This window comes from Pseudomonas sp. RIT-PI-r (genome assembly GCF_001297015.1).
Classification (GTDB): domain Bacteria; phylum Pseudomonadota; class Gammaproteobacteria; order Pseudomonadales; family Pseudomonadaceae; genus Aquipseudomonas.
The window spans coordinates 57012-109728 of the sequence record NZ_LIGE01000046.1; the positions used below are offsets into that span (position 1 = coordinate 57012).

The 52717-nt window shown below is 59.9% G+C and carries 50 protein-coding genes, 1 pseudogene and 1 riboswitch (1 of these 52 running past the window's edge); of the genes and pseudogenes, 30 read left to right on the forward strand and 21 right to left on the reverse strand.

Translation table 11 applies throughout. The features are described from left to right. The 4 genes in view from AK821_RS27045 to AK821_RS27060 are tightly spaced (at most 17 nt apart) and all read left to right on the forward strand, a layout consistent with a single transcriptional unit that may run on beyond the window. Nucleotides 1-285: the final stretch of an ABC transporter substrate-binding protein gene (locus tag AK821_RS27045; RefSeq protein ID WP_064392978.1), read on the forward strand. 741 nt of this gene lie to the left of the window's left edge; the window shows 285 of its 1026 coding nt (coding positions 742-1026); the start codon falls outside the window, past its left edge; it ends in the stop codon at nucleotides 283-285. Further along, on the forward strand, nucleotides 282-1229 hold the full coding sequence (locus tag AK821_RS27050) for an ABC transporter permease (RefSeq protein ID WP_064392979.1): 948 nt from the start codon (nucleotides 282-284) through the stop codon (nucleotides 1227-1229). Before AK821_RS27045 ends, AK821_RS27050 begins: the two co-directional genes overlap by 4 nt. 6 nt (nucleotides 1230-1235) lie before the next feature. Then, on the forward strand, nucleotides 1236-2045 hold the full coding sequence (locus AK821_RS27055; RefSeq protein WP_007918021.1) for an ABC transporter permease: 810 nt from the start codon (nucleotides 1236-1238) through the stop codon (nucleotides 2043-2045). A gap of 17 nt (nucleotides 2046-2062) precedes the next feature. Next, complete coding sequence (locus AK821_RS27060; protein WP_064392980.1) at nucleotides 2063-3217, forward strand: ABC transporter ATP-binding protein; 1155 nt, start codon at nucleotides 2063-2065, stop codon at nucleotides 3215-3217. 217 nt (nucleotides 3218-3434) lie between these two features. Here the strand turns inward: AK821_RS27060 and AK821_RS27065 are convergent, their stop codons facing one another. Both AK821_RS27065 and AK821_RS27070 read right to left on the reverse strand, forming a co-directional pair. Then, nucleotides 3435-4160: a transporter substrate-binding domain-containing protein gene (locus tag AK821_RS27065; protein WP_064392981.1), complete on the reverse strand. Its 726-nt coding sequence runs from the start codon at nucleotides 4158-4160 to the stop codon at nucleotides 3435-3437. Between the two features lie 82 nt (nucleotides 4161-4242). Next, nucleotides 4243-4818, reverse strand: a complete 576-nt coding sequence (locus AK821_RS27070) for a TetR/AcrR family transcriptional regulator (protein WP_038368069.1) — start codon at nucleotides 4816-4818, stop codon at nucleotides 4243-4245. Between the two features lie 149 nt (nucleotides 4819-4967). Between AK821_RS27070 and AK821_RS27075 the strand changes: the two genes are divergently transcribed. Together AK821_RS27075 and AK821_RS27080 are read left to right on the forward strand one after the other, a co-directional pair. Next, nucleotides 4968-5765 carry a crotonase/enoyl-CoA hydratase family protein gene (locus AK821_RS27075; protein ID WP_064392982.1) on the forward strand — a complete coding sequence of 266 codons (798 nt, stop codon included), beginning with the start codon at nucleotides 4968-4970 and terminating at the stop codon, nucleotides 5763-5765. Nucleotides 5766-5796: 31 nt separating this feature from the next. Continuing rightward, nucleotides 5797-6690 carry an alpha/beta hydrolase family protein gene (locus tag AK821_RS27080; protein WP_064392983.1) on the forward strand — a complete coding sequence of 298 codons (894 nt, stop codon included), beginning with the start codon at nucleotides 5797-5799 and terminating at the stop codon, nucleotides 6688-6690. Between the two features lie 210 nt (nucleotides 6691-6900). On the opposite strand, the gene map is transcribed toward AK821_RS27080, so the two are convergent. From map to AK821_RS27095, 3 genes are all read right to left on the reverse strand, one after another. Then, nucleotides 6901-7692 carry a type I methionyl aminopeptidase gene (map, locus tag AK821_RS27085; protein WP_064392984.1) on the reverse strand — a complete coding sequence of 264 codons (792 nt, stop codon included), beginning with the start codon at nucleotides 7690-7692 and terminating at the stop codon, nucleotides 6901-6903. Continuing rightward, nucleotides 7689-7916: a ParD-like family protein gene (locus AK821_RS27090; RefSeq protein ID WP_007918027.1), complete on the reverse strand. Its 228-nt coding sequence runs from the start codon at nucleotides 7914-7916 to the stop codon at nucleotides 7689-7691. The genes map and AK821_RS27090 overlap by 4 nt, the downstream gene beginning before the upstream one ends. A 64-nt stretch (nucleotides 7917-7980) precedes the next feature. Then, nucleotides 7981-8838 carry a LysR substrate-binding domain-containing protein gene (locus AK821_RS27095; RefSeq protein ID WP_064392985.1) on the reverse strand — a complete coding sequence of 286 codons (858 nt, stop codon included), beginning with the start codon at nucleotides 8836-8838 and terminating at the stop codon, nucleotides 7981-7983. 109 nt (nucleotides 8839-8947) lie between these two features. On the opposite strand from AK821_RS27095, the gene phnD reads away from it, so the two are divergent. The 11 genes from phnD (at nucleotide 8948) to AK821_RS27150 (ending at nucleotide 20290) form a co-directional block, all read left to right on the forward strand. Further along, entirely contained in the window at nucleotides 8948-9814 is an 867-nt protein-coding gene (gene phnD, locus AK821_RS27100; protein ID WP_082355497.1) for a phosphonate ABC transporter substrate-binding protein, read from the forward strand. Then, nucleotides 9811-10602, forward strand: coding sequence for a phosphonate ABC transporter ATP-binding protein (phnC, locus tag AK821_RS27105; protein ID WP_064392986.1), 792 nt, complete (start codon nucleotides 9811-9813; stop codon nucleotides 10600-10602). Before phnD ends, phnC begins: the two co-directional genes overlap by 4 nt. A gap of 2 nt (nucleotides 10603-10604) precedes the next feature. Beyond that, nucleotides 10605-11423 carry a phosphonate ABC transporter, permease protein PhnE gene (gene phnE, locus AK821_RS27110; RefSeq protein WP_064392987.1) on the forward strand — a complete coding sequence of 273 codons (819 nt, stop codon included), beginning with the start codon at nucleotides 10605-10607 and terminating at the stop codon, nucleotides 11421-11423. A 110-nt stretch (nucleotides 11424-11533) separates the two neighbouring features. Then, nucleotides 11534-12625, forward strand: a complete 1092-nt coding sequence (gene psrA / locus AK821_RS27115; protein ID WP_064392988.1) for an iron-containing alcohol dehydrogenase PsrA — start codon at nucleotides 11534-11536, stop codon at nucleotides 12623-12625. A gap of 131 nt (nucleotides 12626-12756) precedes the next feature. Continuing rightward, nucleotides 12757-14052: an MFS transporter gene (locus AK821_RS27120; RefSeq protein ID WP_064392989.1), complete on the forward strand. Its 1296-nt coding sequence runs from the start codon at nucleotides 12757-12759 to the stop codon at nucleotides 14050-14052. Between the two features lie 10 nt (nucleotides 14053-14062). Continuing rightward, nucleotides 14063-14932, forward strand: a complete 870-nt coding sequence (locus AK821_RS27125; RefSeq protein ID WP_064392990.1) for a LysR substrate-binding domain-containing protein — start codon at nucleotides 14063-14065, stop codon at nucleotides 14930-14932. Between the two features lie 74 nt (nucleotides 14933-15006). After that, on the forward strand, nucleotides 15007-15834 hold the full coding sequence (gene phnX / locus AK821_RS27130; RefSeq protein WP_064392991.1) for a phosphonoacetaldehyde hydrolase: 828 nt from the start codon (nucleotides 15007-15009) through the stop codon (nucleotides 15832-15834). A 352-nt stretch (nucleotides 15835-16186) separates the two neighbouring features. Beyond that, nucleotides 16187-17122, forward strand: a complete 936-nt coding sequence (locus tag AK821_RS27135; RefSeq protein ID WP_064392992.1) for a Ppx/GppA family phosphatase — start codon at nucleotides 16187-16189, stop codon at nucleotides 17120-17122. Between the two features lie 42 nt (nucleotides 17123-17164). Continuing rightward, nucleotides 17165-17358, forward strand: a riboswitch (cobalamin riboswitch). Between the two features lie 144 nt (nucleotides 17359-17502). Beyond that, nucleotides 17503-18516: an ABC transporter substrate-binding protein gene (locus AK821_RS27140; protein ID WP_064392993.1), complete on the forward strand. Its 1014-nt coding sequence runs from the start codon at nucleotides 17503-17505 to the stop codon at nucleotides 18514-18516. A gap of 8 nt (nucleotides 18517-18524) precedes the next feature. After that, on the forward strand, nucleotides 18525-19529 hold the full coding sequence (locus AK821_RS27145) for a FecCD family ABC transporter permease (RefSeq protein WP_177330988.1): 1005 nt from the start codon (nucleotides 18525-18527) through the stop codon (nucleotides 19527-19529). After that, nucleotides 19526-20290, forward strand: coding sequence for an ABC transporter ATP-binding protein (locus AK821_RS27150; RefSeq protein WP_064392995.1), 765 nt, complete (start codon nucleotides 19526-19528; stop codon nucleotides 20288-20290). Before AK821_RS27145 ends, AK821_RS27150 begins: the two co-directional genes overlap by 4 nt. Here the strand turns inward: AK821_RS27150 and AK821_RS27155 are convergent. Next, nucleotides 20229-20780 carry a GNAT family N-acetyltransferase gene (locus AK821_RS27155; RefSeq protein WP_064392996.1) on the reverse strand — a complete coding sequence of 184 codons (552 nt, stop codon included), beginning with the start codon at nucleotides 20778-20780 and terminating at the stop codon, nucleotides 20229-20231. The genes AK821_RS27150 and AK821_RS27155 overlap by 62 nt on opposite strands. A gap of 205 nt (nucleotides 20781-20985) precedes the next feature. Further along, the gene (metE, locus tag AK821_RS27160; RefSeq protein WP_064393024.1) at nucleotides 20986-23274 is read right to left on the reverse strand and encodes a 5-methyltetrahydropteroyltriglutamate--homocysteine S-methyltransferase; all 2289 of its coding nucleotides are present in this window, start codon (nucleotides 23272-23274) and stop codon (nucleotides 20986-20988) included. Between the two features lie 423 nt (nucleotides 23275-23697). On the opposite strand from metE, the gene AK821_RS27165 reads away from it, so the two are divergent. After that, entirely contained in the window at nucleotides 23698-25074 is a 1377-nt protein-coding gene (locus AK821_RS27165; protein WP_064392997.1) for a pyridoxal-phosphate dependent enzyme, read from the forward strand. Further along, a complete protein-coding gene (locus AK821_RS27170; RefSeq protein WP_064392998.1) occupies nucleotides 25071-26243 on the forward strand; it encodes a cystathionine gamma-synthase in 1173 nt (390 codons plus the stop codon). The genes AK821_RS27165 and AK821_RS27170 overlap by 4 nt, the downstream gene beginning before the upstream one ends. A gap of 571 nt (nucleotides 26244-26814) precedes the next feature. Here the strand turns inward: AK821_RS27170 and AK821_RS30840 are convergent. Continuing rightward, complete coding sequence (locus tag AK821_RS30840) at nucleotides 26815-27258, reverse strand: hypothetical protein (protein WP_064392999.1); 444 nt, start codon at nucleotides 27256-27258, stop codon at nucleotides 26815-26817. Between the two features lie 340 nt (nucleotides 27259-27598). Here AK821_RS30840 and yecR point away from each other — a divergent pair, with 340 nt between their 5' ends. Next, complete coding sequence (yecR, locus tag AK821_RS27180) at nucleotides 27599-27907, forward strand: YecR family lipoprotein (protein ID WP_007918065.1); 309 nt, start codon at nucleotides 27599-27601, stop codon at nucleotides 27905-27907. Nucleotides 27908-28009: 102 nt separating this feature from the next. On the opposite strand, the gene AK821_RS27185 is transcribed toward yecR, so the two are convergent. Next, a complete protein-coding gene (locus tag AK821_RS27185; RefSeq protein WP_064393000.1) occupies nucleotides 28010-29632 on the reverse strand; it encodes an ATP-binding response regulator in 1623 nt (540 codons plus the stop codon). A 115-nt stretch (nucleotides 29633-29747) separates the two neighbouring features. On the opposite strand from AK821_RS27185, the gene AK821_RS27190 reads away from it, so the two are divergent. Beyond that, nucleotides 29748-30353, forward strand: a complete 606-nt coding sequence (locus AK821_RS27190; protein ID WP_064393001.1) for a LuxR C-terminal-related transcriptional regulator — start codon at nucleotides 29748-29750, stop codon at nucleotides 30351-30353. A 107-nt stretch (nucleotides 30354-30460) separates the two neighbouring features. Here the strand turns inward: AK821_RS27190 and AK821_RS27195 are convergent, their stop codons facing one another. Further along, nucleotides 30461-31459, reverse strand: coding sequence for a bile acid:sodium symporter family protein (locus tag AK821_RS27195; RefSeq protein ID WP_064393002.1), 999 nt, complete (start codon nucleotides 31457-31459; stop codon nucleotides 30461-30463). 84 nt (nucleotides 31460-31543) lie between these two features. Between AK821_RS27195 and AK821_RS27200 the strand changes: the two genes are divergently transcribed. Further along, on the forward strand, nucleotides 31544-32332 hold the full coding sequence (locus AK821_RS27200; RefSeq protein ID WP_064393003.1) for an AraC family transcriptional regulator: 789 nt from the start codon (nucleotides 31544-31546) through the stop codon (nucleotides 32330-32332). A gap of 126 nt (nucleotides 32333-32458) precedes the next feature. Then, nucleotides 32459-34162, forward strand: coding sequence for an amidase (locus AK821_RS27205; protein ID WP_064393004.1), 1704 nt, complete (start codon nucleotides 32459-32461; stop codon nucleotides 34160-34162). 47 nt (nucleotides 34163-34209) lie between these two features. On the opposite strand, the gene AK821_RS27210 is transcribed toward AK821_RS27205, so the two are convergent. Then, on the reverse strand, nucleotides 34210-35151 hold the full coding sequence (locus AK821_RS27210) for a Dyp-type peroxidase (RefSeq protein ID WP_064393005.1): 942 nt from the start codon (nucleotides 35149-35151) through the stop codon (nucleotides 34210-34212). Nucleotides 35152-35324: 173 nt separating this feature from the next. Between AK821_RS27210 and AK821_RS27215 the strand changes: the two genes are divergently transcribed. Beyond that, a complete protein-coding gene (locus AK821_RS27215) occupies nucleotides 35325-36302 on the forward strand; it encodes a TerC family protein (RefSeq protein WP_064393006.1) in 978 nt (325 codons plus the stop codon). A 103-nt stretch (nucleotides 36303-36405) separates the two neighbouring features. On the opposite strand, the gene AK821_RS27220 is transcribed toward AK821_RS27215, so the two are convergent. Then, nucleotides 36406-37506 (reverse strand): polyamine ABC transporter substrate-binding protein, encoded by a 1101-nt coding sequence (locus AK821_RS27220; protein WP_064393007.1) that lies wholly within the window; start codon nucleotides 37504-37506, stop codon nucleotides 36406-36408. Between the two features lie 251 nt (nucleotides 37507-37757). Then, nucleotides 37758-39164, reverse strand: coding sequence for a purine-cytosine permease family protein (locus AK821_RS27225; protein ID WP_064393008.1), 1407 nt, complete (start codon nucleotides 39162-39164; stop codon nucleotides 37758-37760). Nucleotides 39165-39488: 324 nt separating this feature from the next. Here AK821_RS27225 and AK821_RS27230 point away from each other — a divergent pair, with 324 nt between their 5' ends. Next, on the forward strand, nucleotides 39489-39974 hold the full coding sequence (locus AK821_RS27230) for a flavin reductase family protein (RefSeq protein ID WP_064393009.1): 486 nt from the start codon (nucleotides 39489-39491) through the stop codon (nucleotides 39972-39974). A gap of 146 nt (nucleotides 39975-40120) precedes the next feature. Here AK821_RS27230 and AK821_RS31510 read toward each other — a convergent pair whose 3' ends face one another. Then, a complete protein-coding gene (locus AK821_RS31510; RefSeq protein WP_442965602.1) occupies nucleotides 40121-40888 on the reverse strand; it encodes a methyl-accepting chemotaxis protein in 768 nt (255 codons plus the stop codon). A 138-nt stretch (nucleotides 40889-41026) separates the two neighbouring features. Continuing rightward, nucleotides 41027-42067: pseudogene (locus tag AK821_RS31515) on the reverse strand (cache domain-containing protein); the annotation flags it as partial. A 203-nt stretch (nucleotides 42068-42270) separates the two neighbouring features. Here AK821_RS31515 and AK821_RS27240 point away from each other — a divergent pair. Further along, nucleotides 42271-43314 (forward strand): LLM class flavin-dependent oxidoreductase, encoded by a 1044-nt coding sequence (locus AK821_RS27240; protein ID WP_064393011.1) that lies wholly within the window; start codon nucleotides 42271-42273, stop codon nucleotides 43312-43314. A gap of 873 nt (nucleotides 43315-44187) precedes the next feature. Here AK821_RS27240 and AK821_RS27250 read toward each other — a convergent pair. The 3 genes from AK821_RS27250 to AK821_RS27260 form a co-directional block, all read right to left on the reverse strand. After that, nucleotides 44188-44712: a hypothetical protein gene (locus tag AK821_RS27250; protein ID WP_064393013.1), complete on the reverse strand. Its 525-nt coding sequence runs from the start codon at nucleotides 44710-44712 to the stop codon at nucleotides 44188-44190. 124 nt (nucleotides 44713-44836) lie between these two features. Then, nucleotides 44837-45085, reverse strand: coding sequence for a hypothetical protein (locus AK821_RS27255; protein WP_064393014.1), 249 nt, complete (start codon nucleotides 45083-45085; stop codon nucleotides 44837-44839). 57 nt (nucleotides 45086-45142) lie between these two features. Further along, nucleotides 45143-45592, reverse strand: a complete 450-nt coding sequence (locus AK821_RS27260; protein WP_064393015.1) for a winged helix-turn-helix transcriptional regulator — start codon at nucleotides 45590-45592, stop codon at nucleotides 45143-45145. A gap of 171 nt (nucleotides 45593-45763) precedes the next feature. On the opposite strand from AK821_RS27260, the gene AK821_RS27265 reads away from it, so the two are divergent. After that, nucleotides 45764-46582, forward strand: coding sequence for an alpha/beta fold hydrolase (locus tag AK821_RS27265; RefSeq protein WP_064393016.1), 819 nt, complete (start codon nucleotides 45764-45766; stop codon nucleotides 46580-46582). 47 nt (nucleotides 46583-46629) lie between these two features. Here AK821_RS27265 and AK821_RS27270 read toward each other — a convergent pair whose 3' ends face one another. The 3 genes from AK821_RS27270 to AK821_RS27280 all read right to left on the reverse strand — a co-directional run bounded on the left by AK821_RS27270 (nucleotide 46630) and on the right by AK821_RS27280 (nucleotide 49814). Then, nucleotides 46630-47346 carry a DUF72 domain-containing protein gene (locus AK821_RS27270; protein WP_064393017.1) on the reverse strand — a complete coding sequence of 239 codons (717 nt, stop codon included), beginning with the start codon at nucleotides 47344-47346 and terminating at the stop codon, nucleotides 46630-46632. Between the two features lie 117 nt (nucleotides 47347-47463). Next, complete coding sequence (locus tag AK821_RS27275) at nucleotides 47464-49251, reverse strand: thiamine pyrophosphate-requiring protein (RefSeq protein ID WP_064393018.1); 1788 nt, start codon at nucleotides 49249-49251, stop codon at nucleotides 47464-47466. A 287-nt stretch (nucleotides 49252-49538) separates the two neighbouring features. Continuing rightward, a complete protein-coding gene (locus tag AK821_RS27280; RefSeq protein ID WP_064393019.1) occupies nucleotides 49539-49814 on the reverse strand; it encodes a DUF2798 domain-containing protein in 276 nt (91 codons plus the stop codon). Between the two features lie 125 nt (nucleotides 49815-49939). Between AK821_RS27280 and AK821_RS27285 the strand changes: the two genes are divergently transcribed. From AK821_RS27285 to yghU, 3 genes are all read left to right on the forward strand, one after another. Continuing rightward, entirely contained in the window at nucleotides 49940-50887 is a 948-nt protein-coding gene (locus AK821_RS27285; protein ID WP_064393020.1) for a LysR family transcriptional regulator, read from the forward strand. A gap of 224 nt (nucleotides 50888-51111) precedes the next feature. Continuing rightward, nucleotides 51112-51567, forward strand: a complete 456-nt coding sequence (locus AK821_RS27290; RefSeq protein ID WP_064393021.1) for a hypothetical protein — start codon at nucleotides 51112-51114, stop codon at nucleotides 51565-51567. Nucleotides 51568-51639: 72 nt separating this feature from the next. Then, nucleotides 51640-52479 (forward strand): glutathione-dependent disulfide-bond oxidoreductase, encoded by an 840-nt coding sequence (gene yghU, locus AK821_RS27295; RefSeq protein ID WP_064393022.1) that lies wholly within the window; start codon nucleotides 51640-51642, stop codon nucleotides 52477-52479. The last annotated feature ends 238 nt before the right edge of the window (nucleotides 52480-52717 follow it).

The following is a 52717-nucleotide window of genomic DNA, read 5'->3' on the forward strand; positions in this document are numbered from 1 at the left end:
AACCTGGTCATGGCCGACATTCTGGTGATTCCAAAAGGCTCGAAAAACAAGGACGCGGCGATGAAGTTTCTCGCCGCCGCCAGCAGCGCCAAGGGCCAGGCCGACTTCTCCAACCTGACCGCCTACGCCCCGGTCAACCTCGACAGTGTGGAGCGTCTGGATTCGACGCTGGCCCCCAACCTGCCGACTGCCTACGCTAAGGATCAGATCACTCTAGATTTCGCGTACTGGGCCAAAAACGGCCAGGCCATCGCGACACGGTGGAACGAATGGCTGGTCAAATGAAAATGGCGGCCACCGCGTCCCGTCCCTCCACTGCCACCGGGAGCGCGACCAGCGCTGCCGGCTCGGCCCACGGAACCCAGGCGGTTGCGATGCAGCAAGCCCCGTCCCTCAAACAACGCTGGCGCGGCGCCGGCAACCTCGTACCAGCGCTGCTGTTCATCGGCCTGTTCTTTCTCGCGCCGTTGATTGGCCTGCTGTTGCGCGGCGTGCTCGAACCGACCCCGGGCCTCGGCAACTATGAACAACTTTTCGCCAACTCTGCTTATGCGCGAGTGCTGCTCAACACCTTTTCGGTGGCCGGGCTGGTGACACTGTTCAGCTTGCTGCTGGGCTTTCCGCTGGCCTGGGCGATCACCCTGGTGCCGCGCGGCTGGGGGCGCTGGATCCTCAACATCGTGCTGCTGTCGATGTGGACCAGCCTGCTCGCCCGCACCTATTCATGGCTGGTTTTGCTGCAAGCGTCGGGCGTGATCAACAAGGCCTTGATGGCGATGGGCATCATCGATCAGCCGCTGGAGATGGTGCACAACCTCACCGGCGTAGTGATCGGCATGAGCTACATCATGATCCCGTTCATCGTCCTGCCGTTGCAGGCAACCATGCAGGCCATTGACCCGATGATTCTGCAGGCCGGTTCGATCTGTGGCGCCAGTCCGTGGACCAACTTCTTCCGGGTGTTCCTGCCGCTGTGTCGGCCGGGTCTGGCCTCCGGTGGCTTGATGGTGTTCGTCATGTCGCTCGGTTACTACGTCACCCCGGCGCTGCTCGGCGGGGCGCAGAACATGATGCTGCCGGAGTTCATCATTCAGCAGGTGCAATCGTTCCTCAACTGGGGCCTGGCCAGTGCCGGCGCCGCGTTGCTGATCGCGATCACTTTGGTGCTGTTCTACTTCTACCTGAAGCTTCAGCCGGAATCCCCGGTTGGCGCCAGTAACGCGAGGTAAGCCGACATGCTCCTGACCCCCAATGCGATGAGCCGGCGCATGCGCTTCGGCTTGTATGCCACCACCGGGCTGATCGGTCTGTTCCTGCTGTTGCCGATCGTGTTTATCGTGCTGCTGTCGTTCGGCTCTTCGCAGTGGCTGGTGTTTCCGCCGCCGGGCTGGACGCTGAAATGGTACGGCCAGTTCTTCTCCAATCCCGACTGGATGAACGCTGCAGCGGCCAGCCTCAAGGTCGCTGTACTGACCACGATCTGCGCCGTGGCTCTCGGTTTGCCGACGGCGTTTGCGCTGGTGCGCGGACGTTTTCCCGGCCGGGAAATGCTCTACGGTCTGTTCACCCTGCCGATGATCGTGCCGCTGGTGATCATCGCCGTGGCGGTGTACGCGCTGTTCCTCAAGCTCGGTTACACCGGGACCATGTTCGCTTTCGTGGTCAGCCATGTGATCGTCGCGCTGCCGTTCACCATCATCTCGATCATCAACTCGCTGAAGCTGTTCGATCAGTCGATTGAGGACGCGGCGGTGATTTGCGGTGCCTCACGCCTGCAAGCGGTGTTCAAGGTGACGTTCCCGGCGATCCGTCCGGGCATGGTCGCCGGCGCGCTCTTCGCCTTCCTCGTTTCGTGGGACGAAGTGGTGCTCAGCGTGATGATGGCCAGCCCGACCCTGCAAACCCTTCCCGTGAAAATGTGGACCACCCTGCGCCAGGACCTGACACCGGTGATCGCCGTCGCTTCGACGTTGCTGATCGGCTTGTCTGTTCTAGTCATGGTGATCGCCGCCGCATTGCGCCGGCGCAACGAAATCAGCGCCTGAGCGCCCAGGAGTACGACATGAGTGCCGTGATCAAAGACGCTTCCCAGCAGAACGACAAACCCCTGGTCAGCCTGCGCAACCTGAACAAACACTACGGCGACTTTGCCGCCGTCGACAACATCTCGCTGGACATCAAGGACGGTGAATTCCTCACCTTCCTCGGCTCCAGCGGCTCGGGCAAAAGTACGACGTTGTCGATGCTCGCCGGGTTTGAAACGCCGAGCAGCGGCGAGATCCTCGTCAACGGTCAGTCGCTGGTGAATGTGCCGCCGCACAAGCGTGACATCGGCATGGTGTTCCAGCGCTATTCGTTGTTCCCGCATCTGTCGGTGCGCGACAACATCGCGTTCCCGTTGGCGATCCGCAAACTAGCGGCCGCCGAACGTGAAAAGCGCGTCGATGCGATGCTGAAACTGGTGCAGCTTGAGCAATTCGCCCATCGCCGCCCTTCGCAACTGTCTGGCGGCCAGCAACAACGTGTCGCCATCGCCCGCGCCTTGGTCTACGAACCACGCATTTTGCTGATGGACGAACCGCTCGGTGCGCTGGATAAAAAACTGCGCGAGGATTTGCAAGACGAACTGCGCCAACTGCATCGCCGTCTGGGCATCACCATTGTTTACGTGACCCACGACCAGGAAGAAGCCATGCGCTTGTCGCAACGCATCGCGATTTTCAGTCACGGCAAGATTGTGGGATTGGGCAGCGGTTACGACCTTTATCAGAATCCGCCGAATGCGTTTGTGGCGTCGTTTCTGGGCAACTCGAACTTCCTCAAACTCAAGGCGCAAGGCAATGCGGCGGCTTCGTTTGAAGGACAGTCATTGTCGATTCGCCTGACCGCTGGGTTGCACACCGATCAGGATGTTTTGCTGATGGTGCGGCCGGAAAAGGCACTGGCGTTGAGCGTGGCGCAAGCAATCAGCGAACCGCTGCCGTCGGGTTGGAATGAGGTATCAGCGAAGGTTGTGGAAGTGTTGTTTCTGGGTGAGAGCCAGACGTGCAGCGTAGTCACCTCGGGCGGCACCTCAATGACGGTTAAAGCACTGTCAGCCGCCGGCATGCCGCTCAAGGCTGGCGATCCGGTGCAAGTGCGCTGGGCCACCGCTGATGCTTGCGTCTACACCGAATGGACCGAAAGCGACCTCAACAAAGCCGCCGGCTCCCACTGAAATCCCCTCTAGGAGCTGCCGCAGGCTGCGATTTTTTGATCTTGCCGTTAAAAACAAGATCAACAGATCGCAGCCTCGTTTCACTCGACAGCTCCTACAGGAATGCATTGCAATTGTGGGAGCGGGCTTGCTCGCATAGAGGCTTTCGCGAGCAGGCTCACTCCTACAATTGAACCGTGTTTGCCCCTCAGGGCTGCGGTGGCTCTTTTTTTTGCTCTCAAGGCGCGACCGTCACATCGCCCTGCCCACTCTCGGCCAGCGCTGCAGCGACAAACCCTTCAGCCTTCTTGCGCTCGACGAACGCCCGCACATACGCTGCGCCTGCCTCCCGCCCACGGGGCACCGCCATGGCCTGGCGAATCGCCGTGAACGCGCCGTCCAGCACGCGGTAACGCGCGTCGGCATCCGCGACTTTCTGCAATGGCTGACGGACACCGGCGGCGGCATCCAGGTGTTGCTCGATAAACAGGTCAACGGCACCCGCCGAGGTTTCGGCACGCTCCAATTGTGCGTGCTGCAGCGTGCGACTGAGGAACAGGTCGTAGGCTGCGCCTTTGCCAACGGCCAGTCGCAATCCTGGCTGATCGAGGTCCTCGACGTTGCGATACGGGGCCTGCGCCTCGACCAGATAAGTCCCTTCAATGATCACGTACGGCTCGCTGAACGCAATCTGCGCCTCACGCACCGGCTCGATGGCGAGGAATGCCAGATTCCATAGGCCCTCCTCCAGCGCCGCGAAACCCTTGCCCGCCGCATCAAAGGTGCGCATCTCCAGTTCCACACCCAGCTCGGCAGCCAGCGCGATCGCCAAAGCCACCGAAACCCCTTGCGGCGCACCATCTGCTCTGCGCTGCGCCAGCACCGGGTTACCGAAGTTGATGGCGGCATGCAGCACGCCGTCGGGCGCGAGATCGGCCATCACGGCCGGGGTGATTACACTCATCGTGTTGCTCCCTGATTGGATAAGAAATCAGTGTGTGTCGTGACTGACAACTGTCGAGGACACAACACCCAGCGGGTAAGCCTTATGTCGGTGCCTGACAGGCACTCAAATGTTCCAGCGCCCGACGCGTCACCGCATCAATGTAAGCCGCGTCACCATAGACCCGCGCCAGCAGAATCGCCCCCTCGTAATCCGCCACCCATTGTCGAGCGGTCAGCAAGGCTTGTCCCTCATCGACTTCGCCTTCCAGCAAATGCGCAAACGCCTTGGCCCATGCATCGAAAAAACCGCGAATCGGCTCCAGCAATTCACTTTTACCGTACGCCGCATCGACCGCCACCACGCCCATCAGGCAACCAATCGAGTCATCCTGAAACAGCCGCGCAGCCTTGCGGCCCATTTTGCTCAGGCGTTCTTGTGGCGTGAGTTTTTCGTCGAAGGCCACGGCAAACAAGGTCTGGTTGATGACCTGATGCGTCCAGTCGAGCACGTCACGCAGCAAGGCCTCCTTGTTCGGATAGTGGTGATAGAACGAAGCCTTGGTAAAGCCGCAAGCGGACGCAAGCACGTCCATGGTGGTGCCATGATAGCCAAGGCGCTTGAAGGTATTGGCGCACCGCAGAAGCAGCTCTTCACGGGGGATTTTCAACGGTCGCACGAGTATTTCCTGATCCGGATAACTGGCGGTGATTCTATGACATAAGCCTGCCCTTCTCAATTTGACGGTTACCAACTGTTCGTTTAGTTTCTATTTACCGAACGGATGGTCAGTAACTGGCCGCCGACAAAAAATCAGGGAGAGCAGAGATGAACGAAGCCAACAGTGGCCCCGGCCGAGTCACCCGCGAACAACGCGGTCAGTTGTTTTTGATCGGTCTGGATCGCGCCGGCAAACGCAACGCATTCGACAGTGCAATGCTGACGGACCTGGCATTGGCCATCGGCGAGTATGAGCGCAATGACGAACTGCGCTGCGCCGTGCTGTTCGCCCATGGCGAGCACTTCACTGCGGGTCTGGACTTGATGGAACTGACGCCAAAACTGGTGTCAGGCGCCTTCAAGTATCCTGAAGAAGGCATCGACCCATGGGGCGTTTCCAAACCGCGCAGGCGTAAACCGGTGGTGGTTGCCATTGAAGGCATTTGCTGGACGGCGGGCATCGAATTGATGCTCAACGCCGACATCAGCATTGCCGCCACCAATGCCCGTTTCGCTCATCTGGAAGTGTTGCGCGGGATCTCACCCGCCGGCGGTTCCACCGTGCGCTTCACCCGCGCAGCGGGCTGGACCGCCGCCATGCGCTACATGCTCACGGGGGAAGAGTTCGATGCCACTGCCGCCCTGCACATGCGCCTGCTGACCGAAGTGGTCGCACCCGGCCAGACTCTGGCACGCGCCATCGAATACGCCGAATGCATTGCCAAGGCTGCGCCTCTGGCGATTCAGGCGACGCTGCAATCGGCGTTTCTGGCGCAGGATCAGGGAGACGATGTGGCACTGTCGAAGCTTGATGAACAACTGCTGGCCCTGATCAAAACCGAGGATGTCCGCGAAGGCGTCATGGCGATGATGCAAAAGCGCGAACCGCAGTTCAAAGGTCGCTGAAGGCTTTGCTCAACTCACTCGGAACAATTTCATGAACACCATGGCCGCAGCCTTCACCGAATCGATCCAGAGACAGGACATCGCCCTCATTGCCCGCGATGGTTATCCGTTGTCAGCCAAGCGCTACAGCGCGCCGGGCGCGGTCAAAGGCAACCTGATCATGGCCGGCGCCACCGGGGTGCAACAGCGTTTTTATCGGCGCTTTGCCGAGCATGCAGCGCGTCAGGGCTTCAATGTCCTGACCCTCGATTACCGGGGCATCGGTGAATCGAAGCCGGCTTCCCTCAAAGGCTTTGAGATGTCTTATCTGGATTGGGCTTATCAGGATCTGGCGGCGGCAGTGGATCTGCTAAGCCAGGAAGCTTTGCCGTTGTATTGGGTCGGCCATTCGTTTGGTGGTCACGCGATTGGTCTGTTGCCCAATCACCCCGCCCTGACAGCTTGCTACACCCTGGGCAGTGGCGCGGGGTGGAGCGGCTGGATGTCCCGAACCGAGGCCTGGAAAATCCGTCTGATGTGGACGTTTGTGCTGCCGGTGATTGTCGCCCGCAAAGGCTACATGGCCTGGAGCATGCTAGGCATGGGCGATGATTTGCCGCTGGGCGTTTACAACGACTGGAAACGCTGGTGCAAATTCCCCCACTACTACTTCGACGACCACCAGATGAGCCATCTGCATGCGCTCTACGCCGAGGTCACAACGCCATGCGTTTTCGCCACGTCGGTCGATGATCCGTGGGCGCCGCCGCGTTCGCGCGATGCGTTTGTCAAAGCCATGGTGAATGCGCCGCTGACATTGCTGGATCTGCAGCCGCAACTGGGCAGCAAACCGTACGGGCACATGGGTTACTTCCGTGAAAGCGCACAGCCGTTGTGGGATGAGGTGCTTGATTGGCTGCAAAGCGTCCCTGCACGCACCACATAACTTGTAGGAGCTGCCGCAGGCTGCGATCTGTTGATCTTGCTGTTAAAAACAAGATCAACAGATCGCAGCCTCGTTTCACTCGACAGCTCCTACAGGAGTGCATTCCAACTGTGGGAGCGAGCCTGCTCGCGAATGCGCTGTGTCATTCAATGTTGATGTTGACTGACACGGCGTCTTCGCGAGCGAGCTCCCACAGAGGGTTTATGGTGTTTAGGTGATCGGGGAATAGCCTTCGATGTCGTCGGGCCAGGCGGTGAGGATTTCGAAGCCCGTCTCCGTCACCGCCACCATATGCTCCCACTGCGCTGACAACGAGCCATCCTTGGTCAGCACCGTCCAGCCATCGGGCATGTTCTTCACATGGCGCTTGCCGGCATTGAGCATCGGCTCCACGGTAAAAATCATCCCCGCCTTCAACTTCATGCCTTGATTGGGAAAGCCGTAATGCAGGATTTGCGGTTCATCGTGATAGACCTTGCCGATCCCGTGCCCGCAATACTCACGCACGACGCTGAAGCCTTCCTTCTCCGCCAACGTCTGGATCGCGTGGCCGATATCGCCCAAGGTGGCGCCCGGCTTGACCACGCGAATCCCCGCGCACATGGCGTCATAGGTAGTCTTGATCAGATGCTGCGCCTCGGGTGTTGCCTCACCGACCACGTACATGCGGCTGGTGTCGCCGAACCAGCCGTCCTTGATCACCGCGATATCGAGATTGACGATATCGCCATCCTTCAGCGGTGTGCCCGACGGAATGCCGTGACAGACCACATCATTGACCGAGGCGCAGACGGTTTTCGGAAAGCCGTGATAACCGACGTTGGCCGGCACTGCTTTTTGCACATTGACGATGTAGTCGTTGCACAGTTGATCGAGCTGATCAGTGGTAACGCCGGCCTTGACGTGTGGCACTAGCATCGCCAGCACTTCAGCGGCGAGTTTGCCGGCAGCGCGAGATTGCGCGATGTCGGCCGGGGTGTTGATCTTGATCTGGTTTCTCATGCGCTGACGGCTTCCTGAGTCAGTTGTTGCAGATCCAGCCCGCCGTTCTGTTCGGCGCGGATCAGCAAGCGGCAAATGGCGCTGTGGTCGAGGTTGGGATGCAGTTCGGCGAGCATGCCGATGCGCATCCAGTGCTCGGCCTGCGCGTTGATCGAGCGGCTGAGGGCGTTGCTGGAGATACGCAGGTTCTCGTGCATGTCCTCTGAAATCTTTACGATGCCCATATATGAATCCGATACGATATATATATGGAACGTATATTAGCCAAGCCTTATGCGAAATTGCAAATCAACCCAGCGCCGCGTCGAAAAACGATGAGATGAGCCGACTGGAACGCCGCTCGGCCAGACAATACAAATACGTTTCCGTAAACAGCTCCTCGCCTTCGATTCTGATCGTGCGTATTTTGGGGTCAGCAATAAACTCCGCTTCCGACACCACCCCCAACCCCAACCCACGCACCACCGCTTCCCGCAACGCCTCACGACTGCCGATTTCCATGGCGATGCGCGGTTTGACCTGCGCCGCATTCAGCGCCTGCTCCAGCACCAGCCGCGTGGTCGAGCCGGGTTCGCGTTGCAGCAAACGCTGCCCTTCCAGTTCCTCCAGCCGCACGCTGCCACGATTGGCCAGCGGATGCTCATGGTGCGCAAACAAGATGATTGCGTGCCGCGCATAACGCACTGAACTCAACGCCGGATCATCCTGACGCCCAGCCAACACGGCGATATCTGTCACGTAATTTTCCAGATCCGACAACACTTGCGCCGAGTTGCCGACGCGGATCGACACGTCGATATTCGGATGCTGTTGCAAATAACTGTCGACCATCTCGATCACATGAAACGGCCCCACCGCACCGACCTTGAGCTGGCCGCTGTCGAGCCGCCCGGAATCACGCATCAGGTTATGCGCTTCCAGTTCCAGCAGGGCGATGCGCTGAGCGATAGGCAGCAGTTGCCGACCCACATCCGACAACTCGATCCGCCGCCCACGCCGGTGGAAAAGCTCAACATTGTGCTGACGTTCCAAGGCCTGCACCTGAGTGGTCAGGGTCGGTTGGCTCAAGCCTGACGCCCGCGCCCCGGCACTGAAACTGCCGTGGCGGGCGACGGCCAGAAAGGCCCGCAACTTAGCGCTCGACATCCATAGACTCCATCAATAGTTAACTGCCGTTTCCCATATTGAATTGATTGAATGACTGTCACGTGACAGACCTAGCCTGTGGCAACTCCCAACCACACCGTGGAATGCCATGAAAACAATTAACCAGTTTCTGCGTGCCGCCAGCCTTGCCGTACTTGCCTTGAGTGCCAGCCAGGTCTGGGCCAAGGACAAACTGACCATTGGCCTGATCCCTTCGGAAGACTCCCAAGCGATGATCGAATCGAGCAAACAAGTGCTCGACGATCTGCAAACCAAAATCGGCATGCCGGTGGTGCCGTTCGTGGCCACCGACTACAACGGCATCATCGAAGCGCTGCGCTCGGGCAAACTCGACGTCGCCTACCTCGGGCCGTTCTCCTACGTGCTGGCGACCTCGGTGGCGGACGTCGAAGCGTTCTCGGTGGCGGTGACCAAGAAGACCGGCCAGAGCGCTTACAAAAGCGTGATTCTGGCACGCAAGGACAGCGGCATTCATTCGCTGGCCGACCTCAAGGGCCATACATTCGCGTTCGTCGACCCGAGTTCGGCATCCGGTCATCTGTTCCCGAAAGCAGGATTGGAGCAGGCAGGGTTCGCCCCGGACACGCTGTTCAAACGGGTGATTTTCTCCGGTTCCCACGACGCCAGTATCCTCGCGGTCGAGAACAAGAAAGTAGACGCCGCCGCCGTGGCTGACCGCATCTTCGCCAGCGCCGTGGCCAAAGGCGTGGTCAAGCAGGATGACTTCGAAATTGTCTGGAGTTCCAAGCCGATTCCCGAATCGCCGATGGTCTGGCGCAAGGCGCTCGATCCGCAACTGAAGAAGAAAGTCGCCGACGCGCTGGCCTCGATCAAGGACGTGCCGTGGGGTGATCAGGGGGTGCTCAATGGCTTCCAGCCCACCACCGACGCGTCCTATGACGTGGTACGCGAAACCGCCAAGGTGCTCGATCTCGATTTGCGGAGCATGAAATGATCAGCATCCGTCAATTGACCAAGCATTACGGCAGCAACCCGGTGTTGCGCGGCATTGACCTTGACGTCGCTGCGGGCGAATTCGTCGTGGTGCTCGGTCAGTCGGGCGCCGGCAAATCGACTTTGCTGCGTTGCATCAATCGCTTGGCGCAGGCCGACAGCGGCACGTTGAACGTGGCAGGCATTGATGCCCTCGCCTGCCCCGACACCAGCGTTTTGCGCCGTGAAGTGGCGATGATTTTTCAGCACCACAACGTCGTGCCGCGCCTGAGCGTATTGAAGAATGTGCTGACCGGGCGCCTCGGTTCCGTCGGCACCCTCGCCTCGATTCTGCAACTGTTTCGCCGTGACGATGTGGCGCTGGCAATGCAATGCCTGGAGCGCGTCGAACTGGCGCACAAGGCTGGTGAGCGCACCGATTCGCTGTCCGGCGGGCAGAAGCAGCGCGTCGGCATTGCCCGCGCCTTGGCGCAGCGGCCGCAGGTGATTCTGGCCGATGAGCCGATCGCCAGCCTCGATCCGAAAACCGCGCGCCTGGTGTTGCAGTACCTGCGCGATGCCACCCGCGAACTGGGCATCACCGTGCTGTGCAATCTGCATCAGGTCGAATACGCCCGCGAGTTTGGCGACCGCGTGGTCGGCCTCGCTCACGGCAGTCTGGTGTTCGATGGCCAAGCGTCGAGCATGACCGAAGCGGATCTGGCGCGAATCTATCCGGGGCAATCCACAGAGTTCTCCGCTGACATCCCGACGCCCACCCTGTCCTACCGCGCTGCCTCGAGGGCCTGAACATGCAATCGCAAAACTATCAGTGGGTCGGCGATCGTCCGCGTGGCCCGCGCAGATGGCTGACCACCGGTGCCGTCGTCCTGATCGTGCTGTGGACGCTGAACTGGAGCGCGCAAGGTGCGCAACTGAGCCTCGGTGAACTGGCCGCCGGGTTGCCGCAGATCGGCGACTTTCTCTCGCGTACCTTTCCGCCGGACCTGAGCATCCTCCCGCGACTGCTGGCGCCGGCAGTGGAAACCCTGCAAATCGCCATCTGGGGCACCCTGCTCGGCGTGTTGCTGGCGATTCCGCTGTCGTTTCTCGCCGCGCGCAATCTGAGCCGCAATCGCTGGCTGTTTCACACCACCCGTCAGGCGCTGAATTTCACCCGCAGCATCAACGAACTGATCCTCGCGCTGATCTTTGTCTCGGCGGTCGGCCTCGGCCCGTTTCCCGGCGTACTGGCGCTGGCGCTGCATGGCCTGGGCATGCTCGGCAAGTTCTTCGCCGAGAGCATCGAAGAGATCGACCAAGGCCCGATTGAAGCGCTGCAAGCGACCGGGGCGCGACCGTTGCAGGTCATCGTGTTTGGCGTCCTGCCACAGGTCATCACGGCGTGGATTGCCGTGATTCTCTATCGCTTCGAGGTCAATCTGCGCTCGGCCACGGTGCTCGGCATGGTCGGCGCTGGTGGCTTGGGTTTCGAACTGGTGAGCAGTCTGAAGTTGTTCAAATATCAGGAAACCGCGACCTGCATCATCGTTATCACCTTCATGGTGATCGTCGCCGACGCCATCTCCAGTCGCCTGCGCGCGGCGATCCAGAGCGGTTCGGCGCACTAGCGCAAGGCGGCTATCGGCTGAGCCGATTCAAACCTGCGATTTATCGATTTGTACCGTTGTCGACCGCCATCGAGTATGTGGCCACACGACAACAACAAGAAGGATCCACCATGACTGCCCGTTTTCAGAACCCCGTCGATACCCGCTTCGGCTGGGGCAGCCTGCAAGACCTCGCCGCCATCACCGAGCAACAGCGCGTCGCCCTCGTAACCTTCCCTGAAGCCCGAGGGCTGGGCTTGGTGGACCGTTTGCAACGCTTGCTCGGCGAACGTCTGATCTACATTGTCGAAGACGTCCAGCCCAACCCCGACGTCGGCCATCTGCGCAGCACTTACGAGCATTTCTGGCAGCACGCCGGCGACTGTGACGTGGTACTCGCCGTGGGTGGCGGCAGCGCCATCGACACCGCCAAAGCGTTGATCGTCGGCACCGAATCCGGGCATTTCGATGAACTGTTGGCGCTGCTGGCGGCCGGCAAACCGTTCACCCCGGCACGCTGCAAACAGTTGATCGCCGCGCCGACCACCGCCGGCACCGGCAGCGAAGTCACGCCGTGGGCGACGATCTGGGACAGCGCCAGCCAGAAGAAATACTCGCTGCACCTGGATTGCACCTGGCCGCGCGTGGCGATTATTGATCCGCAATTGATGCTCACCGTACCGGCCAGTGTCACCGTTTCCACCGGTCTCGATGCGTTGTCCCACGCGCTGGAAGCGATCTGGAACGTCAACGCCAACCCGGTCTCCGACACCTTCGCCATTTCTGCGATTGAGGACATTCTCGAATGCCTGCCCCGTTTGCACAAAGACCTGTCGAGCCAAGAGTTGCGCACGCGCATGGCACTGGCCGCACTCAAGGCCGGGCTGGCGTTTTCCAACACCAAAACCGCGCTGGCGCATTCGATTTCCTATGAGATGACCTTGCGCCACGGCTTGCCCCACGGCATCGCCTGCTCTTTCACCCTGCCGTTGGTGCTCGGCTTGGCTTGGGGTCATGACGCAACACGTGACCGCATCCTGCAACGGGTATTCGGCGAAGATCTGCTCACTGCGCAACAGCAATTGCGCGAGTTCCTGCACAGCCTCGGGGTAAAGACCGAGTTTGCCGATTACGGCGTCTCGGCCAAGGACGCCGAAGACATCATCCACCTCGCGATGCAGGGCGCGCGCGGCAAGAACTTCATCGGTTCACAAGCCGCCTGACCTCGCCCGCAACCTGAACGACCCAAGCACAGCCGGCGGCGTACAACGCCGCGGTGATTTCCTGCCGCACCAAAAAAGAGTGCACCCGCCGACGACAAACGGCGGGAACCCACAACAATAAGGAAAAGATCATGAATCGTGCCGAAACAATGCCTGGTCTCGCCGTCCGTTCTGCCTCGTTCCGGGTCGCGCAGTGGCGCATGCTGCTGGCGGCGATGTTCTGTTACCTGTTTTTCTACACCGGGCGGCAGACCTTCGGTTTTGCCATTCCGGGGATTCAGGCCGAGTTCGGTTTGAGCAAGGAGACCCTCGGATGGGCGTCTGCTGCAATGCTGTGGGCCTACGCGATTGGTCAGGCGATCAACGGCAACCTCGCCGACAAGTTCGGTGGCCGGCGCATCATGACCCTCGGCGCAGTGCTGTCCTGCGCGGCGAACTGGGTGACCAGTTTTGCCGGCGGTTTCACCAGTCTGATCCTGCCGTGGGGCGTCAACGGCTACTTTCAGGCCTTGGGCTGGGCGCCGGGCGGTCGGTTGATTGCGAATTGGTGGGCGGCGGGCGAGCGCGGCAAGGTCTATGGCTTCTACACTTTCGCCGCCGGTTGCGCGTCGATTCTGTCGTACGTCACCTCTATCGTCGTGCTCGAAGTGCTGCAACTGGAATGGCGCTGGATCTTCCGTTTGCCGGTGCTGCTGATGCTCGCCGGCGGGATCATTTTCTATCTGGTTGCCCGTGAACGGCCGCAGGATCTAGGCTTCGAACCGGTAGGTGATACTGGCGTGGCCAACGCCGACGACAAACATCAGGAAGCCGCGCATGGCGAAGTGGAGACCTCGGCACAACGCTATAAAGCCGTGTTGAAGAATCCTCGTTTGCTGATCGCCGCGCTGTCACTGGGCTTTCAAAACGCGGCGCGCTACGGCTTGATCGTTTGGGTACCGGTGCACTTTCTCGGCGCTGACTGGAAAAGCGGTGACGGCATGATCGATCCGAAATGGATCACCGTCGCCCTCCCCGTCGGCATGGCAGTCGGTGCACTGAGCAACGGCTGGGTGTCGGACAAGTTGTTCGGCTCCAAGCGGTATCTGGCGATCATGCTCTACATGTTCCTCGGCGCCGCGACCAGCCTGTGGATGTGGAGCCTGCCGCCGCACAGCGTGATCGGCCTGGTGGCGTTGTTCCTTTGTGGCTTCTTCGTTTATGGCCCGGCGTCGAGTTTCTGGGCACTGTGCCCGGATCTGGTCGGTGCCAAACGCGCCGGTACGGCGACCGGGATCATGAATTTTTCGTCCTACCTGTTCGCCGGATTGGCCGAGCCACTGATCGGGCGTCTGCTTGACACCACGGCAAACACGTCTCTCATCTTCATAGTGGTCACCAGCGCCTGCCTGTGCAGCGCGGCAGTGGCCTTGTTCATTCGACGCTGACGGGGCTTGCATGTACCAGTATCACAAGTGGTTGCGTTCGTTCCATGCGGTGGCCAAGACCGGCAGTTTTACCCTTGCTGCCGAGTTTCTCAGCGTCGGTCAGCCGACCGTCAGCGAGCAGGTCAACGCGCTGGAAAACACCTTCTCGGTCGAGCTGTTCCATCGGCGTGGACGCTACATCGAGATGAGTGCAGCCGGACACAAGCTCTACGCCATCACCCAAGGCCTGTTCGGTCAGGAGGATGAGGCCGTGCAGCTGTTGCAGAGTTTCAAGCAGCGCAAGACCGGCATGTTGCGCCTCGGCGCAGTGTCGCCGCCGATTGCGATGAACCTGACGTATGAGCTGATGCAGCGCCACCCGGATATCGAACTGGAAACCTCGTTTTCTTCGGAAAAGGACACCCTGGCGCGGCTGTTCAACTTCGATATCGACGTGGCGATTCTGGCGCTTTCGGAATTCGATGAGCGCTTCCATACGCGGCTGTATCACCGTTATCCGATCATCGCTGTGGTGCGCGATGACCATCCGTGGGCCAGTCAGGCGCAGGTACACATCAACGAAATCAGCCGCGAAAAATGGGTGATGCGCGAGCAAAGTGCGCGCACCCGCCAACTGGTGGAAGAAAGCTGCAAGCGCCTCGACATCGAGCTCAATTGCGTCATGCAACTCAACAGCCGCGAAGCCATCGTGCACGCCATCGTCAAGGGCATCGGCATCGGGTTTGTCTCGGCCGTCGAGTACGCCGAAACACCCGGCACCACTCCGATCACCTTTGTCGGCCACCCGTTCTTTATCGAATACCACCTGTGCTGCCTCGGTATCCGCAGGAACCGGCCAGTAATTGCCGAACTGTTTGATGCGAATCCACCGCTGACCTGATCAGCACTGACCCTTGAACCGCCTACCTCATCACCGAGGGACGGCCCACGCTTACCTGAAAACGGAGATTGACCATGCAGTACCAACAACCGACTCACCTGCAAGCCGCGATCCTCGACTGGGCCGGCACCGTTGTCGATTTCGGCTCGTTTGCACCGACGCAGATATTCGTCGAGGCCTTTGCCGAGTTCGGCGTCGCCGTGTCGCTGGAAGAAGCGCGCGGGCCGATGGGCATGGGCAAGTGGGATCACATCCGCACCCTGTGCAACCTGCCGCAGATTGCCGAGCGTTATCGTGCGGCGTTCGACCGCTTGCCGAGCGATGACGATGTGACGGCGATCTACGAGCGCTTCATGCCGTTGCAAATCGAGAAAATCGCCCTGCATTCGGCGTTGATCCCGGGCGCACTCGAAGCCATTGCGGCGTTGCGCAACAAAGGTTTGAAAATCGGCTCGTGCTCCGGTTATCCGGCGGTGGTGATGGCCAAGGTCGTCGAACTGGCGCGGGAAAATGGCTACGTCGCTGATCATGTCGTCGCCACCGATGAGGTGCCGAATGGCCGGCCATATCCGGCGCAGGCATTGGCTAACGTGATTGCCTTGGGCATCGATGACGTGGCAGCTTGCGTCAAGGTCGACGACACCTGGCCGGGGATTCTCGAAGGGCGCGCCGCCGGTATGTGGACGGTGGCGTTGACCTGTTCCGGCAACGCACTGGGCCTGACCTATGAGCAATACAAGGCGTTGCCGTCGGATCGACTGGCAGAGGAACGTGCGCGGATCGGCAAGATGTTCGCGCCTTCACGTCCGCACTACCTGATCGAAACCATCGCCGAACTGCCTGAGGTCATCGACGACATCAACGCACGCCTGGCGCGCGGCGAAACCCCGCAAGCCTGCTGACGCATCCCCCTTACCCCTGATCGTTCCCACGCTCCGCGTGGGAATGCAGCCCGTGACGCTCCGCGTCACTGGACGCGGAGCGTCCCTAGAGGCATTACCACGCGGAGCGTGGGAACGATCAGTTCGCGGCATTGCCAAATCGCGGGCAAAAAAAAGCTGCCAAATTCGGCAGCAAAAACTTTAAGAACACGCGATGTATTGGCCTCAGCATAGACGCCGGATAATGACAGTGTCATGACAGCCGCACATTCATTGAACCGCCCCCACCCCGTCATCAGGATGTCATCAAGATCACGGCAGAATCCTCGCAAACCGTCTTGAGCCTCGCGACGGATGCTCTGCAAGGATTCCCATGAAAGACGACGCCTCGCTGTTTGCCGCCATCGACCTGGGTTCGAATGCCTTTCGCCTGATGATCGGCCAGTCGGTGCGCAGCCGAAAGGGCTTGCAGATTCAGGAAGTGAAAACCTTGCGCGAACCGGTGCGGCTTGCCGAAGGTTTTGACGGCGGTGTGCTGGATGCGTTGGCACTGGATCGTGGCTGGCAGGCGTTGGCGCGGTTCGGTAAAAAACTGCGCGGTTTCGAGGCCGGCCGGGTTCGTGCGGTGGCGACCAGCGCCGTACGCGAGGCCGATAACGCGCAACTGTTTCTGGCCAGTGCCGAACGGCATCTGGGCTTTCCCATCGATGTCATTTGCGGCCATGAAGAGGCGCGGCTGGTCTATGCCGGCGTGACTCACGCCTTGCCGAGCGCCGCAGACATGCGCCTGGTGGTCGACATCGGTGGCGGCTCCACCGAGCTGATCCTCGGCCAGGGTTCACAGCCGTTGCTCACCGAAAGCATCGCCATCGGCAGCGGCACGCTGAGCACGCGGTTCTTTCGCGGCGGTGATCTGTCCGCCGGCGCGCTACAGGCAGCCGAACGCTTCGCCATCCTGCAGTTTGAAAGAGTTGCACGACGCTACCGTGCTCAGGGCTGGCAGCAGACCATCGGTTCCTCCGGCACCGCACGCATGCTCGCCAAAGTGCTCAAGGCCAATCGTCTCAACGACTTCGGCCAGGACGGCATCACCTACGGCGGGCTGCTGCGCCTGTCGCTGCTTTTGTTGAAAGTGAACAACGTGCAACAGCTCAAGCTCGCCGGCCTGCAACCCCATCGCCAAAGCATTCTGCCTGGTGGGCTGGTGTTGATGCTGGCGGCCTTCAAAGTGTTCGGCATTGCGCAGATGGTGCCCTCCGAACCGGGCCTGCGTTTAGGCGTGCTGCACGGTTTGATGAGCCAACACTAATCCTCGCCACGGCAGATTCGTCTCCCCTTCAGCGGCTCGATCGACTACCATGCCGCCGCCGGTTCCCGAACGGGAATAATAGGGAATCCGAGGTGCTTGCTCAGCACTGATCGGAACTGCCCCCGCAACTGTAGGTGCCGAGCCTGCTCCACGACTGCCACTGGGTGAATCCCGGGAAGGCCGGAGCCAGGCGATGACGCATCAGTCAGGAGACCTGCCGGCACAGTGACTACTAACCGGCGGGGTGTCCGGGAAGGACATCGTGCCGTGCGCGTCTTTGTTTGATGACCGGCCTTGCGCTGTTTTCCTGACCGCGCTCGATGGTGTGTTTCCCGACCGTACTCTCCCGCTCCCCGTACGGTTCCCTCGGAGACTGCCCCATGCTGCTGCCCCGCATCGCCACCCTCATCACCGGCCTGACCCTTGGCGCCTTGGCGCAGGCGGCCCCGACGGTGTATCCGCTGACGGTCGAGAACTGCGGCAGCACCCTCACCTTCCAACACGCACCGACGCGCACCGTGACCATCGGCCAGGCCGGCACGGAAATGCTCTACGCCATGGGCCTGGGCGACAAAGTCGTCGGCACCTCGCTGTGGTTCAACAATGTGCTGGCCAAGTACAAGCCGCAGGACGACAAGATCGAGCGTCTGGCCGATAACGAACCGAGTTTTGAAGCGGTCATCGGCAAGCGCCCGGAACTGGTCGCCGTGGAGCTGGAATGGATGGTCGGCCCGCAAGGCGCGGTCGGCACCCGCGAGCAGTTTCATGAATTGAAGATTCCGACGTACCTGCTGCCCTCCGATTGCGAAGCCAAGGACAACCTCGTTGGCGCCGACGGCACGCGGCTGGCACCGTTTCGCATCGATACGATTTACAAAAGCGTGAGCCAACTGGCGCAAATCTTTGATGTGCAGGATCGCGGGCAGCAGCTCAATGATCAGCTCAAGGCCAGCCTCGCCAAATCCATCGCCACCGCCCAGGGCAAACAGCTCAAGGACGCCAGCGCACTGGTCTGGTTCTCCAGCGCCGAAATGGACATCGAGCCGTTTGTGGCCGGGCACAAAGGCATTCCCGATTTCATGCTCAGCACCCTCGGCGTGCGCAACGTGGTGGAGTCCGATGAAGAGTGGCCAACGGTTGGCTGGGAAACCATCGCCAAGGCCAACCCGACCTTCCTGGTCATCGCGCGCATGGATCGTCGACGCTTTCCCGCCGACGACTATGAAAAGAAACTTGCCTTCCTGCGCAGCGACCCGGTGACGCGCAACATGGACGCGGTGAAACACAACCGCATCATCATTCTCGACGCCATGGCCATGCAGGCCAGCCTGCGCATGTTCGACGGCATCGAGCAACTGGCCACGGCCATCAACGGCTATGACCTGTCGCAATGAGTGCCAGCCTGATCCGCACGCTGCTGGCCCTGGCGACACTGTTGATGGCAGTGGTCGCTGGCGTGGCCATCGGTGAAACCTCGATTGAACCGGGCGTGGTCGTGCAAGTGCTGGCGAACAAATTGTGGGGCGCCGGGTACGCGCTGGATCCTATCGACGAAGGCATCGTCTGGAACTATCGCCTGACCCGCGCACTGGTCGCGGCCGCATGCGGTGCCGGACTGGCGACGTGCGGGGTGATTTTGCAGTCGCTGTTGCGCAACCCGCTGGCCGATCCCTATCTGCTGGGGATTTCTGCCGGCGCTTCGACCGGTGCGGTGATGGTGGCGTTACTCGGTGTTGGCGCCGGTATCATCTCCTTGTCAGTCGGTGCCTTCGCCGGTGCAGTCACGGCGTTCGTGCTGGTAATTGTGCTGGCGCGGGTCAGCGGCTCGGCCAGTGGCACCGGGCAAATCATTCTCGCAGGGATCGCCGGTTCGCAGCTGTTCAATGCACTGACGGCATTTCTGATCACTCGCTCGGCCAGTTCCGAACAGGCACGCGGGATCATGTTCTGGCTGCTGGGTAATCTTGGCGGCGTGCGCTGGCCATCGGTGTGGCTGGCGGTGCCGGTGGCCGTGGCGGGATTGGTCGTGTGTCTGTGGCATCGGCGGGCGCTGGATGCGTTTACCTTTGGCGCCGATTCCGCTGCGTCCCTGGGTATACCGGTGCGGCGCGTACAGATTTTGCTGATTGGTTGTGCGGCGCTGGTGACGGCGGTGATGGTGTCGATCGTCGGCTCGATCGGTTTTGTCGGGCTGGTGATTCCCCACGCCGCGCGACTGTTGCTCGGCACCGGGCATGCGCGCCTGCTGCCGGCCAGTGCGTTGGGTGGCGCGGTGTTTCTGATTGCCGCTGACGTGTTGTCGCGCACCTTGATCAAGGGTCAGGTGATTCCCGTCGGGGTGATTACCGCCTTGGTGGGCGCGCCGGTGTTTGCCCTGATTCTGGTGGGTCGGAGATCAGCGCGATGAGCAGTGTTCTGAGTTGCTCCGGGTTGACCTTCAAGGTGCGCGGCGCCGAGTTACTCAACGGTGTCAGCCTTGAGGTTCAGCGCGGCGAAACGCTGGGCATCGTCGGGCCGAATGGCTCGGGCAAATCCACCCTGTTGAAGTTGCTGGCCGGGCTGCGTGAACCGAGCGCTGGCGTGGTCCTGCTTGAAGGTCAGCGCTTGAGCAAAATGGCCCGGCGCAGCATTGCGCAAAAGCTTGCGGTGGTCGAACAACAGGCCGACACCGATGACGGCATCCGCGTCTTCGATGCGGTGGCGCTGGGACGCACGCCTTGGTTGTCGGCGCTGCAACCGTGGTCGCAGGTGGACGACGCCATCGTTGAGCAGGCGTTGACTGACGTTGACGCGATGCACCTGCGCACCCGTCTCTGGCGCAGTCTGTCCGGCGGCGAGCGACAACGGGTGCACATCGCTCGGGCACTGGCGCAGCGACCGCAAATCCTGTTGCTGGACGAACCGGCCAACCACCTCGACATTCAGCATCAACTGACCATTCTCAACGTGGTGCAGGCGTTGCCGGTGACCACGCTGATCGCTCTGCACGATCTTAATCAGGCGTTGAAATGCGATCGTCTGGCGGTGCTGGAGCGCGGGCGACTGGTGGCGTTGGGCGAACCGTTGGCGGTGCTGACACCGCAGCGCTTAAAGGAGACGTTCGGGGTCAGGGCGCACTATTTGACGGACCCGTTTGATGGGGCGCAGATTCTTCGATTCCACTCATGACGGCGTGCATGTGCGTGGTCTGCCAGACCGGGTCAGCGTCGACGTCAATAATCCCGAAACCCTGCCGTTGCCAGAACGCGATGGCCCCCGGCAGAAACGGATGGGTGTGCAGGTAGATCACCTCAACTCCGTCGGCGAGTGCCAGTTCCTTGAGTGATCGATACAGCGCGCCGGCCAGCCCTGAGCGGCGCTGCGATGGCAAGACAAACAGACGGACGATTTCCATCACTTTAACGTCCGGATAGAGCAAGTGCGGGAAGCGCCGGTCATAGGCGAGATAGCCGATGGAGGCAACGATCTGCCCTTCGTGGCGAGCGATCAGAAAGCGCCCTGCCCCACGCAGATAAACCTCGGTGAACCGCGCCAGATCATCAGGCATGCCCGTCGCGCTGAGCTTGGGGAAAAGCTCGGCACGGGCCTTTAGTACAAAATCAAGAACTTCAGGAATGTCGGCGTCGGAAACAGCCTGGATAACGGGTTGATCAATCATGTAGCGGCAAACACCTGGACTGCGGCTGACTACGGTAGCAACAACATGTCCCGCGAAGCCATCCAATCTCATGACTTGCACAAAACCCTGTGGGAGCGAGCCTGCTCGCGATGGCGGCAGATCATCCAACATTGATGTTGACTGACAAGACGCTTTCGCGAGCAGGCTCGCTCCCACAGGTGTTGTGTTTCATGCCGGGTGAGGGTTACGCCAGCTCTTTGCGCAACTGGCGGGCGGCGGTGACCATGTGCACCAGCGCCGCTTCGGTCTCCGGCCAGCCACGGGTTTTCAAACCGCAATCCGGGTTGACCCACAGCCGCTCGGCAGGAATGCGCTTGGCGGCCTTGCGCAACAGGTTGGCCATTTCCGAAGCGTCCGGAATGCGTGGTGAGTGGATGTCATAGACGCCCGGGCCAATTTCGTTCGGGTAAGCGAAGGCTTCGAACGCATCCAGCAATTCCATGTCCGAGCGCGAGGTTTCAATGGTGATCACGTCGGCATCCATTGCCGCAATCGACTCGATCACATCGTTGAATTCGCTGTAGCACATGTGCGTATGGATCTGGGTTTCGTCGCGCACACCCGAGGCGCACAGGCGGAATACTTCCGTCGCCCAGTCCAGATAATGCTGCCACTGCGCCCGACGCAACGGCAGGCCTTCACGAAACGCCGCTTCGTCGATCTGCACGATCTTGATGCCGGCAGCTTCCAGATCGACCACTTCGTCGCGGATCGCCAGCGCCAGTTGCCGGGCCTGCACTTCGCGGCTCACGTCTTCACGGGGGAACGACCACATCAGCATGGTCACCGGGCCGGTCAGCATGCCTTTCATGACCTTGTCAGTCAGACCCTGGGCGTAGCGGATCCACTCGACCGTCATGGCTTTCGGACGACTGAGGTCGCCGAAAATCACCGCCGGTTTCACGCAGCGCGAACCGTAACTTTGTACCCAGCCGAAACGGGTGAACGCATAGCCGTCCAGTTGTTCGGCGAAATATTCGACCATGTCGTTGCGCTCGGCTTCACCGTGCACCAGCACATCGAGGCCCAAACGCTCCTGGATTTCCACCGCATGGCGAATTTCGCTGTGCATGGCTTCGGTGTATTCGGCCAGGGTCAGTTTGCCTTGCTTGAACGATTGGCGCGCCAGGCGGATCGAGCCGGTTTGCGGGAACGAACCGATGGTCGTGGTCGGGAACAGCGGCAGATCCAGGCCAGCGCGCTGCTTGGCAATGCGCTTGGCAAACAGTGATTGACGCTGGCTGTCCTTGGCGGTGATTGCCGCCACCCGAGCCTGAACGGCAGGCTTGTGAATACGTGGCGACGCCGCGCGGGCGGCCTGCACCGAACGGCTCTCGGTCAGTGCACGCAGGACTTGCGGCGCTTCGGGCTGGTTGACAGCCTGAGCCAGCACAGCCACTTCTTCGCACTTCTGTACGGCAAAGGCCAGCCAGCTTTTCAGCTCGGCATCGAGTTTGTCCTCACGACCGAGATCCACCGGGCTGTGCAATAGCGAACAGGACGGCGCAACCCACAGGCGATCACCCAGACGCTCATGTGCGTGCTGCAAAGTCGCCAAGGCACTTTCCAGATCGCAGCGCCAGACGTTACGGCCATTGACCACGCCCAGGGACAACACTTTATAAGCCGGCAAGCGATCAAGAATGGTCGGGTATTGCTCCGGTGCGCGCACCAGATCAATGTGCAAACCGTCGACCGGCAGGTTGGCGGCCAGGCCAAGGTTTTCTTCCAGGCCACCGAAGTAAGTCGCCAGCAGCTTCTTCAGCGGATCGCGCTGGATCTGGTTGTAGGCACGCTCGAAAGCGTTCTTCCATTCTTGCGGCAGATCGAGCACCAGAATCGGCTCGTCGATCTGCACCCACTCCACGCCTTGAGCGGCGAGACGCGCGAAAATCTGCCCGTACAGCGGCAGCAGGCGATCAAGCAGTTCCAGCTTGTCGAACTCGGCGCCCTTGGCCTTGCCCAGCCACAAATAAGTCAGCGGGCCGATGATCACCGGTTTGACATTGTGACCCAGTGCGCGAGCTTCTTCGACTTCTTCAAAGAGTTGATCCCAACCCAACTGAAACTGTTGATCCGCGCTGAATTCAGGGACCAGGTAGTGATAGTTGGTGTCGAACCACTTGGTCATTTCCTGAGCGTGTGCCCCGCCGCAGCAACTGTCGCTGACGCCTCGGGCCATGCCGAACAGGGTGTGCAGGTTGGTTTTGCCGTCGTGCGGACGGAAGCGCTCAGGGATCACACCGAACATCAGCGAGTGGGTCAGCACCTGGTCGTACCAGGCGAAATCACCAACCGGCAGCAACTCGATGCCGGCGTTTTTCTGCAAGTCCCAATGGGCCTTGCGCAGTTCGCGACCCACTTCACGCAGGCCGGCCTCGTTCAGTTCTCCTTTCCAGAACGCCTCTTGCGCTTTCTTCAGTTCGCGGTCGCGACCGATGCGCGGAAATCCAAGGGAATGGGCCAGTGCCATAACAAACAACTCCAATGTCTTGTTGATGGTGGCCATTGTCGGCATCGGTCGTTAGTGAGACAAACTCAATTTAATCTTGATCAACACAAGTTTCCCTCATGATCAAATGATCGCAGCCAGACGCCTGAAAGCACTCCAGAGCTGAGCGAGCGCCCGACGGCTGAACAGTTTTTGCGGCAGGAAATTTCTCGGCAATTCAAGCTGTTCGTCGCCATGAAGACGCCCTTTGAAAACTCGATGACGCCTCCGTATAAACGCACCCGAAAGCACCCCGGCAGGTCTTTGATTTCGATCTATCGTTAGATCGAAATGGCTGAATTGGCGACCGACTAAAGGTTGCGACAGCCGATGTCTGAGCCTATGTTGCACGCGAGTCTTTTCCCCGCGAACGGAACGCGATCAACACCACAAAGAGGTGAAGAAATGTCAAAGGAATCACGTCCTGCCGTACTTGGGCTGATCGGCAATACTCCACTGGTTCAAGTCACCCGCTTCGACACCGGGCCTTGCACGCTGTTTCTCAAACTCGAGTCGCAGAACCCCGGTGGTTCGATCAAGGATCGCATCGGTCTGGCCATGATCGACGCCGCTGAGCGCGATGGTCGCCTGCAGCCCGGCGGCACGATTGTCGAAGCCACCGCCGGCAACACCGGCCTGGGTCTGGCACTGGTTGGCCGCGCCAAAGGCTACCGCGTGGTGCTGGTGGTACCGGACAAAATGTCTACCGAGAAAGTCCTGCACTTGAAGGCCATGGGCGCCGAAGTGCACATCACCCGTTCCGATGTCGGCAAGGGCCATCCCGAGTATTACCAGGACGTTGCCGCCCGTTTGGCGAAAGACATTCCCGGCGCATTCTTCGCCGACCAGTTCAACAACCCGGCCAACCCGCTGGCCCACGAGTGCAGCACCGCGCCGGAGATCTGGGCGCAGACCGAACATGATCTGGACGCCATCGTCGTCGGTGTCGGTTCGGCGGGCACGCTGACGGGCCTGAGCCGTTTCTTCAAACGTGTGCAACCGGATCTGGAAATGGTCCTGGCCGACCCGGTCGGTTCGGTGATGGCGCAATACAGTCGCGACGGCTCCCTGCCGACGCCCGGCTCCTGGGCGGGGGAAGGCATCGGTGAAGATTTCATTCCGTCGATCACTGACCTCTCCAGCGTGCGCCACGCCTACTCCATCAGCGATGAGGAAAGCTTCGATCACGCCCGCCAGTTGCTCAAGGCTGAAGGCATTCTCGGTGGCTCGTCGACCGGCACCCTGCTCGCTGCGGCGTTGCGTTATTGCCGCGAACAGACCGAGCCGAAACGTGTGGTGAGTTTTGTCTGCGACACCGGCACGCGCTATCTGTCGAAGGTCTACAACGATCAGTGGATGACCGATCAAGGCCTGCTGCAGCGCAAGGGCTACGGCGATTTGCGCGACCTGATCGCCCGGCGTTTCGAGGACGGCCGCGTGATCAGCGTCGGCCCCGACGACACCCTGCTGACCGCGTTCCAGCGCATGCGTCTGGCGGATGTTTCGCAATTGCCGGTACTGGTCGAAGGCAAGCAACTGGTCGGCGTGATTGACGAATCCGACATCCTGTTGCCGGTACACGAAGATGCGGCCCGCTTCAGCCAATCGGTGTCCAGCGTGATGACCGACAAGCTGCAGACCCTCGCGCCCGGCGCCAGCCTCGCTGAACTGGAATCGGTGCTCAGCCGTGGCCTCGTCGCCATCATTGCCGATACATCAGGCTTCCATGGCCTGATCACCCGCACCGACATGCTCAACCAATTACGGAGATCCCTCGCATGAGTCAGCACGACGATAAATCCCAAGGCTTCGCGACCCGGGTGATCCATGCCGGGCAGGCGCCGGATCCGACCACCGGCGCGCTGATGCCGCCGATCTACGCCAACTCCACCTACCTGCAAGACAGCCCCGGCGTGCACAAGGGTTTCGATTACGGCCGCTCGCACAACCCGACGCGTTTTGCCTTGGAACGCTGCGTGGCGGACCTGGAAGGCGGCACCCAGGCGTTTGCCTTTGCTTCCGGGCTGGCAACGATTTCCACGGTGCTCGAACTGATCGATGCCGGTTCGCACGTCATCTCCGGCAATGACTTGTACGGCGGTACGTTCCGCCTGTTCGACAAGGTCCGTCAGCGCAGTGCCGGACACCGTTTCAGCTACGTCGATCTGACTGACCTGGCGGCGTTCGAAGCGGCGCTGCAGGACGACACACGCCTGGTGATTGTCGAGTCACCGACCAACCCGCTGCTGAGCCTGTCGGACCTCGCCGCTATCGCCCGTATCTGCCGTGCACGCGGGATCATCAGCGTGGCCGACAACACCTTTGCCAGCCCGTATATCCAGCGGCCGCTGGAGTTGGGTTTCGACATCGTGCTGCACTCGACCACCAAGTATTTGAACGGCCACTCCGATGTGATCGGCGGTATCGCCGTGGTTGGGCAGAATGCTGAACTGGCCGAGAAGCTGGGCTTCTTGCAGAACGCGGTCGGTGCGATTGCCGGGCCGTTCGATGCGTTCCTGACCTTGCGCGGGGTGAAAACCCTGGCGTTGCGCATGGAGCGTCATTGCAGCAACGCACTGGAGCTGGCGCAGTGGCTGGAGCAGCAGCCGCAGGTCAAACGCGTCTACTATCCGGGGCTGGCCTCGCATCCACAGCATGAGTTGGCCAAGCGCCAGATGCGTGGTTTCGGCGGGATGATCTCGGTGGACCTGAACAGTGATCTGGCGGGCGCGCGGCGCTTCCTTGAGAACGTGAAGATCTTCGCCTTGGCGGAAAGTCTCGGCGGCGTGGAGAGCCTGATCGAGCATCCGGCGATCATGACCCACGCGACCATTCCGGCTGATACCCGGGCGAAACTGGGGATTGGCGATGGTCTGGTGCGTCTGTCGGTGGGCGTTGAAGACGTCGAAGATCTGCGCGCCGATCTGGCGCAGGCGCTGCAATCGATCTGACCTTGCAGGAACGACAAAGCCCGCACGAAGCGGGCTTTGGTGTTCGAGTAGGCGGCCAGTGCTGGTCTCTGGCTTACAAGGTTTATCGGGCTTCCCACAGTACCGGGCCAAATTGAAAAGGTACGGCCTCGGCTGCTTCACACGGCATAAGGGCTGGATCTCAGCGCGGAGATCTTTCTAACCGTGTACCTTTCGGAGCGCGCCCCACGCCCCCTTGCTATCCGATTGCGCATCAGTCTGCGTCTTCGCCTACATCTTTGAGATTAGCAAAGGCTCGCCGGCTTGTTTCTCTGTTTTTAGACTGAATTCAACTTTGCCCGTCGGGTGAAGGAAAAGAAACACCTAACGCCCGTCGATCCCCCCGCCCTACCGCGTCCAGACGGCGATCTATACTGGATCAGTTCGATACTGATTACGTCGACACCCGTGCGCCTGACGGTGCGCCCGTGCCTTCCGCCAACCAGACTGACCCGAGCCGATGAGTCGACGCGCAAGCGCCTGTGCGGCGCACGAAGCGTTTTCGCCGAGCGGCTGCCGGGACGTGGAGAAAATCATGAAATACAGGTTTTTGTCAGGCGTGGTAATTGCTGTCACGGCCGCTGTAGTGATGCCCGGTGCCTGGGCGGGACAGCCGCAGGCAGTGGCTTCGGATGGTGCGGATCATGTTGGCGCTCCAGCCGTAGCCTCTGACGGTTCCGACCATGTTGGTGCGGGGGCAGTAGCTTCCGATGGCGCCGATCATGTCGGGGCCGGTGCAGTGGCTTCCGACGGTGCTGATCATGTCGGGGCCGGGGCGGTCGCTTCCGATGGCGCCGATCATGTCGGGGCCGGTGCAGTGGCTTCCGACGGTGCCGATCATGTCGGGGCCGGGGCAGTAGCTTCCGACGGGGCCGATCATGTCGGGGCCGGGGCCGTGGCTTCCGGTGGTGCCGATCATGGCGGGGCCGGGGCAGTGGCTTCCGATGGCGCCGATCATGTCGGGGCCGGGGCGGTCGCTTCCGACGGTGCCGATCATGTCGGTGCTGGCGCTCTTGCTTCAGATGGCGCCGATCGTACCGGCGTCAACCGGTTTGCCTATTCTCGTGTCGGCGTTGGCTCTGATCGCGTCGCCTCCGCGTTGATGACGGGCAGCTATTCCGACCAGTTCAACAGTCCCCAGTAATCTTCCCGCGGCCCAACGGGCGGCTCCAGCGAGCCGTCTGTTGCACTCCGCACTAGCACATTTGTGCTAATCGACCGCCCTGTCGCCTGGCGTTATATTCCCCCGCAACCCCCGATGTTCCCCAACGTTGCCTGTATGCAGCGTGCGGGATCGTTGTGCCTGGAAATCAGAACAACACCAAGGAAGAAACACCATGAAAACCCTGATCGCAACACTCACCCTCAGCGCCCTGTTCCTCACTGGCTGCGCCACGCCGAAACAATGGGAAGCCACCGGCGGCAGCAAAAACGATGGCGTCGTCCAGGTTTCCTATGAGCTGGGCCAGTTCGAAAGCGGCCAGACCAGCGCCGAACAAGGCCTGACCGTCGCCGCGCAACGCTGCAAGACCTGGGGCTACAAAAATGCCGAGGTCACCGGCTCGGAGAAAAACATCTGCCGCACCATGGGGCAATACAACTGCCTGCAGACCACCATCACCCAGGATTACCTGTGCAAACGCTGAGCACGCATTAACTTGTAGGAGCTGTCGAGTGCAACGAGGCTGCGATCTTTTGATCCTCATCCTGAAAATGAAGATCAAAAAGATCGCAGCGTGCCGCAGCTCCTACAGGGGTTGGATTTGCGGTCGGCGATCGCGCAGGGCTCGTAGGGTCGCGCGCAGTTCGGCCGGGCGCACCGGTTTGGACAGGATGGCGATGTCGCGGTCGTGCAGGGCCGCCTGGATTTTCTCGACGTCGTGCCCGGTGATGATCATCGCCGGCACCGCCCAACCACGCTGCCTGCGTACGTCGTCGATACATTCGATGCCGGTGGCATGAGTGCCGAGGTCATAGTCGGCGACGATGATGTCGCAGTCGGTGACCAGATCCTGAGCCGTCAACTCGGCCTCAACCACACAGCCCCAACGCTCCAGCAACGCTGAAGTCGCCAGTAGCACGTTACGATCATCCTCCACCAGACACACCTTCAACCCGGTCAGCAAACCGACCTGACGTGCTTCATCACGATTGACCGTTACCCGCGGCGGCGCAGTGATCGGCAAGCCGTACAAAGTCACCGCGGTTCCCCGCCCGAGCCGCGAGCGCAGGGCCACGTTCACACCGATCAACTCACCCAAACGCTTGACGATCGACAACCCCAACCCCACGCCTTCGACGTCTTTGTCGCGCACTTGGCGCACCCGATAAAACTCTTCGAACACCTTGGCCAGATGTTCTTCGGCGATACCGTTGCCGCGGTCATAAATCACGATGGCCAGCCCCGCTCCGCGCCGGCGCACGCCGATCAGCACCGGCCGATGCGCGCCATATTTGAAACAGTTGGAAAGCACGTTCTGCACCATGGTCGCCAGCAACGCCGGATCGGTTTGCACCCAATACTCACAGGGGCGCAAACGCAACTCCACTCCGGCCCAACGCGCTGCTTCAGCGTTCTGGCGAATCAGCTCCGCCAACCATTGCCCTAAATTGAAAGCCTGCAGTTTGGGCAGCACCCGACCGTTATCGAGGGTGTACAGGTCAAGGATCGAACGAAACAACTGCGAGACGTTGAGCAGCGAACGGTCAATATTGTCGACCAGACGCCGCTCCTCCTCACCCAATCGCGACTCACGCAGACACGCGGTAAACAGACCGATGGAATGAATCGGTTGGCGCAGATCATGACTGGCCTGGGCGAGAAACCGCGACTTTTCCAGATTCGCCGCGACGGCTTCTTCGGAGGCTTTACGTGTGCGCTCCAGCAGCAGATGCGCATAGAACGGGATCACCGTGCTGGTGATCATCAGCATCAACACCATGAACGGCTGCGCCTGCCATACCGGGGTCAGGCGATAAACACACAGCAATGCCAGCAAGGCCAATGCCGTGGCAATCGCCAGATAGCGCGAGCCATAGCGCATGCCATTGCCGAGGTTGACCCAGATGATCACCGCATACAGCGGCAATGCCGCCTCGCCACCGACCACCAGACCAAAGCAGGTGCCGGTGTAATCGTGGACCATGGCGAAAATCCGTCGCGCCGGATAATGCCCCGGCCAGCGCGCAATCGCCTGACGCAAGCCGATCGAGGCCAGCAGAAATACAGTGATGTAGGTGACCACCGGCAGATAAGTATCGAAGCGCTGGCCCGGCAACAAACCCAGTGCCAGCATATAAACCACGGCGATACCGGCGATGATGATGCGCAGGTTGGCCTGGTCGAGTTCGGTGTTTTTCTCGAACTTCATGGTTAAACGTCCTTGTGCGGCAATCGTCAGAATCAGCAGGAACCTACAGGCAACCCTTGCGCTCGGTGCTAATGTGCAGGCCTTGAGCAACGCCTGACCCAGGGAGGGTCACGCCATGACATGCCGAATTATCATAGCCGACGATCACCCGTTGTTTCGCGAGGCGATGCTGCGCACGGTGCAGCGTTTGCTGCCCGCAGCCGTTATCGACGAAGCCGGTGATCTCGACGCGGTGCTGGCGCTGCTGCCTCTGGGAGATGAGCCGGACACCTTGATTCTCGACCTGCGTTTCCCCGGCCTCACCTGTGTCAGCCAGCTCGGCGAACTGCGTCGGCGCCTGCCGCGCACCACGTTGATCGTGGTGTCGATGGTCGATGATGAGTCGTTGATCAGCGAAGTCATGGCCGTCGGGATCGACGGTTTCATCGGCAAGAACATTGCCCCCGATGAAATCGGCCAAGCGATTCTGGCGATTCGTGAAGGTGAAGTACTGGTGAAATTTGCGCCGTCGGGCCTGCTGCCGCTGGAAACCGGCGCCGCTCTCACGCCTCGTCAACAGGACGTGTTGCGCTTGATTGCCCAAGGCAAGACCAACAAGGAAATCGCCCGCGAACTGGATATCTCACCGTTCACGGTGCGCATTCATGTGTCTTCCTTGCTGCGCACGCTGAACGTGCCCTCACGGGCCGCAGCGGCGGTGAAATACACGGGCACTTTGTAGGAGCTGCCGAAGGCTCGGGCCGCGTTCGGACGATCTTTTGACTTTGTTTTTTAAAAGACGAGATCAATAGATCGCAGCCTTCGGCAGCTCCTACACGGGGCGGTGTGTTATGGGTCGACTTGCGCCATCAGCTCGGGCACCGATTCCGGGCGCTTGGCGTAGCGCTGCGCCAGCACCGCACAGACCATCAACTGAATCTGATGGAACAGCATCAGCGGCAGGATCAGCACGCCGATGGTGCTGCCGGCAAACAACACCTGCGCCATCGGCACACCGGTGGCCAGGCTCTTTTTCGAGCCGCAGAACAGAATGGTGATGCGGTCTTCCTGGCTGAAGCCGAACGCCTTGCCGAGCATCGTCGACGCCAGCAGCACCAGCGCCAAAAGAATGCAGCAGACCACCACCAGCCCCAACAACTCGACCAGCGGAATCTGATGCCAGATACCTTCGTTGACCGCCTCGCTGAACGCACCGTACACCACCAGCAGAATCGAACCCTGGTCGACGAACTTCAGCCAGTTCTTGTTGCGCCCGACCCACGCGCAGATCCAGCGGCGGGCGATCTGCCCGGCAATGAATGGCAGGAGCAATTGCACGCTGATCTTCAGGATCGCATCCAGCGTCGAACCACCGTCACCGTGCACATCAAGCAGCAGTGTCACCAGCAACGGCGTGAGGAAAATCCCGAACAGGCTCGAGGCCGCCGCGCTGCAAATTGCTGCCGGAATGTTACCTCGCGCCAACGAAGTGAAGGCAATCGCCGATTGTACCGTGGCCGGCAATGCGCAGAGGTAAAGCATGCCCATGTACAGTTTGTCGCCGATCAACGGCGACAGCAGCGGCTTGAGCGCCAGACCCAGAATCGGGAACAGCACGAAGGTCAGGCCGAACACCAGCAAATGCAGTCGCCAGTGACCGGCGCCGGCGATTATCGATTCGCGGGACAGCTTGGCGCCGTGCAGGAAAAACAGCAGCGCGATGGCGATGTTGGTCAGCCAGCCGAAGCCGACCGCGACCTGACCGCTGGCCGGCAGGAAACTGGCGAGCAGCACGACGGCGATCAATGTCAGGGTGAAGTTGTCGGGGAGGAATCGTGGGCGCGTCATGGTTTACTCATCCGGGGGTTGCCAGTACGTAACAGCGACTTTAACGTGACTGCAAATTACCGACTAACGCCGAAGATCCTCCAGATGCCGCCAAAAGGACACGACAAAAGCGTCAGACGCAGTATTCCCGGACTTCCCAGCTTGCCGCGTCCGCTGTACGGACGCACCGAATCGCTGCCAAATCGTGCGCTGACCCGCCGCCACAGTCACCCGTGGGTGCAATTGTCCTACGCGATCCAGGGCGTACTCGAAGTGCAGACCAGCGCCGGGCGCTTCGTCGCGCCACCCGAGCGCGCAGTGTGGATTCCCGCCGGTGTGCCGCATCGGGTGTTCAGTTCGCCGCACACCGAGATGCGCAGCCTGTACATCGATTGCAGCGTCGCCGGTTGGGCGATCGAGCGTTGCCATGTGCTGGGCGTCAGCGATTTGCTCAGGGAGCTGATCCGCGCCTTCAGTCAGGTGCCGGTGGAATATGACCAGAGCGGTGCGCACGGGCGACTCGCGCAGGTGATCCTCGACCAGTTGGCCGAAGCACCGCAGATCGACCTGATGCTGCCGCTGCCACAAGACGCCCGCCTGAAGCAGATCTATCAGAGCCTGGAGCAACATCCGGAACAGCAGACCACGCTCAGCCACTGGAGCGAAAAATTCGGCGTCACCGAGAAAACCCTCACCCGTCTGTTTCTGCGCGACACCGGCCTGACCTTTCGTGCCTGGCGTCAACGCTTGCGCCTGCTCGGTGCGCTGACACCCCTGGAACGTGGCGAGCGCGTCACCGACGTGGCGTTGGCGTGCGGATATGACTCGACTTCGGCATTCATTTCAGCCTTCCGTCAGCAGTTTGGAGAGACACCGGGGGAATTTTTCCGCTGAATAACCCGATAATTATCGAACTTGCACATGCCTTTGCTGAACGTTCAGGGTAGAGTTACACCCATCGAAAATCTTTCGCACGTTCCACAATAAAAACCTTTTTGAGAACCTGACGGCGGTAATGACATGATCGAAGTCACTGAAGTTTCCATTGCCCAATTGCGCGCTGCGCTGGTCTCCGGCCAGACCACTTCGGTCGAGTTGGTGCAGGCTTATCTGGCGCGAATCGATGCCTACGACGGTGCTGACACCGCCACCGCGCTCAACGCCGTGGTGGTGCGCAACCCCGATGCGCTGCAAGAAGCGCAGGCTGCCGACGAGCGCCGCGCCAAGGGCGAAACCCTCGGCCCGCTCGACGGCATTCCGTACCCCGCCAAGGACAGCTACTTGGTCAAAGGCCTGACGGCAGCGTCCGGAAGCCCGGCATTTGTCGATCTTGTCGCCCATCGCGATGCGTTCACCATCGAACGTCTGCGCGCGGCCGGAGCGATCTGCCTGGGCAAGACCAACATGCCGCCGATGGCCAATGGCGGCATGCAGCGCGGTGTCTATGGCCGCGCCGAAAGTCCGTATAACGCTGATTACCTGACGGCGCCATTCGCCTCCGGCTCGTCCAACGGTGCCGGCACCGCGACAGCGTCCAGTTTCGCCGCGTTCGGTCTGGCTGAAGAAACCTGGTCGAGCGGGCGCGGCCCGGCGTCGAACAACGGTTTGTGCGCCTACACGCCGTCGCGCGGGGTGATTTCGGTGCGCGGCAACTGGCCGCTGACCCCAACCATGGACGTCGTCGTGCCGTACGCGCGCACCATGGCCGACTTGCTCGAAGTGCTCGACGTCGTGGTCGCCGAAGACACCGACAGCCGTGGTGATCTTTGGCGCCTGCAGCCGTGGGTGCCGATCCCGAGCGTGATGTCCGTGCGCCCTGCTGCCTATGCCGAACTGGCGGTTAAGGCCGACGCACTGGCGGGCAAACGTCTGGGCGTGCCGAAGATGTACATCAACGCCGACCCTGAGGCCGGCACCAGCGCAGAACCCGGCATTGGCGGCCCGACCGGGCAACGCATCAACACCCGCGAGTCGATGATCGACCTGTGGAAACAGGCGCGCGCTGCGCTGGAAGCGGCCGGTGCCGAAGTCATCGAAGTCGATTTTCCGCTGGTGTCCAACTGCGAAGGCGACCGCCCGGGCGCGCCGACCGTGTTCAATCGCGGCATCGTCTCCAAAGAGTTTTTGCACCACGAACTGTGGGATCTGTCGGCTTGGGCTTTTGACGACTTCCTGCGCGCCAACGGCGACCCGAAGCTCAATCGTCTGGTCGATGTCGATGGGCCGAAAATCTTCCCCCACGACCCGGGCACTCTGCCTAACCGCGAAGGCGATCTGGCGGCCGGCATGGACGAATACGTGCGCATGGCCGAGCGTGGCATCACACCGTGGGATCAGATTTCAACGTTGCCGGACGGTCTGCGCGGTCTGGAAAAGACCCGCAAGCTCGATCTTGAAGACTGGATGGATGCGCTGAAACTCGACGCGGTGCTGTTCCCGACGGTGGCCGACGTCGGCCCGGCGGATGCCGATGTCAATCCGCAATCAGCGGACATCGCCTGGAGCAACGGGGTCTGGGTCGCCAACGGCAACCTCGCGATTCGCCACCTTGGCGTGCCAACGGTAACGGTGCCAATGGGCGTCATGGCCGACATCGGCATGCCGGCCGGTTTGACCTTTGCCGGTCGCGCCTACGACGACTCGACGCTGCTGCGTCTGGCCTCGGCGTTTGAATCGACGGGCTCCAAACGTCTGGTGCCGCCGCGCACGCCGCCGCTGTCCTGAAACAAAACGGGGTCGGGACTTTTCAGTCCCGACCCCGTTTGCCGTTATTAATCCGCTAACGCTTCAAGCAAATCGGCCGACGGCACGAAATACAGGCCACCGGTGACGGCGGTGCTGAAATCCAGCAACTTGTCGTAATTGCCCGGCGGTTTGCCGACGAACATGTTTTCCAGCATCTGCTCCATCGGTTCGGGCGAACGCGCATAACCGATGAAGAACGTGCCAAACTCCCCCGCTCCTGGCCGACCGAATGGCATGTTGTCGCGCAGGATCTTCACTTCCTCGCCCGCAGCGTTAGTGATCGTGGTCAGCGCACTGTGGGAATTGCTCGGTTTGACGTCTTCCCCCAATTCGATATCCGACAGTTTCGTGCGACCGATCACTCGCTCCTGGGCCTCGACACTCAAGCCGTTCCACGCCGTCATGTTGTGCAGATATTTCTGCACCAGCACGTAACTGCCGCCGCTGAAGTCCGCATCCTCATCGCCGACGATGGTGAAATTCAACGCTTTGCGCCCGACCGGATTCTCCGTGCCGTCGACAAAACCGATGATGCTGCGCATGTCGAAATAGCGGAAACCCTGAACCTCGTCGACCACGGTCACCGCATCGCCGAGCACGGCCATGATCTGGGTGGCCAGCTCAAAACACAGGTCCATTTGATCGGCGCGGATGTGCAGCAACAGGTCACCCGGCGTGGCCGGTGCCTGCCGCCCTTCTACGCCGAACTCACGAAACGCGTGCAATGACGCCGGCCGCGGGCTGCCGAACAAACGATCCCAGGCATTCGACGAAAACCCGCAGACGCACGTCAGGTTGCCCGCCGGTACGCGCTTGCCGACCGATCGCACCAGCCCGGCAACATCACCGCACCAGTCCTTCACTGTCTGCACGGCGTCGGCGCCTGCATTGAGCGTGGCGACAATGAAAATCGCGCTGCTGGTGATCGGACTGCCGACGGCTTGAGGTTCCAAAGGGTCATTGCTCATCGCTGAAATTGCCGCTCTGTAAGAGATGGACGAAAAAGGTTGGGGACACTGCTGTAGCCCGACACTTCGTTTTTTACGAACTGTTAAGCAGAAATAAACGAGTTTTCTTTGCCGCAACGTCGTCGCTAGCATCACCCCGTCTGACTCTAAACCAATAAGACAGGGAGCGTGCCATGCCAGCCACGAACATCAATATCGGCGAACCGTGGATGTGGGGCGCCTTCATCGTTTTCGTTCTCGCCATGCTGGCATTGGACCTGTTTGTCTTCGGCGGGCGCAAGGCACATCGGGTGTCCGTGCGCGAAGCCTTGTCCTGGGTCATTGCCTGGTGCCTGCTCGCCCTGAGTTTCGCCGGTTTGCTCTGGTGGTATCTGCACGGCGAGTTCGGCGGCGAGATCGCCCGGCAGAAAACCCTCGAATTCCTCACCGGCTATTTGATCGAGCAGTCGCTGTCGATCGACAACATGTTCGTCTTCGTCATGATCTTCAGCTACTTCGCCGTGCCCCCCGAGTTGCAACGTCGCGTGCTGCTGTACGGTGTGCTCGGGGCGATCGTGATGCGCGCGGTGATGATCTTCGCTGGTGTGTGGCTGGTGTCGCAGTTCGAATGGTTGCTGTACGCCTTCGGGGTGTTCCTGATCATCACCGGGATCAAGATGCTGGCGTTTGCCGAGCAGCAACCTGATCTCGACAACAATCCGTTGCTGCGCTGGGTACGCGGGCATCTGCGCATTACCAGCGGCTTCCATGGCGAACGATTCTTCGTCCTGCAGAACGGCGTACGCTGGGCAACGCCGATGTTTCTGGTGCTGGTGCTGATCGAAGCCAGCGACCTGATGTTCGCGGTCGACAGCATCCCGGCAATCTTCGCCGTCACCACCGATCCGTTCATCGTGTTCACCTCGAACATCTTCGCGATCATGGGATTACGCGCACTGTACTTCCTGCTGGCGGACATGGCTGACCGCTTTCATTTGCTCAAGTATGGACTGGCGATTGTGCTGGTATTTATCGGCGGCAAGATGGTGCTGATGCCATGGGTGCATATGCCGGTGGAGTGGTCGCTGGCGGTGGTGGGTGCGGTGATTTTCGGGTCGGTGCTGCTGAGCCTGGTCACCACCCGAAAACAAAACCAAACCGAACCCCTGTAGGAGCTGCCGCAGGCTGCGATCTTTTGACTTTGATGATTAAAAACAAGATCAAAAGATCGCAGCCTGCGGCAGCTCCTACCGGGGAACTTCGTCTGGACGGAGATTATTTATCAGATTTGATGTTGGTCCAGACGCGGGTGCGTACGCGTTCGATTTTCTGCGGCAATGGCTGGACGACGTAGAGGTTTTTCAGAGCTTCGGGGGTCGGTGTCAGGTTCGGGTTGCCAGTGATTTCCTTGTTGATCAGCGGCATCGAATCCTTGTTCGCATTCGGGTAACCGAGGAAGTCGCTGATCGGTGCAATCACTTTCGGATCGAGCAAGGTGTTGAGGAATTCGTGGGCTTCTTCGACGTTCTTCGCGCTCTTCGGAATCGCGAAGGTGTCGAACCAGATCGGCGCGCCTTCCTTCGGCAAGCGCCAGTCGACCACCACGCCATTGTTCGCCTCTTTGGCACGGTTGCCGAACTGATAGAAACTGCCCGAGTAACCGATGGCCACGCAAATGTCGCCGTTGGCGATGTCGGTCATGTATTTGGCCGAGTTGAAATAGGTGACGTAGGGCCGAACCTTGAGCATCAGCTCTTTGGCTTTTTCATAGTCGGCGGGGTTTTGGCTGTTCGGGTCGAGGCCGAGGTAATGCAGAGCCAACGGCAGAATTTCGGTCGGCGAATCAAGCATCGCTACACCGCAGGATTTGAGCTTTTCCATGTTCTCGGGTTTGAACACCAGATCCCAACTGTCCACCGGCGCGTTGTCACCCAATGCTGCCTTGACCTTGGCCGGGTTGAAGCCGATCAGCACCGTGCCGACCATGTAAGGCACGCCGTACTGGTTGCCCGGATCGTTCTTGCCGAGCAGTTTCAACAACTCGGGATCCTGGTGGCTCCAGTTCGGCAGTTTCGACTTGTCGAGTTTCTGGAACACGCCAGCCTTGATTTGCGTTTCGAGGAACTGGTTCGACGGCACGACGAGGTCGTAACCGGAGTTGCCGGTGAGCAGTTTGGCTTCCAGGGATTCGTTGGTATCGAAGGTGTCCCAGGTCACTTTGATGCCGCTTTTTGCCGCGAAATCCTTGGGCACGGAGGGCAGGATGTAATCCGCCCAGTTGTACACCCGCAGTTCGCGCTGCTCAGCCTGGACGGCGCTGGCCAACAGCGTCAGCCCACACACGGTGGCACCCAGAATGCGTTTCATCGTGACCATGGTTGTTTCCCCAAAATGCGGCGTGAGTTCGATGGTTTTTATGTTCTGTACACGGCAGCGGCTTGAAAGGTAGCCAAGGGCAAAAACAGTCCAGCGTTTAATTATGGTTTTGATTCTTGCTGACAGCGTAGTTGGTTCACAGTGGTTGATCGGCCAAAAGGGGATCGATATGGCCAATATGAATGACCGCCCGGATACTGAAAAAACAATGCCCGGCACTTGGCCGGGCATTGTTGTTTACGTTGAATGCGTCAATCGGTGTAACCCAGTTTCGCTGCCCTGCTCTGCTGAGTCTGGCCGCGCGTCGCCAGGCAGTAATACAGCGGAACAGTGACCACCAGACCGACCAGCCATGACAGATCGGCGCCGTCGACCAGGTTGGCGTAAGGCCCGACGTACAGCGAGGTGTTGGCGAACGGCAGTTGCACGATGATGCCGATGAAATAGGCGATGATCGCGTGCAGATTGAAACGCCCGTAAATGCCGCCATCGGCGCGGAAGATCGAAGTGATGTCGTAGCAGCCGCGCTTGATCAGGTAGAAGTCGATCAGGTTGATCGAGGCCCACGGCACCAGCACCAGCAGCAACGCCAGAATCAGGCCGATGAACTCGGAAATGAAATCCGCCGAAGCCCCGAGCGCCACCACACAGCAGCCCGCCAGCACCCCACTCGACAGCACCACGCGCACCTTGATGCTCGGCGTCCATTGGCTGGCGAAAGTCTGGATCGAGGTGATGATCGACAACACCGCGCCGTACAGATTCAGCGCGTTGTGGCTGATGATGTTGAGCAGGAACAACACCATCAGAATCGGCCCCAGCCAACCGGTGGACTGCTTGACCGCGACCATCGCTTCAGTGCCTTGCGGCGTCGCCAGCACAGCCACCGCGCCGAAGGTGAACGACAGAATGGTGCCGAGCGTCGCGCCCAGATAGGTCGCCCAGAACGGCTTGGCGATGCCGATGTCGGCTGGCAGGTAACGCGAATAGTCAGAGACGTACGGCGAGAAGCTGATCTGCCAGATGATCCCCAGCGACACGGTCGCCAGCCAGCCGGACAGGTTGAAGCTGCCGCGAGTGAAGAAGTCCGCAGGCAAGTCATGGGCGAAGATGTAGATAAAACCGGCCAGCAACGCGCTGCCCATGACCCAGGTGCCGATACGGTTCAGCGTATGGATGAAGTTGTAGCCGATCACACCGATGGCCGTGGCCGCCAACGCACCGATCAGAATGCTCAGCGGCGCCGGCACCGAGGGCGCGATGCCGACGATGGATTTGCCGGCCAGCACGATATTGGAAATGAAGAAGCCGATATAGATGATCGCCGCGAAAAACACGATCAGCAGCGCACCATAACGGCCGAACTGGCCGCGACTCTGGACCATCTGCGGAATGCCCATGCGCGGGCCCTGGGCCGACGCCAGCGCAATCACCACGCCGCCGATCATGTGCCCCAGCGCAATCGCCAGCAGCCCCCAGAACAAATCGAGATGGAACACCTGAACCACCATGGCGCCGGTGACGATGGGCAGTGGCGCAATGTTGGTGCTGAACCAAAGGGTGAACAGGTCGCGGGCCTTCCCGTGGCGTTCCGCGAGTGGGACGTAGTCGACCGTATGGTTCTCGATCAACGGATCTTGCCGGGACATCTGGGACATATGCATGAACTCGAGTTTGTCTGTTCTTATCGTTGTATGAAGCCAAACCGGGGGGACTCTATGGCCGCCCCTCAGATGCCGACCATATTATGGTATTCCAAACTTTGCACAAGACTGATCCGCTGATTTGCACGCGATCTGCACTGCTATCCTCGCTGATACTGCCTGCCTCTGGCTAGATAAAAGCCCCGTAAACATTGGCTTTCCGACGAAAGCAGCACGTTTATCGGTTCACCTGAAAATCCCTTGCAAAGAATGTATTACGGTATACCATCAGACCTATAAACATATAAAAACCGTGTCAAAACACCCGAGGACCACCCAATGATCGATGCTGCCATCTACAAACAAGTCATGGGCTCGTTCCCGTCCGGCGTCACTGTCATCACCACGCTGGACGACGACGGCCAGATCGTCGGCCTGACGGCCAGCGCCTTCAGTTCGCTGTCGATGGACCCGGCACTGGTGCTGTTCTGCCCCAACTACAGCTCCGATTCCTACCCGGTTTTGATCAAGAACAAACGCTTCGCCATTCACGTGCTGTCCGGTGGGCAACAGAGCGAGGCCTACGCCTTCGCGCGTAAAGGCAAGGACAAGGCGCAGGGTATCGAGTGGACGCTGAGCGAACTGGGCAACCCGATCCTGGCCAATGCGACGGCCGTGATCGAGTGCGAGTTGTGGCGCGAATATGAAGGGGGCGACCACGCGATCATGGTTGGTGCGGTGAAGAATCTGATCGTGCCGGAACAAGTGTCCGCACCGCTGGTGTATTGCCACGGGAAGATGGGTGCGTTGCCTGCGGTGGCTTGATCCAGAACGCCAGATCAACATAAATCAACTGTAGGAGTGAGCCTGCTCGCGATAGCGGTGTGTCAGTTAACTAAAGGTCGACTGACATAACGCTATCGCGAGCAGGCTCACTCCCACAGGGTTTTGTGGTGTTTGGGCTGGCGGGGTCAGGGGCGGAACCGGCTCACCAACTGATTCAACGTCTGCGACAACGCCGTCAGATTCTGCGCATCCTGCCGCGTCGAATCGGCCAGACTCGCCACCAACTGCGCATCTCCATGAATCTGGCTGATATGCCGATTGATATCCTCGGCCACCTGATGCTGTTCTTCCGCCGCCGTGGCGATCTGCGTGTTCATGTCGCGGATCACGTCCACCGACTCACGAATCAAGCCAAAACTCGCCCGCGCTTCGTTGATCGACACCACGGTGTCCTGCGACACCTCAAGGCTGGCGTGCATCTGCTTGCCCATCTGATGGGTGCGCCGCGCCAGATTGCCGAGCAACGCGTCGATCTCGCCAGTGGAGTCTGCGGTGCGTTTGGCCAGTGCGCGCACTTCATCGGCGACCACGGCAAATCCACGACCTTGCTCCCCTGCCCGCGCCGCTTCGATCGCCGCGTTCAGTGCCAGCAGATTGGTCTGCTCGGCAATCGAGCGGATGGTGCCGAGGATCGACTGAATGTCGTTACTGTCCTGCTCCAATTGCTGCATCGACTCAGCGCTATGGCCAATCTCCTGACTCAGACGCCCGACGTTGTTCACCGCTGCGTCGATCTGCTGTTGCCCGGCGTGAGCCTGGCGCTGGCCGTTGTCGGCCGAATCTGCCGCTTGGCTGCACGAGCGCGCGACTTCGTTGGAGGTGGCGACCATTTCATGAAACGCCGTGGAAACCATGTCCACCGCCTCGCGTTGCCGTGAGGCGACGTCCGCCATTTCCGCCGAGACCTCGGTGGCGCTGGCGGAGCTGCTGTGAATCTGCCCGGCCGCCTGACCGATGCGCTGGATCAAGGTGCGGATCGCTTCGAGAAACTGGTTGAACCAGCCAGCCAGTTGCGCGGTTTCATCCTGCCCGCGCACATCCAGTCGCGCGGTCAGATCGCCTTCGCCCTGTGCAATGCCTTCCAGACCACTGGCCACGCCACGAATAGGCTTGACCATCAACCCGGCAAACCAGGCACCGGCCATGGCGAACAGTAGCGCGCACACCACAGCGATGGCGCCGATGATCCACGTCAGCCGCGTGGCACCGGCCATGACTTCGCTGGCCTTGACCACACCGACGAAGCGCCAGCCCAGCGCCTCTGACGGCCAGACCAGCGCCATGTAGCGCTCGCCGGCCAGTTCCACTTCCACCAGACCTTTACCCGCCTCGGCCAGTTGTTTGTAGCCATCGCCCAGGTCGGTGAGTTGCTTGAAGTTGTGCGCCGGGTCGCTCGGGTCGACCAACACCGTATTGTTGGCCTCCATCAGCATCAGATAACCGCTGTCGCCGAGGCGGATCTGCTTGACCAGATCAGTCAGTTGCTTGAGCGACACATCGATGTTCACAACGCCGGCGTCGCTGCCCAACTGATTGTTGAAGCTGCGCACGGTGCTCACCAACACCACATCATCCGCCGCCCAGTAATAGGCATCGGTGCGCAGCGTCTTGCCGGGATTGGCCATCGCGGTTTGGTACCAGGGCCGCGTGCGCGGATCGTAATTGGCCAGTTTAGGATCACCCGGCCAGAACAGATAACCGCCCTGCTCGGTGCCCAGCGAGAGATAGGTGTAAGCCGGATGGGCCTTGGCCAGTCCGGCGAACAGCGTGAACACTTGCTGATCCTGCGGCCCCATCGGGATCTGCGCGGCGTCACTGCTCAGGTAGCGTTTAAGGCTGCCATCAATTCCCTGCAATTGCGGATGCTCAGCCAGATAGGCAACGTTCTGGCTGATGCCTTCGAAGAACAGCTGCATGGCGTTCTCGACCTGACGCACCTCCCTCCCGGTGCTATCGATGAAGTTGTCCCGCGCCCCATCGCGGACATTGAGGATGATCAGCACGGCCACCAGCAACACCGGCAGACTGGCGATCACCGCGAACGCCAGGGTCAGTTTTTGTTTGATGTTCATCTGTTGCGCCTTCCTTGTTCGAAGTGTCGGTCAGAAATATTTTGCGGATATTCCGTATTATGGTATACCAATATTCAATCAACCGACCAGCCGTCCTCGAAGGCGTGCTTGAATGGTGAGAAGACTTGCGAGCGTTCATCGCTCACGCCAGTGACACAGGCCCGCAAACGACCGGCCATCAACAAGAGATCCGAGGTAGCGTCATGAAATTTTCCCTGTTCGTACACATGGAGCGCTGGGACGAAAGCGTCAGCCACCGCCAACTGTTCGAAGACCTGACCGAACTGACCCTGATGGCCGAGGCCGGCGGTTTCAGTACCGTGTGGATTGGCGAACACCACGCCATGGAATACACCATCTCGCCGAGCCCGATGCCGCTGCTGGCCTACCTCGCGGCGAAAACCACCACCATTCACCTCGGCGCCGGCACCATCATCGCGCCGTTCTGGCACCCGTTGCGGGTGGCCGGTGAATGCGCCTTGCTCGACGTCATCAGCAACGGGCGCATGGAAGTCGGACTGGCGCGTGGCGCCTATCAAGTTGAGTTTGATCGCATGGCTGGCGGCATGCCCGCCTCATCCGGCGGCCAGGCACTGCGCGAGATGGTTCCGGTGGTCCGTGCCCTGTGGCAAGGCGACTACGCCCACGACGGCGACATCTGGAAATTCCCGACCTCGACCAGCGTGCCGAAGCCGATTCAAAAGCCCAATCCGCCAATGTGGATCGCCGCCCGCGACCCGGATTCGCACAACTTCGCCGTGGCCAACGGTTGCAATGTGATGGTTACGCCATTGATGAAGGGCGACGAGGAAGTCCTCGACCTGAAGAACAAATTCCAGACTGCCCTGGACAACAACCCGGACGTACCGCGCCCGCAACTGATGGTCCTGCGCCACACCCACGTGCACACCGCCGACGACCCGGACGGCTGGCAAGTCGGCGCCAAAGCGATCTCGCGTTTCTATCGCACGTTCGATGCCTGGTTCGGCAATAAGGCAACGCCGGTCAACGGCTTCCTCGACCCAAGCCCGGAAGAGAAGTTTGCCGGGCGTCCGGAGTTTGAACTGGAGAGCCTGCACAAGACCGCCATGATCGGCACGCCGGAAGAGATCATTCCGCGCATCAAGTATTACCAGGAACTGGGCGTGGATGAGTTCAGCTTCTGGTGCGACAACAGCTTGCCGCACGAAGAGAAAAAGAAGTCGCTGGAGTTGTTTATCAAGCATGTGGTGCCGGCGTTTCGCTAAGCACTTGGGATTCAGTGTTCGGTGAATGAAAAACGCCCCGATAGACTCGGGGCGTTTTTTTCAGGCCTGACTCCCTTATTCCCAACGAAATTCGGGGCAGATTTCGCAAGCCATTCCAACAGCCAGAAGACTATTTCGAACCTTCAAAACCTCCTGCGCCTGACCGACCATCAGCAGAGGACGGTCCTGCTGGAGCAGATTTCTTGCCACTAAAAAGTTGTCACCGGTCGCTGCAGCTACCGCTCTGACATGCGCCTGATCTCGATAGTCCCCACGACAGCGCAGCTCATACTGAGTCTCATCAATTTCTATAGTCGAAAAATGGCTGGTTACCACCGATGCGCCACACTGGACACACTGTACGCCCTGAGTGCGGCCAGCCTTGAAGGCAACCCGCTTTGCGCCACACTGCTCGCACGGCATCAGAATTTCCCTCCCTCACGGCGGATCATAATAAAACAGTTCAAAGGCGCTGGTTTGTTTGTAAATCCGCAACAGGTAATGGCGAAAAACGTTCAAGAAGCCCACTGAGTTTTTTCGGGGGAACTCGCCATTTACGAAAAAGCGTGCCAGCTTCATGGCCAGTCGCTGCGACCCATGTGCCTGGCCGCAAGCTCAGACAGAACCGGGTTGTGCGCCTGAGACAGGAGTCGCAATTTGTCTTTGGCGTTGTCGGTCCCAGCAATCGACTCAAAATACCTGAACAATCCACCACAAACTCACCACCCGGAACAAACGACACTTTCGGCAGCAAACGCCTGCCTGCAGGAAGCTGGCCGTTCCGCTTTCGCCATTGATGCGCTAACGAATACCCGTAAGCCCCTCATAGTCACAGAAGAGTATTCTCTAAACGTGGTTCCCCTGCCCCGTCAACTATGTCTGCCAGAAAGTCAGACAAACCCCATATTCATCGAGAAGATCATCAGCAATTTCAAACTGGAATACCTTCTCTGGGAAGGAATCTGATAACGCGCGCCTCCAATATCTACTGATCTGCTCGGCAAACAAACGACAAAGACGATAATCTTCTTCCGACAGGCCAACCCTGAATATGGGTCGGCCCGGCGCATCTTCCCACTTTGAAAAAAACTGACTTATTGAAAAAACATTTCTGTATCGCTCAACGTCTCTACGCGATGTACTTTGTTCCATTACACCAGATTCAGACTCGACCAAACCCTTCAATTGAATTTTTTGCGGATCGTATTGCTGAGCGTCAGGCAGCCAGAAGACGTGGCCTTCCACCTCGATAAAATCAGGAGAAAGCACACCTAAAACAGCAATCGCTTGCTCCAATGAAACCAAGTTCCCTGCATATGAAAAGAACTCCCCAGAGCCAACACCCGAAACAAACAGGTTCAACGACTCTTTGGATATATCACCCTGATAAACTTTCATCGATTCAACTCCAGGTTATCAAGCAGCGGCTGAGAAAATCCCCCTCAAAGACCGATGTATTACTTCACTGTTTGAAAAGCATTCCGCTCGTAGATGAAAAGGCCCCGAGCAAGTCGGTTTTTTTTCAGTCGAAGTCGATTGAATCCAGGATCGCTTGCAGTTTCACCGGGTCGGCAGCACCGCCAAAAAAGTACTCGTTGCCTCCCGCATCCTTCAGATCGTCGTGAGTGCCCTTCCAGTAGAGGACGAAGAATTTTTCGTCCAGCAGGTCTTCCAGCGCACCGCCGTCTTCAAAGGTTGAGACACGGATATAGGGGCCGTAGAGCTCATCGATGTGAACCAGAATTCGCTGGCCGGTTTTTCTGTCGATCAATTTGCTGCTCCCGGATTTTCTAGTTCACGAACTGTACAGGAAGATCGCCGAAGCGCCTCAGTGCGCCACACCAAGGCGCGTTGCGACTTCATCCGCCTGCAACTTTCGCCCATCCTCAGCCAGCAGTTCCAGCTTGCGAATCGGCTGACGATGCTGCGCATCGACCATCACCGAGCCCGACTCACCCGGCGCGTACATGAATTCCCCGCCCCACTGCGACAACGCAACGATCACCGTCTGCAAGGCCTTGCCGCGCTCAGTCAGCGCGTACTCCTTATAGGCGCCACCATCAGCGGCCGGCACCGTTTGCAGAATCCCCTGCTCAACCAGCGCCTTGAGCCGAGCGCTGAGGATGTTTTTCGCAATATCGAGGCTCTTCTGAAAATCGCTGAAACGGCGAATGCCTTCCAGCGCATCGCGAATGATCAACAGCGACCACCAGTCACCGATCAGGTCGAGTGTCCGGGCGACCGGGCAGGCGTTGCCTTGCAGGCTTTTGCGCTTCACGTAAATGTTCTCCAGCAGATCGGTGGGCGGCCTTGTGGCTCAGGGTTGCATCATACAACCCTCAGCGCTGCAACCCAGCACCTGCGTACAAGTGGCAAACGAACTTTGCGCGGATAGTAAACATGGCCAATTCGGCATCGACACGTCCCTCCCCCGACCCAAGGAGTTTGCATGAGCACATTCACCACTCAAGACGGCACCGAGATCTATTTCAAGGATTGGGGCAGCGGCAAGCCCGTGCTGTTCAGCCACGGCTGGCCGCTGGATGCCGACATGTGGGAATACCAGATGGAATACCTGAGCAGTCGCGGCTACCGCACCATTGCGTTCGACCGCCGTGGTTTTGGCCGTTCCGATCAACCATGGACCGGCTACGACTACGACACGTTTGCCGATGACATCGCGCAACTGATCAACCATCTGGATCTGCGCGATGTCACCCTGGTCGGGTTTTCCATGGGTGGCGGCGACGTCAGCCGCTACATCGCCCGGCATGGCAGCGAGCGTGTCGCCGGGTTGGTGTTGCTGGGTGCAGTCACGCCATTGTTCGGCAAGAAAGCCGACTTCCCGCAAGGCGTCGACACGTCGGTGTTCGACGGCATCAAGGCCGGCCTGCTGCAGGATCGTGCGCAGTTCATCGCGGATTTCGCCGCGCCTTTCTATGGCACCAATCAGGGCCAGAAAGTCTCCGACGGCGTCCTCACGCAAACCCTGAACATCGCGCTGCTGGCCTCACTCAAAGGCACCGTCGACTGCGTGACGGCATTCTCGGAAACCGACTTCCGCGCCGACATGGCCAAGATCGATGTACCGACGCTGGTGATCCATGGCGACGGCGATCAGATCGTGCCGTTCGAAACCACCGGCAAACTGGCCGCCGCTTCGATCAAGGACGCCGAACTGAAGGTCTACGCCGGCGCGCCGCACGGGTTTGCGGTGACGCACGCACAAGCATTGAATGAAGACCTGCTGGCGTTTCTCCAGCGTTAAGATGCAGCAGAGATTGGCAACTCTCGCTGAGCACCTGACGGTCTGATTCAACGCGACGTCAATACCGCCAGTCCCAACGCGTTGCCTAGCGCCGCGCCGCTGGCGGTGTTGTCGAAGATGCACCACGTCGCGGCGCCCTCGGCCGCCGCGATCTGCACTGCTTGTGCGTATCGTTGCAGAAACGCTGAATCGTAGCGGCTGTGGTAAATGCGCGGTGAGCCATGCAAGCGCCAATATCTGACGCCCGCCCAACCTCTTGGCGCAGCGTCACTGCTGAGGCGCGACGGATCGACTGCTGCCTGGGCAATCCGGTAATCGAGCAACAACCGCTCGGCCTCGCACCACGATTGATGCCGGGGTTCCAGCACCACGGCCCCGCCGAACCGCTCCCGCAAAGCCATGAAAAATGCCTCGGCGATGGCGGCATCAAACGCCAGCGAAGGCGGCAACTGCACCAATAAACAACCGAGGCGATCGCCCAGTCCGCCGCACTGTTCGAGGAATTCATCGAGTGCTGCTGCGCTACCTGCCAGGCGCAATTCATGGCTGATGAGCTTGGGTATCTTCACTGAAAAAGCAAACCCGTCCGGCACTGAGTCTGCCCAACGCTCATAGGTCTGGCGACGATGCGGACGGTAGAACGAGCTGTTGATTTCCACGCTATTGAGACGTGCGGCATAGCGCTGCAAGTGCGTACCCTCAGCGGGAAATTCCGGCCAATATTCGCGCCCAAGACTCCACCCCGCACAACCCACAAAAATCATCACACCTCCATTCCCCCGTACTGGAGCTGCCGAAGGCTGCGATCTTTTGATCTTGATCTTAAAAACAAAGATCAAAAGATCGCAGCCTTCGGCAGCTCCTACAGGGGATTTAGCCGGTTATTTTTTGCCGGGCAGGACCGAGCTGAGCACTTGTTTGGCAGTTTGCAGGATGACGCCCGCCTCGTCAGGGTCGCCCTTGAGCAAGGTCGTGGCGAACTTCTTCGCCTGTTCAAGCTTGATATGCGGCGGCAGCGGCGGCACGTTCGGGTCGGTCTTGAACTCGATCAGCACCGGTACATCCGATGCCAGCGCCTGCTCCCACGCAGCGGCGACGTCTTCTTCGCGATCGACAAAAATGCCTTTGAGGCCAATGGAAATCGCGAACAAGTGATACGGCACATCGGGAATACTCTGCGACGCTTCGAACTTCGGATCCCCTTCCATCACCCGCTGCTCCCAGGTCACCTGATTGAGATCTTCGTTGTTGAACACCGCGCAGATCCATTGGGGACTCGCCCACTGTCGCCAGTACTTGGCGACCGTGATCAGCTCGGCCATGTTGTTCATCTGCATCGCGCCGTCACCCACCAGAGCAATCACTGAGCGCTCGGGATGGGCGAACTTGGCGGCAATCGCATAGGGCACCGCAGCGCCCATCGACGCCAGGCCACCGGACAACGAACATTGCATGCCCCGCCGGATCTTCAGATCCCGTGCATACCAGTTGGCGCAGGAGCCAGAGTCGCTGGTGATGATCGCTTGATCGGGCAGGCGCGGAGACAGTTCGTACACCACCCGCTGCGGGTTGATCGGACTGGCTTTGGCCATCGCGCGTTTTTCCAGGGTTTTCTCCCAACTGCCGCGCCAGCTTTCGACTTTCTTGCGCCATTTGTTTGAGGTCTTTTGTTCCAGCAGTGGCAACAGCGCGGCGAGGGTTTCGGCGGCATCGCCGACCAGATTGACCTCCATCGGATAACGCAAGCTGAGCATGTCCGGCTGCAAGTCGATCTGCACGCCGCGAGCCTGGCCTTCCTTGGGCAGAAATTCGGAATAGGGGAAACCCGAGCCGACCATCAACAAGGTGTCGCACTCAGTCATCAGTTTGTAGCTGGGCTCGGTACCTAACAGGCCGATGCTGCCGGTGACCCACGGCAGATCGTCCGGCAACGCAGCTTTACCCAGCAAAGCCTTGGCCACCCCGGCGCCGAGTTTTTCCGCCACCGCAATCACTTCATCGGTCGCCTGCAACGCACCGGCACCGACCAGAATCGCGACCTTGTCGCCGGCATTCAACACCTGCGCTGCGCGCTGCAGATCCACGTCGTAAGGCAGAACTTTCGGCTTGCTATAGCCTATCCCGGAATGTGCGGTGCCGTGCGCCCGGGCCGGTGCTTCATAGGGCAGATCCTGCAAGTCATTGGGCAGGATGATTGCCGTGACACGTCGCTCGCCAATGGCCGTGCGCACGGCGCGGTCAAGCAGATGGCGGACTTGCGCAGGCGCCGACGCCTGCTGCACGAATGCGCCAGCGACATCCTTGAACATCGATAGCAGATCAAGTTCTTGCTGATAGTGACTGCCGAGCGCGGTACGCGCCTGCTGGCCGACAATTGCCAGCACCGGCATGTGATCCATCCGCGCGTCGTAGAGCCCGGTGATCAGGTGCGAGGCGCCGGGGCCGGAAGTGGCGATGCACACACCCAGCTCACCAGTGAACTTGGCATGCGCCGAGGCCATGAACGCCGCCATTTCTTCATGCCGCGCCTGAACAAATTCGATTTTTCCCTGAGCCCGGCTGAGCGCGCCGAAGACACCATTGATGCCGTCGCCCGGATATCCAAAAATCCGCGTGACACCCCATTGGCTGAGCCGCTCAACCAGAAAATCTCCCACTGTCGTCGTCATTTCGATCCTCGCTTGTCACCGGTGCATGGAGCCTTCGCCCACGTAATACCCGTCGGCAGATGTAAGGGTCTGGACAGTCGGGCCGGCGACGAAGTTTCGATTGATTTGCACCGGTTCAGGTCGCAGGCTTTCTGCTCGTTGGCGCGTATCCACCGCAGTAGCACGCCGATATCTGCCGTGAGAGACCGAGCCACGAGCAACAGCAACGTATCGATCATCCGCCGTTTCCCGAGCAGGATCCGGTAAGGATCGCAAGGTGCGCTGGTGCAATATTGGCTCGAGCAACACTAATGGTGCGGATGCACCGTCAACGCCACCAGTTTGATCACGATGGGCCGTACGACGAGAATGCACAGGAACGCCACTGGCATCGCCAGTTTGTAGGCGTGCAACGCATTATTCAGGTAGTCGTTATCAATCCCGGAGTTGGCGGCGGTGATCACCAGCGACATCAGAAACGCCATGATCGTTGCCATGTACAACGCAAATACGTACGGCGTGGCGCGCGACGAAAGCCTGCGACGCCTCGGGTAAACCGCGTCGGAACGAGTGCTTTGATTCATATGGGTGTTCCATCCATTGGCAGGGAGCCGGCACCTTAGCAAAGGCGTTTCCCCGCAACTAGACGGCCAATCGCAGGTACTTTATAAAGCACAACTTACGAATCAATCCTCTGTGCGGGCCATGGATGAATCTGTTAGCGGCGATTGCCAGTTTTATCAAAGTGGTCGAATCGGGTTCCATCGTCAGCGCTGCCAAGGCATTGGGTGTCAGCGCGGCAGCGGTGAGCCAGACCCTCAATCGACTGGAAGCACATCTCGGCGTGCGTTTGCTGCAACGCACCACGCGCAGCATGGCGCTGACCGAAAACGGCGCGGTGTATTACGACAGGGTCAAGCGTATCGCCGCCGATCTGGAGTCGGCGCGAAGCTTGATCAGCAGCCACGAAACCGAACTGCAAGGTCGCCTGAGCATCGCCTCGACCTCAGCGTTCGGCCGGCATGTGCTGGCGCCGCTGCTCGCGGGTTTCGCCGCGCTGCATCCGCGCCTGATCGTTGAACTGTCGACCACCAATGGCAAGATCAGCCATATCCAGAACGGCATCGATCTGAGCCTGCGGATCAAGCCGCAACTGGAGGACGGCATCGTTGCGCGCAAGATCGTCTCCCTGCCTTTCATCATGTGCGCCTCGCCTGCCTATTTGCAGCGCGCCGGTTGGCCGCAATCACCGGACGATCTGCGACATCACGCTTGCCTGGCGTTCCGTTATCCGCTGGATGGGCGATTTCTGCGCTGGAGCTTTATCCGCGACGGAGAACGTTACGATGCCGACATCAAGGCAACTGCGATCAGCGATGACATCGACGCGCTGGCGCTGATGGCAGCCAACGGTGCAGGCATTACCCGGCTGGCAGAATTCGTCGCGGCGCCCTTTATCGAGAGTGGTCGACTGGTGCCGCTGTTTGAACATCAGCACAGCGCGGTTGTTGAACCGATGGAAATTTACGCCTGCGTACAGGAACGCACGGCGATGACGCCAAAGGTTCGGGCATTTGTCGATTATCTGACTGGGCACCTGCAGACGCGTTGGCCGATGAGCGCTGAGTCGGCCGACGCCAGCACAGCTTGCCGGTAACCCCACCGGCCTCATCGCGAGCAGGCTCACTCCTACACTGTCCAACGGCGGTGCGAATGCTCCGGCAACCCAAAAAATCCCTGTAGGAGTGAGCCTGCTCGCGATGGGGCCGGCACATCCAGCACTCATCTCGCCTGCTCGCCAGCGAAGGGGCCAGAGCATGAGCCTTCAGGGCAATCTGCTTAACTGAATCGTTGCAAACTCTTCAGCACAGGAGCTCGGCAATGAAACCCGCAAAATCGCTCAGCCTATTGATGCTTGCAGCAAGCCTGTCCGGCTGCGCCACTTCCGCAAGCCCCGGCGCGAACGTGACGCTCACCGCCACCCGCCAGAACAGCGGGCAGATCGGCAACGTCACCCTCGCTGACTGGGGCGGCAAGCAAACCGGCTTCAGTTTCTTCATCAGCGGCGCACCGAATGGCGCCTCGCTGCCCCTGCGCCTGTATGCCTTCGTCAATCAAGGCAGTTGCGCACAACCGGGGCCGGTGGCCTACGCGATGAACGATAAAGTCAGCACTGAACGCCAGCCCGTGCGCGGCTGGGCATTTTCCAGAAGTGCGCCGGTAGCATTGTCGACATTGCTTGCCGGCGAATATTCGGTAGTCGTACGCACCGCCGCAACCGATGGCAACGTGGATATTTTTTGTGGGGATATCGGTCACGCAAACAGCACGAAGTAAGCCTGGCACGGGCGCTGAATTTTCCTTAGGGTGTCTGTCTATTCTCAGCCAGCCAACGATGAGGTCAGTTACATGAGCAAAGCGCCCTACGTTCCGCCCAAGGTCTGGAAAAACGACGCACCGTCCGGCGGCCAGTTCGCCAGCATCAACCGCCCGACTGCCGGGCCAACGCATGAAAAAAACCTGCCGGTCGGCAAGCACCCGTTGCAGCTTTATTCGCTGGCCACACCGAATGGCGTGAAGGTCACCATTATGCTCGAAGAGTTGCTCGCGCTCGGTCACAGCGGTGCCGAATACGATGCCTGGCTGATCCGCATCAACGAAGGCGATCAGTTCTCCAGCGGCTTCGTCGGGATCAATCCGAATTCGAAGATTCCGGCATTGCTCGATCGCAGCGTCGAGCCACCGATCCGCGTCTTCGAGTCCGGTTCGATCCTGCTGTATCTGGCGGAAAAATTCGGCGCCTTGCTGCCCAGGGATTTGCCCGGACGCACCGAAACCATGAACTGGCTGTTCTGGCAAATGGGCGCGGCGCCTTATCTGGGCGGCGGCTTCGGACATTTCTATGCCTACGCGCCGGAGAAGCTTGAGTATCCGATCAACCGCTTCACCATGGAGACCAAGCGTCAGCTGGATGTGCTAGATCGGCGTCTCGGCGAAAGCGCTTATCTGGCGGGCGACAGCTACACCATCGCCGATATCGCGGTGTGGTCGTGGTATGGCCAACTGGTACGCAACACGGTGTATTCGGCGGCGGAATTTCTCTCCGCGCAGGAATACACCCATGTCCAACGCTGGGCCGAAAACATCGCCCAGCGGCCTGCGGTCGTCCGCGGCATGCGCGTCAACCGCACGTGGGGCGATGAAGAGAGTCAGGTTGCCGAGCGCCACCAGGCTGCAGATCTAGACTGAATCATCCCTTCGGTAGCGGTGTCGATCGAGAATCACAGGATCGACACCGCTACGCACTGTTCGCCCCCCCCACCCCCCCCCCCCTCCACCCCCCCAAATCTCTTCCTTCACTCTCCCCAATCGCCCTGCTTGCAGCGGGGGGGCCAGCTCGCCCACTGGGAACAAATTGTTAATTATTTGACTCGTTTATCTTTCTTTGTGCGGATCAATCTCTCTAGCTCATACAAATACATCTTTG

Excerpts from the sequence above, each read along its gene's own strand:
- AK821_RS27060 (WP_064392980.1), top strand. The coding sequence starts at position 2,063 with ATGAGTGCCGTGATCAAAGACGCTTCCCAGCAGAACGACAAACCCCTG.
- AK821_RS27225 (WP_064393008.1), bottom strand. The coding sequence starts at position 39,164 with ATGTCCCAGATGTCCCGGCAAGATCCGTTGATCGAGAACCATACGGTC.
- AK821_RS27150 (WP_064392995.1), top strand. The coding sequence starts at position 19,526 with ATGAGCAGTGTTCTGAGTTGCTCCGGGTTGACCTTCAAGGTGCGCGGC.
- metE (WP_064393024.1), bottom strand. The coding sequence starts at position 23,274 with ATGGCACTGGCCCATTCCCTTGGATTTCCGCGCATCGGTCGCGACCGC.
- AK821_RS27095 (WP_064392985.1), bottom strand. The coding sequence starts at position 8,838 with ATGTCGAGCGCTAAGTTGCGGGCCTTTCTGGCCGTCGCCCGCCACGGC.
- AK821_RS27210 (WP_064393005.1), bottom strand. The coding sequence starts at position 35,151 with ATGAGCAATGACCCTTTGGAACCTCAAGCCGTCGGCAGTCCGATCACC.
- AK821_RS27165 (WP_064392997.1), top strand. The coding sequence starts at position 23,698 with ATGTCAAAGGAATCACGTCCTGCCGTACTTGGGCTGATCGGCAATACT.
- AK821_RS27050 (WP_064392979.1), top strand. The coding sequence starts at position 282 with ATGAAAATGGCGGCCACCGCGTCCCGTCCCTCCACTGCCACCGGGAGC.
- AK821_RS27200 (WP_064393003.1), top strand. The coding sequence starts at position 31,544 with ATGCCGCCAAAAGGACACGACAAAAGCGTCAGACGCAGTATTCCCGGA.
- AK821_RS30840 (WP_064392999.1), bottom strand. The coding sequence starts at position 27,258 with ATGATCGGCACCGTCGGAAGCGACCGCCCCGGCCCCGACATGATCGGC.
- AK821_RS27170 (WP_064392998.1), top strand. The coding sequence starts at position 25,071 with ATGAGTCAGCACGACGATAAATCCCAAGGCTTCGCGACCCGGGTGATC.
- AK821_RS27140 (WP_064392993.1), top strand. The coding sequence starts at position 17,503 with ATGCTGCTGCCCCGCATCGCCACCCTCATCACCGGCCTGACCCTTGGC.
- AK821_RS27230 (WP_064393009.1), top strand. The coding sequence starts at position 39,489 with ATGATCGATGCTGCCATCTACAAACAAGTCATGGGCTCGTTCCCGTCC.
- AK821_RS27275 (WP_064393018.1), bottom strand. The coding sequence starts at position 49,251 with ATGACGACGACAGTGGGAGATTTTCTGGTTGAGCGGCTCAGCCAATGG.
- AK821_RS27240 (WP_064393011.1), top strand. The coding sequence starts at position 42,271 with ATGAAATTTTCCCTGTTCGTACACATGGAGCGCTGGGACGAAAGCGTC.
- psrA (WP_064392988.1), top strand. The coding sequence starts at position 11,534 with ATGACTGCCCGTTTTCAGAACCCCGTCGATACCCGCTTCGGCTGGGGC.
- AK821_RS27185 (WP_064393000.1), bottom strand. The coding sequence starts at position 29,632 with ATGAAGTTCGAGAAAAACACCGAACTCGACCAGGCCAACCTGCGCATC.
- AK821_RS27055 (WP_007918021.1), top strand. The coding sequence starts at position 1,236 with ATGCTCCTGACCCCCAATGCGATGAGCCGGCGCATGCGCTTCGGCTTG.
- AK821_RS27155 (WP_064392996.1), bottom strand. The coding sequence starts at position 20,780 with ATGATTGATCAACCCGTTATCCAGGCTGTTTCCGACGCCGACATTCCT.
- AK821_RS27215 (WP_064393006.1), top strand. The coding sequence starts at position 35,325 with ATGCCAGCCACGAACATCAATATCGGCGAACCGTGGATGTGGGGCGCC.
- AK821_RS27195 (WP_064393002.1), bottom strand. The coding sequence starts at position 31,459 with ATGACGCGCCCACGATTCCTCCCCGACAACTTCACCCTGACATTGATC.
- AK821_RS27125 (WP_064392990.1), top strand. The coding sequence starts at position 14,063 with ATGTACCAGTATCACAAGTGGTTGCGTTCGTTCCATGCGGTGGCCAAG.
- AK821_RS27280 (WP_064393019.1), bottom strand. The coding sequence starts at position 49,814 with ATGAATCAAAGCACTCGTTCCGACGCGGTTTACCCGAGGCGTCGCAGG.
- AK821_RS27265 (WP_064393016.1), top strand. The coding sequence starts at position 45,764 with ATGAGCACATTCACCACTCAAGACGGCACCGAGATCTATTTCAAGGAT.
- AK821_RS27120 (WP_064392989.1), top strand. The coding sequence starts at position 12,757 with ATGAATCGTGCCGAAACAATGCCTGGTCTCGCCGTCCGTTCTGCCTCG.
- yecR (WP_007918065.1), top strand. The coding sequence starts at position 27,599 with ATGAAAACCCTGATCGCAACACTCACCCTCAGCGCCCTGTTCCTCACT.
- AK821_RS27065 (WP_064392981.1), bottom strand. The coding sequence starts at position 4,160 with ATGAGTGTAATCACCCCGGCCGTGATGGCCGATCTCGCGCCCGACGGC.
- AK821_RS27080 (WP_064392983.1), top strand. The coding sequence starts at position 5,797 with ATGAACACCATGGCCGCAGCCTTCACCGAATCGATCCAGAGACAGGAC.
- AK821_RS27075 (WP_064392982.1), top strand. The coding sequence starts at position 4,968 with ATGAACGAAGCCAACAGTGGCCCCGGCCGAGTCACCCGCGAACAACGC.
- phnC (WP_064392986.1), top strand. The coding sequence starts at position 9,811 with ATGATCAGCATCCGTCAATTGACCAAGCATTACGGCAGCAACCCGGTG.
- AK821_RS27270 (WP_064393017.1), bottom strand. The coding sequence starts at position 47,346 with ATGATTTTTGTGGGTTGTGCGGGGTGGAGTCTTGGGCGCGAATATTGG.
- AK821_RS27190 (WP_064393001.1), top strand. The coding sequence starts at position 29,748 with ATGACATGCCGAATTATCATAGCCGACGATCACCCGTTGTTTCGCGAG.
- phnE (WP_064392987.1), top strand. The coding sequence starts at position 10,605 with ATGCAATCGCAAAACTATCAGTGGGTCGGCGATCGTCCGCGTGGCCCG.
- AK821_RS27250 (WP_064393013.1), bottom strand. The coding sequence starts at position 44,712 with ATGAAAGTTTATCAGGGTGATATATCCAAAGAGTCGTTGAACCTGTTT.
- phnX (WP_064392991.1), top strand. The coding sequence starts at position 15,007 with ATGCAGTACCAACAACCGACTCACCTGCAAGCCGCGATCCTCGACTGG.
- map (WP_064392984.1), bottom strand. The coding sequence starts at position 7,692 with ATGAGAAACCAGATCAAGATCAACACCCCGGCCGACATCGCGCAATCT.
- yghU (WP_064393022.1), top strand. The coding sequence starts at position 51,640 with ATGAGCAAAGCGCCCTACGTTCCGCCCAAGGTCTGGAAAAACGACGCA.
- AK821_RS27290 (WP_064393021.1), top strand. The coding sequence starts at position 51,112 with ATGAAACCCGCAAAATCGCTCAGCCTATTGATGCTTGCAGCAAGCCTG.
- AK821_RS27090 (WP_007918027.1), bottom strand. The coding sequence starts at position 7,916 with ATGGGCATCGTAAAGATTTCAGAGGACATGCACGAGAACCTGCGTATC.
- phnD (WP_082355497.1), top strand. The coding sequence starts at position 8,948 with ATGAAAACAATTAACCAGTTTCTGCGTGCCGCCAGCCTTGCCGTACTT.
- AK821_RS31510 (WP_442965602.1), bottom strand. The coding sequence starts at position 40,888 with ATGGCGGACGTCGCCTCACGGCAACGCGAGGCGGTGGACATGGTTTCC.
- AK821_RS27205 (WP_064393004.1), top strand. The coding sequence starts at position 32,459 with ATGATCGAAGTCACTGAAGTTTCCATTGCCCAATTGCGCGCTGCGCTG.
- AK821_RS27220 (WP_064393007.1), bottom strand. The coding sequence starts at position 37,506 with ATGGTCACGATGAAACGCATTCTGGGTGCCACCGTGTGTGGGCTGACG.
- AK821_RS27135 (WP_064392992.1), top strand. The coding sequence starts at position 16,187 with ATGAAAGACGACGCCTCGCTGTTTGCCGCCATCGACCTGGGTTCGAAT.
- AK821_RS27285 (WP_064393020.1), top strand. The coding sequence starts at position 49,940 with ATGAATCTGTTAGCGGCGATTGCCAGTTTTATCAAAGTGGTCGAATCG.